A 57,456-nucleotide genomic window follows, 5' to 3' on the forward strand; every position below is an offset into this window, starting at 1 on the left:
GAAGCGCACGATGGTCGGCTCACTGATGCCCACGCTGTGGGCCAGGTCGGCCATGGAACTGTGCATCACGGCCGCAGGGTCAAGCAGCACATGATCGGCAACCTTGAGTTCCGATTTGCGTAACAGGTGGCGCGACTGGGCGATATGTTGCAACAGGTTCAAAGGGCAGGACTCTTGTTATTGGCAGGCGCCAGGGATGTAGCAAGCTTGTAGTTATACTACAAGAATTGTCGTTTTGCCCGTGTGATGCATCACTAAATCGCCCTGCTCCCCCCTGATTCAGCGGGCAGGCGCTATGTAGCCATAAAGGCGGCCTACGCTGCGCTAAGAAAAATCTGCATTTTTACGTAACAAATCTGCCAGCCCCTCGGCCCGCATGGGCGGGCTGATCAGGTAACCCTGTACCTCGTCACACTGCTCGCCGCGCAGGAAATCCAGCTGCTGCTGATCCTCCACGCCTTCGGCCACTACCTTGAGCGCCAACCCGTGGGCCATGGCGATGATCGCACGGGTGATTGCCGCATCCTCGCGCCCCTGGCCAAGCCCGCGAATAAAGGCCTGGTCGATCTTTACGTAGTCCACCGGGATACGTTTGAGGTAGCTGAGGGATGAGTAACCGGTGCCAAAGTCGTCGATGGCCAGCTTCACCCCCAGGTCACGCAGTTGCTGGAAGGTGGCGATGATGTGTTCAACGCTGTCGAGCAACTGGCTTTCGGTCAGTTCCAGCTCCAGGTATTGCGGGTCCAGTGCGGTTTCTTCCAGCACTTGGCGTACCAGGCTGACCAGCTTGCCCTGGCGCAGCTGATGCACCGACAAGTTGACCGACACGCGAATCGGCGCCAGCCCCTGACGCTGCCATTCGCAGGCCTGCCAGCAGGCCTGGCGCAGCACAAATTCACCCAACGGCACGATCAAGCCGGTTTCTTCCGCCAAACCGATAAAGTCGCTCGGCGGCACCATGCCCCACTGCGGATGCTCCCAGCGGACCAACGCCTCGGCAGCCTTCAGCTTTCCCGTCGCCAGGCACAGCTTGGGTTGGTAAAACACCGTGAGCTGACGCTCGTCGATGGCTTTGCGCAGGTGGTTTTCCAGCTGCAAACGCTCCAGGGTGCTGGCTTGCAGGCTGTCGGTGAAGAACTGGAAATTATTCCCGCCCAAATGCTTGGCGTGCTGCATCGCCATATTCGCCTGGCTGACCAGTGCAGAAATTTCCCGTGCGTTATCCGGCAACAGGCTGACGCCCATCGAGGCGCTGACCACCAGTTCATGCCCCTCCACATTCACCGGCACGCGCAATTTCGCCAGCAGCCGGGTCGCCACCCGCGCCAGGCTCGATAGGTTGCCATAGGCGTCAAACAACACGGCGAATTCATCACCGGACAGGCGCGCAATGGTGTCGGCCTCCGGCAGCGCGTTGATCAAGCGCCGCGCCATTTTCTGCAGCAGTTGGTCGGCCACTTCATGGCCCAGGCTGTCATTGAGCAATTTGAAGCGGTCGAGGTTGATATGCAGCAGCGCAAGGCTGCGACCGCCTTGGCGCACGCGCTGGTGAGCCTCGCGCAGCCGTTCGCGAAACAGCGAACGGTTGGCCAGGCCCGTCAACTCGTCATAGTGGGTGAGGTAGCGCATGCGCTCCTCCGACTCGCGCCGGGCGGACAGATCGGCGAAGAAGCCTACGATATGACTGACGTTTCCCCGCACATCGCGCACCACGTTCAGTTGTAGCCACTGCGGGTACAGTTCGCCGTTCTTGCGCGTCTCCACCAATTCGCCCTGCCAGGTGCCGTGGCTGAGCAATGCCTGGCGGATCAGCGGGAAGTGGCGCCGCGCATCGCGACTGCAGGGCAGTTCCACGACGTTGCGGCCAAGCATGTCGTCGATGTCAAAGCCGGTGACGCGGCTGAACGCCTGGTTCACGGCGATCAGCGCGTAGTTCGGGTCGAGGATCACAATGCCTTCGCTGGCCGCCTCGAACACCGTCGAAGCCAGGCGTTGCTGCTCTTCTACGGCCTTGCTGGCACTGATATCGCGACGCGTGCCCAGCATACGGATGACGCGGCCACTGGGCGTGCGCTCCACGGCGCGCCCGCGGTCTTCGATCCACACCCAATGCCCATCGCCATGACGTATCCGGTATTCCACCTGATAGTCCTCGCTGCGACCCTTGAGGTGCTCTACCAGCGCGTGCTTGAGCAGTGGCAGATCGTCGGGGTGCAAGCGCGGTTTGAGGTGGCTGAGCATCGCCGTGACGTATTCGGGCTCCAGGCCAAACAACTCCTTGAGTTGCGTGTGGTGGACCTCGTCGGTTTGCAGGTTCCAGTCCCACAGGCCCAGTTCACTGGCTTGCAGGGCCATGGCCAGGCGCGCTTCGCTTTTACTCAAGGCGAGGCTGGCAGCATCCAATTGCTGGCTGCGTTGCGCCACACGGTCTTGCAAGCCGACTTGGGCTTCACGCAAGTTCTGCTCCACCTCGCGGCGCTGCTCGACTTCGCGCACCAGGTCTTGGTTCAACTGCTCACTGCGTTGCTGCGCCTGCTGTAAATGCTCGATCAGGGCCTGGTTCTGGAAACGGCGCAACAACCCGCGCTGGATCAGGCGGTTGACCTGCCACGCCACCAGGCTCAGGGACGCCAGCAGGATCAGCCCGAGCACGCCCCAGCCTTGTTGCTGCGGTGTGCCATTCCAGAACAGGTAGACGATGGCCGGCACCAGGCACGGCAAGGCAAACGACAGGTAGGCCCAAAAGCTCACGGCATAGGCAACGCTGGCCGACAAGGTGGCGGCGCCGATCAGGCCAAACACCCAGGCTTGATGCATGAAACTGTCCGTGGGCACCAGGGCAATGGCCGCAGCCGAGAGGGTCAGGCCACTGACCGCCGAGCCGAGCATGAACATACGGCGCCACACGGGCTGGGCCTGCCGGCTGGGCATGGCCGAGTCAAAGGCCGCTACTTGAATCACGCGCATCGCCACCAGGGCCAGCAGCCAGAGCAGCCAGACGCTGTCCAGCAGGTATTGATTGGGGTTCCACAGCAACCAGGCGCAGACCAGCCCGTTGACCAGCATCAGCAGCGTCGGCAGCAACGAGCCCTGATAGAGCAGGCGCGTGCGCTCAACCGCGATTTGGGTTGCATAGTGTTTACGGATGACCTGTGCTGGGGCCGGCGAGGGGCCAAACAGGTCGGTGCTAAGGGTCATAGGCGGTGTTCTTATAATGGTGAGCCCGAAACGTCGACGGAGCATACACAAGCAAGCGCCTGGGCCAAACTGCTACAAGTCATAAAAAACCTGCTGCGATTGGCCGCAAACCTTTGGCCCAGACCGCTTGAGCAAGACACGGCACGGGTTGCGGCCGATGACCAACCGGTCATCACCCCCGTCAGAATGTTCGCCGCGTCGCTAGCCCGCAGGCGTTTTGCACCGACCATCCGGCATTGGGATTTGCCCAGGCCCCCCAAGGCCCATAGAATGCGTCGATGCGCGATGATCTCTCTCTTTTGCTGAACTCCCTCAACGATGCCCAACGCCAGGCCGTAGCGGCCCCCGTTGGCCGTCAGTTGGTCCTGGCCGGTGCTGGCTCCGGTAAAACCCGAGTGCTGGTGCACCGTATCGCCTGGTTGATCCAGGTCGAAAACGCGTCCCCGCATTCCATCCTGTCGGTGACCTTCACCAACAAGGCCGCTGCCGAGATGCGTCATCGCATCGAGCAGTTGATGGGCATCAGCCCGGCCGGCATGTGGGTGGGCACTTTCCACGGCCTGGCGCACCGCCTGTTGCGGGCGCATTGGCAGGAAGCGGGGCTGAGCCAGACCTTCCAGATTCTCGACAGCGACGACCAGCAACGCCTGGTCAAGCGCGTGATCCGCGAACTGGGCCTGGACGAACAACGCTGGCCGGCGCGTCAGGCGCAGTGGTTTATCAACGGCCAGAAAGACGAGGGCCTGCGCCCGCAACATATCCAGGCCAGCGGCGACCTGTTCCTGGCCACCATGCGCAGCATTTATGAGGCCTATGAAGCGGCCTGCGTGCGCGCCGGCGTCATCGACTTCTCCGAACTGCTGCTGCGTGCCCTCGACCTGTGGCGCGACAACCCCGGTTTGCTGGCCCATTACCAGAAACGCTTCCGCCATATCCTGGTGGACGAGTTCCAGGACACCAACGCCGTGCAGTACGCCTGGTTGCGCCTGCTGGCCAAGGGCGGCGACAGCCTGATGGTGGTGGGCGATGACGACCAGTCGATCTACGGCTGGCGCGGCGCGAAAATCGAGAACATCTACCAGTATTCCGAAGACTTCCCGGACGCGGTGACCATCCGCCTGGAGCAGAATTACCGCTCCACCGCCGGGATCCTCAAGGCGGCCAACGCCTTGATCGCCAACAACACCGGGCGCCTGGGCAAAGAGTTGTGGACCGACGGCGGGGAAGGCGAAGCGATCAACCTGTACGCGGCGTTCAATGAGCACGATGAAGCGCGCTATGTGGTGGAAACCATCGAAAGCGCACTGAAAACCGGCCTGGCCCGTAGCGATATCGCGATTCTGTACCGTTCCAACGCCCAATCGCGGGTGCTGGAAGAAGCGTTGCTGCGCGAGCGCATCCCCTACCGCATCTATGGCGGCCAGCGCTTCTTCGAACGTGCCGAAATCAAGAACGCCATGGCCTACCTGCGTTTGCTTGAGGGCCGTGGTAACGATGCGGCGCTGGAGCGGGTGATCAATATCCCGGCGCGTGGCATTGGCGAGAAAACCGTTGAAGCGATCCGCGACCATGCGCGCCATGCCGATGTGTCGATGTGGGAAGCCATGCGCTTGCTGATCGCCAACAAAGGCCTGACTGGCCGTGCTGCCGGGGCGTTGGGGGTGTTTGTCGAGCTGATCGAGAACCTGGCCGCCAAGTGCGCAGAGATGCCACTGCACCTGATGACTCAGACCGTGATCGAGCAGTCCGGGCTGATCGCCTATCACGAAGCGGAAAAAGGCGAGAAAGGCCAGGCCCGGGTAGAAAACCTTGAGGAACTGGTCAGCGCCGCCCGCGCGTTCGAAAACACCGAGGACGACGAAGAGCTGACGCCGCTCGCCGCCTTCCTGGGCCACGCCTCGCTGGAAGCCGGCGATACCCAGGCCGACGAGCATGAAGACAGCATCCAGCTGATGACCTTGCACAGCGCCAAAGGCCTGGAATTCCCTTACGTGTTCCTGGTGGGCATGGAGGAAGGCCTGTTCCCTCACAAGATGAGCCTGGAAGAACCCGGCCGCCTTGAAGAAGAACGCCGCCTGGCCTACGTGGGCATTACCCGGGCGATGCAGAACCTGGTGATGACCTACGCCGAGACCCGACGCCTGTACGGTAGCGAAACCTACAATAAGGTGTCGCGCTTCGTACGTGAGGTGCCCAAGGGGCTGATCCAGGAAGTGCGCTTGTCCAACAGCGTCAGCCGCCCGTTCGGCGGTGGCCAGCAACAGAACTCCAGCAGCATGTTTGCCGGTTCCGAAATACCGGAAACCCCGTTCAGCCTGGGCCAGCAGGTCAAGCATGCGATCTTCGGCGAAGGCGTGATCCTCAACTTCGAAGGCGCCGGCGCCCAGGCCCGGGTGCAGGTGAACTTCGCCGAGGGCAGCAAGTGGCTGATGATGGGTTACGCCAAGCTCGAAGCGGTCTGAGCTGGCCACAATAAGCCCACCATCATGAAACACTGCGTAACATGAAGATTATTGGCCCTCCCTTGTTTTAGAGGCGTGCGGGCCAATATCTGTAATTAGTCCTACAGACCCTTCGGATTTGGTCTTACGCAAAAGCCCGAAACATTATGCCGCTAGCCACTGCCACGACACCTGTGCAACATGGCGCGCGTGCAATCCACAAATGGGAATTCCCTATATGAAACGTTTTCTTAGCATCGCCATGGCGTTGTGCATCGGCCTGACGATGAGCCTCGACGCCAACGCCAAACGCTTCGGTGGCGGCAAAAGCTCGGGCGCGGCACCGACTCACCAGACCAGCCAAATGGCTCCATCCGCCGGTGCGGGCGGTGCTGCGGCTACTGCAGGCGCAGCCGGTGCCGCTGGCGCTGCTGCCAAGGCCGGCGGTGCTTCGCGCTGGCTGGGCCCACTGGCCGGCATCGCCGCCGGTGGCCTGCTCGCGTCCATGTTCATGGGCGACGGCTTCCAGGGCATGCAGATCTTCGACATCCTGATCATGGGCGTCATCGCCTTTTTGGTCTTCCGCTTTATCGCCGCCCGTCGCCGCAAGCAGCAGGAGCACCTGGCTCCAGCCGGCGCGCCGATGCAGCGTGAAGCGTTCGAACAGAAGCCTGCCATGGGTTCGATCTTCGGTGGTTCGGCAGCCCCTGCCGCCCGTCCGGTGATCAACGCACCGGCCTGGTTCAACGAAGAGCGTTTCGTCGAAGCGGCCCGCAGCCACTTCCAGTCCCTGCAACAGCATTGGGACGCCAACGAAATGGACAAGATCTCCGAGTTCGTGACCCCGCAACTGCTGGAGTTCCTCAAGCGCGAACGTGCCGAGATCGGTGACGCCTTCCAGTCGACCTACATCGACGACCTGCGCGTACAGCTCGATGGCGTGGACGATCGTGCCGACAAGACCATCGCCACCCTGACCTTCAGCGGTGTGTCGAAGTCCTCGCGTTTCGACCAGGGCGAAGTGTTCAGCGAAAGCTGGAACATGGAACGCGCCCAGGGCGACGACCAGCCATGGCTGGTCGCCGGTATCCGCCAGAACGGCTAATACCTGCGCGTTTGAGCAAGCGGTAACAAAAACCCCGGACATGTCCGGGGTTTTCTATTTCACGGTTGCACTTATAGCGAGCTACTGTATAAAACGCCCCTATAAACCGCGCCATCTAGCAAGAGGATCCCGGCCGTGGAAGAAATCATCGAACAACTGCGTGAAGCCAACGAACCGGTCCCGGTTCCTTTGGAGCTACCTGACGAAGACCTGCTGGTGGAAATCGAGGAACAACTGTTCATCGACATCCCCTTTGTCTTCCGTGAATTCTTGCTGACCGTCAGCGACGTAGTCTATGGCAGCCTGGAGCCAGTGACCGTCACCGACCCGCAGTCCCACACTTACCTGCCGGACGTCGCGGCCAACGCCTGGGATGCCGGTGTTGATCGCAGCCTGATTCCTATCTGCCAGGACGGCGACGACTACTACTGCGTCGAAGAAGACGGCACCGTGGTGTTGTGGTCCGCCGAAGAAGAATTGGTCACCGAAGAAACCTGGGAATCGGTGTGGCACTGGGCACGGGACGTCTGGCTGGAAAGCTGATACTTGATAGCTTTTGTGGCGAGGGAGCTTGCTCCCGCTGGGCTGCAAAGCAGCCCCCGCCAACGCCAGTCAGTGTTCCGTATCCTTGTGGTTGTCCAGCGTCTCCAGCAACGCAACCTGCATCCGCGTATGCACACGGATAAACCAGCGCCAGAGCACTGCAGCCACCGCCGCCGTGACCACGGCAATCAACACCAGCAACTTGTTGGTCGGCAGAATACTGGCCGACAAGGCTGCCAATAGCAGGAAGATCACCAGCAGCGACAAGAGGGGGATCAGCTCCGCAATCACCCTTCGCACACGCTGGGTATGACGCCCGGCCATCTCTGGCTTCACGCTCATCTCCGCCAGCAGCATCGACAGCGCCTTGAGCTTGCGATACGCCGCAATCAGAAACGGCAACGACACTAGCAGCGCCCCGCCCCAGATCAACGCCTTCTGCCAGCTTTGATCGCTGACCCAGCCTTCCAGATACCCACCGATGCGCCCTGCGAAAAAGCTGCCGGCAAAGAAGATTGCGATCACCAATGCCAGGTTTACCCCGACTTGCAGGATGATCTTGCGGATCATCGCGGCCAACATCGCCCCCTCGCCCTGGGGCTGAATGCTGCGCAACCATTCTCCATACATGCCGAACACTCGGCTCATTCGCGTGGGCATCAGTGCGGCGATCTTCAATGATAGCGGGTCGGCCCCGCGAATCAGGTAGGGCGTCAGCAGTGTGGTGATCGCCGAAACGGCCACCGCCACGGGATACAGAAAGTCGCTGGTGACCTGCAGGGTCATCCCCAGCGCCGCGATGATGAAAGAAAACTCGCCAATTTGTGACAGCCCCATACCAACCCGCAGCGAGGTGCGACCATCGTTGCCGGCGATAAACGCGCCCAGCCCGCACGACAGCATCTTGCCCAGCACCACGGCCACGGTGATCACCGCAATGGGCCAGGCGTATTGCAGCAGAATCTGCGGGTCGATCATCAAGCCAATCGCCACGAAGAAAATTGCGCTGAACATGTCGCGAACGGGCTCGATCAGGCTCTCGATCTTAATCAACTGGCGGGATTCAGCCATGATTGCGCCGATCAAAAAGGCTCCGAGCACCATGCTGTATTCCAACTTCACCACCAACAGGCAGAAACCGAAGCACAGCCCCAATACAGTGATCAGCAGCATCTCGTTGCTTTCAAACTTGGCCACATAAGCCAGCAGGCGCGGCACCAGCAAAATACCAATCACCAGGGCGACAATCATGAACAGCGAGAGCTTGCCGACCGTGGAGAACACCTCGCCGGAGCTGACCGTGCCACTCACCGCAATGCTCGACAGCAACGCAATGATGCCGATACCCAGGATGTCCTCCACAATCAGCACGCCGAAAATCAGCTGGGCGAACCGCTGGTCTTTCATCTTCAGGTCGTTGAGGGCCTTGACGATAATGGTGGTCGAGGAGATTGCCAGGATCGCGCCGAGGAACAGCGAGTCCATAGTGCTCCAGTCGAACCAGCGGCCGATCTCGTAGCCGATCCAGATCATCAACACGATTTCCAGGAACGCCGCGATAAACGCCGTGGCCCCTACCTTGAATAGCTTGCGCAGGCTGAATTCCAGGCCCAGGCAGAACATCAGGAAGATGACCCCCAGCTCCGCCAGGGTCTTGATCGTGTCTTCATCGTGGATCAGGCCAAACGGCGGGGTGTGGGGGCCGATAATGAAGCCGGCAACGATGTAGCCCAGCACCACCGGCTGCTTGAAGCGGTGAAACAGGATAGTGACCACCCCTGCCACCAGCATGATCACGGCCAAGTCCTGGATAAAGCTGATGGCGTGCATGGCGAGGGGCTCCTTGAGGGTGCCGGCGCTTTTCCCACTTCTGGCCGCGCCTTTGAAGGGTCGGAAAAGTCTGCCTTGATCGTAAGAAAAGCCCTGAGAAGGGCTTTTGAAGGGTAACACCGCGACTTCTGCTGGAAAGCCGGTGCAATATATGGAAACAGATCGCTGCGCGCGTGACGGCAAGCCGCCTGACGGCGTCCCGTTAGGGATGGCGCTGCAAAGACTTTGAGTACCCGCAGAGGTGCCTCCCCCCAACCAATGCCTACAACCCGTGAGTGTGCTATGGAACCCGGAAACGCCCAGCTGTCGATGACGGTACTGATGACCCCTGACATGGCCAACTTCTCTGGCAATGTGCACGGCGGCACGCTGCTCAAGTACCTCGACGAAGTGGCCTACGCCTGCGCCAGCCGTTATGCCGGTCGTTATGTGGTCACGCTGTCGGTGGACCAGGTGATTTTTCGCGAGCCGATTCATGTCGGTGAGCTGGTGACCTTCCTGGCGTCAGTCAACTACACCGGCAATACGTCGATGGAAGTGGGCATCAAGGTGGTGACCGAGAACATCCGTGAACGCTCGGTGCGCCATACCAACAGCTGCTTCTTCACCATGGTGGCCGTGGACGACCAGCGCAAACCTGCCGCCGTACCGCCCTTGCAGCCGCAGAACAGCGAGGACAAGCGCCGCTTTGTGCAGGCTCAGCAACGTCGGCAGATTCGCCAGGAACTGGAAAAGCGCTACCGGGAAATCAAAGCCGACGCGCCGTAAACTCCAAGCGGCGAATCAACTCAAAAAAATGTGGGAGCGGGCTTGCCCGCGATAGCAGTGGTTCAGTCGACATCGCTTTGACTGAGATACCGCCATCGCGGGCAAGCCCGCTCCCACATTGGGTTCTGTGTCATTACAGGCTGATCGGTGTGGCTTCGAAGCGCACACGAGGGTGGGCAATACGGTCCTGGGCCCGCACCAGTTCCAGTTCATAACTGGCGCAGGCCTGGGTTTCCAGCAGCACTTCATGCACGGCCGCAGCGGTGAACTCAAAAGCGGCCACTAGGCTATCCCCCAACAGTACCCGCGCCAGGAACAGCCCGGACGTCAGGTCGCCCACGCCCACTGGCTGACGCGGAAACGCCAGCAGGGGCCGACGCAAGTGCCAACTGCCGTCGGCCGTCACCAACAGCATTTCAAACCCTTCTGGCAGTTTGCCTGGGTAATCCAGGTGCTTGACCAACACAGCCTTGGGCCCGCGCGCCAGCAAGGCCTTGGCCATCGCCAGGCAATCGAACAGCGATTGCGGCTTGCGCCCGGCAAAACTGTCCAGCTCCAGTTGGTTGGGGCACAGGAAGTCCGCCATGGCGGCAGCCTCATCCAAGAGGAAATCGCTGACCTCCTGCGGCACGATGCAACCCTTTTCCGGGTGGCCCATCACCGGGTCGCACAGGTACAGCGCCTTGGGGTTGATCGCCTTGATGCGCGCCACACCGCTGAGGATGGCACGGCCCTGGTCTGCACTGCCCAGGTACCCGGACAGCACCGCATCACAGTTGCCCAGCTCGCCAATCGCGGCAATACCCTCCACCAGCGCAGGAATTTGCAGCGGCGCCAACACTTCGCCCGCCCACTGTCCATACTGTGTGTGGTTGGAAAACTGCACCGTGTTGAGCGGCCAGACATTCACCCCGACCCGCTGCATGGGGAACACGGCGGCGCTGTTTCCGGCGTGGCCGAAGACCACATGAGACTGGATCGCAAGCAGGTGAGGTGTACGTTTCATGCGGGAGATTTCCGTAAAACCGTTGAATTTCTGGCCGAGCAGTATGCGACTAAACGCAGCCTGTACGACAGACCGGCGACACAGTTAAGCTGCGCTCACTTTGTTGGAGTTCATGGAATGCTGACCCTGGGAAACATCTTCGTCTTGATGCTGCTGGCCACCGGCGCCGCCTGGGTTTGGCACAACCACGGCTTGCGTGAACGGGCGTTGGCGCGGGTCAAGCAGCATTGCGCCAAGCTCGATATCGAGCTGCTCGACGGTGCCGTGGCGCTCAAACGCATCGGTTTCGTCAAGGATGCCAATGGCCGCCGACGCCTGGCGCGCATCTATAATTTCGAGTTTACGGTGACCGGCGAAACCCGGCACGCCGGGGTCATCACCCAATTCGGCGCCCACAGCGCGCAGATCGAACTGGCGCCCTACCCGTTCGAAACCAAGGAGCCGCTGCCCAGCGCCGAGATCATCGAATTGAGCCAGTGGCGCCAGGACCACGCCAGCAAGAAACATCAGTAACGGCAGGCTGCCAGGGCGCTTTGCAATGCGGCCACGTCCTGTGGTGCGCTGAAGATCAACTCAACACGTGAATCGCGCCGCCAAGCGCTGGGTTGCCAGTGCAGTGGGCTGTTATCCACAGCGTTGGCGGACACCCAGCCGTCAATGCTGTGGATAACCAATTTGGCCCGGCACCAGCCCAAACTCGATAGCCACTGATGCAGACGGCTAACATCGAATCGCTGGCTTGGGTGCCAGCGCCAGCCGATACTCCAGCCGCCATCCTGGCTCTGGCTCAAACAGATCGGCAGCCCAGGGTCGCTCCAGATCGCCGGCATTTGCCCCACTGCTTCAGGCACCGCAAAGTTATCCACAGCGCTTTGGGCCTGTGCTTTCAAACCGGGCAACCGGTCGAGTGGCAATTGCGCCTGGCATGTCCAATGGCGCGGGCAATCGGGTAATTGCGCTTCAATCGCCTGACGTTGCGTAGCAGTCAGCGTCTCGTCCTTGTTCAGCACCAGCAGGCCGGCACTGGTCAACGCCTCCTGCTGTGCCTGGGGCAACGGCCTGCCCGCCGCCAACGCCTGGGCATCGAGTACCAGCACACAAGGCTGCACGGCCAGCACGTTTTGCCATGGCGCCTGCCGCAGTTGCTTGAGCAATTGCGCCGGATGGCCCAGGCCTGAGGGTTCAATAAACAGCCGGTCCGGCTTAGCCTTACGCAACAAGCGGCCCAGCCCTACCTGGAACGGTGCGCCGTTCACACAACACAAACAGCCGCCTGCCACCTCGCCCAGGGCGATACCGTCATCGTCTTGGGTGAGTAAGGCTGCATCCAGGCCGATCTGGCCGAACTCGTTGATCAGCACCGCCCAGCGCTCGTTGGCCGGGCGCTGGGCAAGCAGGTGCTTGATCAGGCTGGTCTTGCCGGCGCCCAATGGCCCGGCAATCACATGGGTAGGAATGTTCTGCAGCATAAGAGGCATGGTTCAGGCCGTGTAGAGCGTTTGATCCTACGCGGTTATGCCAGCCAATCCAGCGTCAGGATCAACCGTCGCTCATCGGCCTTGAGCGCCGGCGAACGATGGATCAGGCCGTGCCCTTCATTGCCGTGCCATTTGGTGCCTTTGAGCAGCGCCACTTCACCGCAGTGGATCTGCTCGATGCGCTCAGTGGGCTCGGCATCCGCCTGGCCCAATGTGCGCCGGTCCATGACGCCTTCACGCAACCATTGGCTACCGATACCGGCGTAGGTGGTGATCAGCCGAACCGGCACGTGATCGACGTGAAAGCGCGGGCACATGGCCTTGTCCAACAGCCGTAAACGCACGCCGATGCGCTTGGCGCCCAGCAGACAGGCGAATGCACTGACCAGCCACGACACATCGGCGATAAACCCATCGTAGCCTTCAAGATCGCGACAACTGGACGCCAAACCTTGCAAGTTCGGCACGCAGTCTTCGTTAACCAACTCGACCACCAAGGACTCGGCCAACGGTTCATTGAGCGCCACCAGCAAAGCGCCAAACTCAGCGATATGCAGGGGCAGTTGGCGCTGCCAGATGGCCAGGTTGACGCCGTCATTGAGGATATCGGACAGCGCCAGCGGCGTTTCCCCATGTGTCTGGCGGATGACGGGGCGCAGGGGAATGACCGGGGCCAGCATCAGGCGACCTGCTCATACCAAGGGCCAAACGGGTCGGGCAACTGGCGCCAACCTTCGACGCCCAGGGCCATTTCTTCATCGTTGAGCAAGCAGGCGTCCAACTCGGTACGCATCTGGACAAAATCGATGTTTTGCCCGATAAACACCAGTTCCTGACGGCAGTCACCCGTGCTCAACTGCCAGTTAGTCATGATCGCCGCCACGCTTTCTTCGTCCTGAGGCCACTGGCTTTTCGGCACAAACCGCCACCAACGCCCGGCAAACCCATGACGCATCAGCCCGCCCGCCTGGGACCAACTGCCCGCATCCTGATGTTTGCTCGCCAACCAGAAGAAACCCTTGGAGCGCAACAGCTTGCCGTTGACCCAGGGGCGGTCGATAAAGTCGAAAAACCGCTGTGGATGGAAAGGCCGGCGCGCACGGTAAGCCGTGGACGCTATGCCGTATTCTTCGGTTTCCGGCACATGCTCACCGCGCAATTCCTGCAACCAGCCCGGGGCCTGGGCGGCGCGTTCGAAGTCGAAACGGCCAGTGTTGAGGATCTTGTTCAGCGGCACTTCGCCCATGACCATCGGGATGATTTCCGCCTGGGCGTTGAGGCGCTCGAGGATGGCCATCAGTTCTTCGCGCTCGCGGCTGCTGATCAGGTCGATCTTGCTGATCAGGATGACGTCGGCGAATTCGATCTGTTCGATCAACAGGTCGGTGATGGAACGTTCATCCTCCTCACCGAGGGTTTCGCCCCGTGAAGCCAGGCTTTCTGCAGCCTGGTAGTCGAGCAGGAAATTCATACCGTCGACCACAGTGACCATGGTGTCCAGGCGTGCAATGTCGGCCAGGCTTTGCTCGTTTTCATCGCGAAACGTGAAGGTTTCGGCCACGGGCAAAGGTTCGGAAATACCGGTGGATTCGATCAGCAGGTAATCGAAACGACCTTCTTTGGCGAGTTTTCCAACCTCTTCAAGCAAGTCTTCACGCAAGGTGCAGCAAATGCAGCCATTGCTCATCTCCACCAGTTTTTCTTCCGAACGATTGAGCGTGACATCACGCTGCACCTCGCTGCCGTCGATGTTGATCTCACTCATGTCGTTGACGATCACCGCCACCCGCAGGTTGTCGCGGTTGCGCAGGACATAATTGAGCAGCGTGCTTTTACCGGCGCCGAGAAAGCCGGACAACACGGTCACAGGGAGACGATTGGGCATCAGGTATTCCTCATCAAGGTTGGCCGGTCAAACTGCCCGTTTATGGCGTTCGCGCAGCTCTTCACGTTCTTTGGCTTCGATACACAAGGTGGCGGTGGGGCGCAGCAGCAGGCGTTGCAGGCCGATGGGTTCGCCGGTTTCACGGCACCAGCCGTATTCGCCACGGGCCAGCAATTCCAGGGCATCGTCGATCTTGTCCAACAGCTTCTTTTCGCGCTCGAGCAGGCGCAATTGCCATTGGCGTTGCTCTTCGGCACTGCCGATATCCGCCAGGTCGCTGTTGGTTTCCTGCTCGCGCAGTGCCTGGAACTCAGCATCGATACGGGCTTGCAGGTCATCACGCTGAGCCAGCAACAATTCGCGGAAGAAGCGCTGCTGGGCCTCATTCATGTAGTCGGCCGCTGGTTGGGCCAAAAGATCGTGTTCGGTCATGGGAAGGGGTTCGCGGGTCGGGCTGTACTTTTATGTTATAGTATAACAATACAAATAAGCCAATCCCTCTTGCTCGCCGCGACGAAGGGCGCAATGCTGGGTCACCTTCTTACGCTGAGAAACCCGATGAGATACCTGCTGTGCGCCCTGCTATTGGCAGCCGCCGGGCCTGCCTGCGCCCAGGCACCCAGCCTGTTGGCCAAGTGCACACGCAGCGCAAACCTGCTGGCGTGTGTAGACCCGTTGGGCAATGCCTATAGCGTGGCAACCGTCGGCAGCACCACCTACTTGCGCGGTTTCGAAGTGATCGGCAAACGCTATTGGGCGCAGACCAACAGCCGTTATGGGCAACTGACGTTTTTTACCGGGTTGGCATCGGATGGCGAGGCGTGGGTCGGCTACACGCGGCGCGTAGGCTGGACCACCATCAATCGGTTTTCCAGCTCTGGGGGCGCCAGCGCCAAGTTCACCTGCAGCCGAATGACCGGCTGTTAGGCCTGGCTGTTTTTCTGCGCCTGCACCCAGGCCATGTAGCTGTTCATGGGTGGGTTCTTCTGGAAGTAACGCTTGAGTCCTTCGAAAAGGCCATCCGCCACCGCCTGTTGATGGCGCGCCGTCACCAGCCGCTGGGCATCCCGAGGGTTGGAAATGAATCCCGTCTCCACCAGGATCGAAGGGACATCCGGTGACTTGAGCACGGCGAACCCAGCCTGCTCCACCCGTTTCTGATGCAGGCTGGTGATGTTTTGCAGGCTGCCCAATACCGAGCTGCCCAACTGCAGGCTGGAGGCGATGGTCGCGTTCATCGACATGTCGAGAATCACTCCGGCCAGCATCGGGTCCTTGTCCTTCAGATTGAGCAAGGTGGTGGCGCCCAGCAAGTCGGCGCCATTTTCGCGCTGGGCCATGAAACGCGCTGTGGCCGAGGTGGCGCCGCCTTCAGACAACGCATACACCGAGGCGCCCGACGCGGTCAGCCGTGGCGCGGCGTCGGCATGTACCGAAATAAACATATCGGCCTTGTGCTGACGGGCAATGTCCACGCGCTTGCGCAGCGGCACGAAGAAGTCGTCGTTGCGCACCAGTTTCACGTCAAAACCCTTTTCGCGTTTCAAGCGTTTAGCCAGTAACTGGGCGATCGACAGCACCACATCTTTTTCGCGCTGGCCCTTGGAGCCGATGGCGCCGGGGTCTTTGCCGCCATGGCCGGGGTCGACCACCACGATGATGTCGCGCTTGGGATGCGCCTTGTCTACCGGCGCCACCAAGGGTGCTGGCTCAGCGGCGAGTTGACGGGGCGCACGGGTCGCGTTGGTCAAGTCCAGCACCAGGCGATGGCCTTGTCCCTCCTGCGGCGGCAACACGAAACTGTTGAGCTGCATGGGCTCGACCAGGTCCAGCACGATGCGCGTGTCGCTCTGGCCGAAATGCCCGGAACGGATCGAGGTAATCCCACTGTTCTTCAACGCCAATTGGGAAAAGTCGCCGCTGAGCCCGGCGCCACTCAAGTCGATGATCAATCGGTCGGGTGAGGTTAGGGAAAAGGTCTTGTATTGCACCGGGCCGCTGAGGTCGAACACCAGGCGCAGCTTGTCGTCTGAGCGCCACAGGCGTGCATTGCGAATCTGCGTGGCGTGAGCCCCCAAAGGCAAGGCAAACAAGGGGCTGACCAGCAGCAGGTTGAGGAGCTGACGTCGGTGCATGGCATATACCGCAGATAAAGGAGCATCCCTACTCGACGTGACTGAACAAAGGCAGGTGCAGAAAATTCATCGTGCCTCGTATTGTTATACTATAACATGTCGAATTATTTCCAACGATGGACCTGCTTATGAATGCGCTGACTCTGCCGGATATCGCCGCGCAGGCTTCACGCCAAGCCTTGCCACTCGACTGGGTGGGGATGCGCGGCATCGCCTTGCCAATCCTGATTGACGGTCAACACCTGACCGCCACCGCTGATGCGGGCGTAAGCCTGGACGACGGCACGGCCCGTGGCATTCATATGTCACGCCTGTACTTGGCTCTGGAAATGCTCGATCAACAGCCGCTGACATCTGCACTGCTGCGTAATGTACTGCAGCGTTTTCTCGACACACATGAAGGTTTATCTAAGAACGCTTACCTGCGCATCCACACCCAACTGCTGCTTAAACGCCCTGCCCTGGTCAGCCCATTAGCCGGCTGGAAAACCTACCCCGTGAGCATCGAAGCGCGCCTGGAAAACCAGATGTTCCACGTGGAACTAAAAATTGACGTTACTTATTCCTCAACCTGCCCTTGCTCCGCCGCCCTCGCCAGGCAGTTGATTCAGCAGCAATTTGTGGATGATTTCGCCAATACGCCGTTACAGCATGAAGCGGTGCTGGCCTGGCTCGGCACTGCCGACGGCATCGTCGCCACACCCCATAGCCAGCGCAGCAGCGCGCAGTTGCACGTCCAGTTGCAAGGTACTGACCTGCCGATAGTCGGCTTGATCAACGCTGCCGAAGCCGCGCTCGGCACCGCCGTACAAACCGCGGTGAAACGCGCAGACGAACAAGCCTTCGCCCTGGCCAACGGGCAGAACCTGATGTTCTGCGAAGACGCCGCTCGCCGCCTGAACCTCGCCTTGAAACGCTCGGATGCCATCAAAGCCTTCCACCTCAAAGTGATCCACGCCGAAAGCCTGCACGCGCACGATGCCGTGGCTGAAAGCCGCTGGACGAGAGACTTTGCATGATCACCTGTAACTCTTTGCGCTGGGGTGCCCCCGGGCAACCGCTCACCCCGGCACTGGATTTGACCCTGGAAAAAGGCAGCCTCACCGGCATCATCGGCGCCAATGGCACAGGCAAAAGCAGCCTGCTCAAGGTCATTGCCGGCCTGCAAAAACCGCTGGCGGGAAAGGTCATTGTGGATGTTCCACGCCGTGGCGGCCTGGCCTTCTTGCCCCAGCAGCAACACTTGGACCGCCAGTTCCCCATCAGCCTGCAAGAGCTGGTCGCTGCCGGTTTCTGGGGCATCCAACACACCCCGCAACAACGCAGCCAACGCCTGCAAGCGGTACTCGAAGACTGGTGCCTGACTGGCTTGGAACACCGACCGTTGATGGCATTGTCCGGAGGCGAATTGCAGCGCGCCCTGCTGGCACGCATGAGCCTGGCCGACGCACCCGTCCTGCTGCTCGACGAACCTCACGCAGCCCTCGATGAGGACGGTCAGGCGCTGTGCTGGAAACACATCCACGCTTGGCACAACGAAGGCCGCACCCTGGTGATCGTCTGCCATGACCTGGCCTCCGTGCGTCACCACACCCAGCACGTACTGCAGATCAAAAACACCGGCTGCGTATTCGGCCCCAGCAAAGAGCTGATCCGCCCGCAACCGCAGATGCAGGTGGCCTGAATGCACTTCACTGCCCACTTATGGATGCCGTTTCATGAGTTCGTCTTTATGCGCCGCGCACTCCTCGGCGGTTTGGTACTGGCTTGCAGCACCGCGCCGCTAGGAGTGTTTCTGATCCTGCGGCGCATGAGCCTGATCGGTGATGCGGTGGCCCACGGCATCCTGCCCGGTGCCGCCCTGGGTTTCTGGTTCGCCGGCCTGAGCCTGCCCGCGCTGACCCTCGGTGGCCTGGGTGCGGGCCTGAGCATGGCCGGCCTGGCCGCGTGGATCACTCGCCGCACCGGCCTGCGCGAAGACGCCAGCCTCGCCGCCATCTACCCCATCTCTTTGGCCGCCGGCGTGCTGATCCTGGGCCTTGCCGGCAAGCGTCTGGACCTGCTGCACCTGCTGTTCGGCTCCGCCCTGGCCGTGGATCAAACCACCCTGACCGGCATGCTCTGGGTCTCGGGTTTCAGCCTGATCGCCATGGCGCTGATCTACAGACCGCTGTTGCTGGACACCCTCGACCCGCTGTTCCTGCAAACCGTCAGCCGCCTCGGCCCCCTCGCCCATGGCGTGTTCCTGACCCTGGTGGTGCTGAACCTGGTGATTGGTTTCCAGGCCATCGGTGCGCTGATGGTGGTCGGCTTGATGATGTTGCCGGCGATCGCCTCACGCTTCTGGAGCCGACGCCTGCCGGTGCTGATTGCGGTATCGGCGCTGCTGGGCTGCCTGTCGGTGTGGTTGGGTCTGCTGCTGTCGTTCTACTACTCACTGCCCAGCGGCCCGGCCATCGTGCTGGTGGCGGGCGCTGGGTATTTGTTGTCCGTGGTGTTCGGTCCGGTGCACGGTTTGTTGCGCCGCCCGCCTTTGCTCACATCCCAATGAGGTGTTCCGATGCGCGCTCTACTCGTGCTGTTCAGTCTGCTGCTGCCGCTTTCGATGGCCCACGCCGCCGACAAACTCCAAGTAGTCACCAGCTTCAGTATTCTCAATGACATCACCCACCAGATCGGTGGCGAGCATATCCAGATCAGCAACATGGTCGGCCCGGACGCCGACGCCCATACCTATGAACCCACGCCGGATGACGCCAAGGCATTGCTCAAGGCCAAGGTCATCATCAAGAACGGCCTGGGTTTCGAGCCGTGGCTGGACCGCCTGGTTACCAGCACCGAAACCAAGGCAACGGTGGTCACCGCCAGCAAAGGCGTGATTTCCCACACCATGGACGAGGATGGCGAAACCATTCCCGACCCGCACGCCTGGCACAACCTAGCCAATGCCGAGATCTATGTGAGCAACATCACCAAGGCCCTGGTGGCCGCCGACCCGGCCAACAAGACCGCCTACCTGCGCAACAGCCAGGCCTACCTCAAGCAAATCCATAGCCTGCTGGACGAGGCCAAGGCCAAGTTCGGCGCCCTGCCACCGGGTAACCGCCGCATCGTCACCTCCCATGACGCCTTCGGCTACCTGGGCCAGGCCTATGGCATCCAGTTCCTCGCGCCTCAGGGCTTGTCCACTGAACGTGACCCTTCGGCCGCTGAAGTTGCCGCACTGATCACCCAGATTCGCAAGGACAAGGTCAAAGCCGTGTTCATGGAAAACATCAAGGACTCACGCCTGCTCAAGCAGATCGCTGACGAAAGCGGCGCACAGATCGGCGGCACGCTTTACTCCGACGCTCTCGCTGCAGAAGGCCCGGCCAGCACCTTTATCGGGCTGTTCGAATACAACCTCAACACCCTGTGCGCCGCACTGAGCCAGCCATGATCCGCAAAAATCCTTCCGGCGACCTGCCGGTGATTGCCGAATCGGCCTACGTCGACAAGACCGCGATCATCTGCGGCAAAGTCATCATCGGTGAGAACGTGTTCGTCGGCCCTTACGCCGTGATCCGCGCCGACGAAGTGGATGCCAGCGGCGCCATGGACCCGATCACCATCGGCGCCAACTCCAACATCCAGGACGGCGTGGTCATCCACTCCAAATCCGGCGCAGCAGTGACCATCGGCGAATTCACCTCCATCGCTCACCGCTCCATCGTCCACGGCCCCTGCACGGTGGGCGACCGCGTGTTTATTGGCTTCAACAGTGTGCTGTTCAATTGCGCCGTCGGCGATGGGTGCGTGGTGCGCCACAACTCGGTGGTCGACGGCCGCGACCTGCCCGCCGCTTTCTACGTGCCCTCCACCACGCGTATCGGCCCCTACACCGACTTGTCGCAATTCCCACCGGTGAGTGTCAGCGCCTCGGAGTTTTCCGAAGACGTGGCACGCACTAACGTCGACCTGGTGCGCGGCTACAAAGCCCTGCAAAACGAGTTCTGAACCATGAGCCGCCTGCTGATCCGCAACGCCCGCCTGGTCAACGAGGGCCAGGTATTCGACGCCGACGTACTGGTCGCCAATGGTCGTATCGAGAAGATTGCCGCCAGCATTCAAGGCGATAACGAACCGGTGGAAATCGATGCCAACGGCCAGTGGCTGCTGCCAGGCATGATCGACGACCAGGTGCACTTTCGCGAACCCGGTGCGCCGGAAAAAGGCAGCTTCTACAGCGAATCCCGCGCGGCGGTGGCCGGTGGTATCACCAGCTTCATGGACATGCCCAACACTCACCCGGCCACCTTGAACCTGGAAGCCCTGGCCGATAAAAAGCGCCGTGCCGCACTGCATTCAGTGGCCAACTACGGCTTTCATTTTGGCGTGAGCAACGACAACCTCGACACCGTCGCGGCCCTCGCTCCTCGTGAAGTGGCTGGGGTCAAAGTGTTCATGGGCGCATCCACCGGCAATATGCTGGTGGACGACCCACGCGTTCTGGAGCGCCTGTTTGCCGAGGTGCCGACCATCCTGCTCGCTCACTGCGAACACACGCCCAGCATCCTGGCCAACGAGCAACGCCTGCGCGAACGCTTCGGCGAGCATATTCCCGCAGTCGCCCACCCGCTGATCCGCGATGCCGAGGCCTGTTATCGCTCGTCATCGTTTGCCGTGGAATTGGCCAAACGCCATGGCACGCGCCTGCATGTGTTGCACCTGACCACCGCGCGGGAACTGGCGTTGTTCGAAGACAAGCCCCTGGCCGACAAGCACATCACCGCCGAGGTCTGCCTGCACCACCTGCTGTTCGATGACCGCGATTACCACCACCTCGGCCACCAGATCAAATGCAACCCGGCGATCAAGACCCGCACCGACCGCGACGCGCTGCGCCTGGCATTATTGAGTGATCGTCTGGATGTGATTGGCACCGACCATGCGCCGCATACCTGGGCGCAAAAACAGTTGGGCTATCGGCAAGCACCCTCGGGCTTGCCTCTGGTGCAGCATGCCCTGCCGGCGTTACTGGAGTTGGTGGCCGACGGGCATTTGCCCTTGACCACTCTGGTAGCCAAGACCAGCCACCGCGTGGCCGACCTGTTTGCCATCGCTGATCGCGGCTACGTGCGCGAAGGCTACTGGGCCGACCTGGTACTGATCAAACCGGAGCCTGCCGGCAAGCCGGTCAACAGCCAGCCTATTCTCGCCCGCTGCGGCTGGACACCCTTTGCAGAACGCAGCTTTCGCCACAGCGTGAGTACCACACTGGTCAGCGGCCACCTGGCCTGGCACAACGGCCAGGTGGTCAACAGTTGCCAGGGCTTGCCCCTGCAGTTCGGGCGTTAAGCGCGGGGTTTGACCGAACCGCAATCGTTGCCCAGCCACTGAGCGTGGCTGTCCAGGCTACCCTTCTGCTGGATCCCGGTGGCATTGAAGGTACCGTTGACGCTGGTGGTGAATTCTTTCTGGCTCTGAAACGTTGCCACCCCAGTGCCCTGGGCTTTCGGGCAACTGAAGCGGAACTTCCACTGGTTGCCGCTCTTGTCGGTGACTTCCTGTTTGCAGCCCGATTGAGGGTCGGTCAGGGGGATCGAATCGGAGGCCACCTGGGCCGGGGTCAGGCACACCTGTACGCCTTTACCGGCCATGTTAATGCCTTGTTTTTCGAGCATGGCGCGCTGTTCAGGGGTCATCTGTTGCTTGAGTTGACCGAGGATCAGCGACAAGTCCGGCAGGTCCTGGTTATCGACTTTCATATTGCTGGTGGTCAATTCCCACAAGCCCGGCGCCAGCATCTGCGCCTGTGCCGCCACAGGCAGCGACAAACCAACAACCATGGCCAAACCAAGCAGACGAGCATTCATCGGGTAACTCCTGGGTAATTGTGGGCGTTAGACGTCGCAAAGCAGCCAGTGTTGCATGGCAAATAAAATAGCGACATTCACAGCCGTTCATGGTCTGTTACGCACTGGACTGCCTGGAGTTACGTCGTTCATGGATTTCTTTGGCCCGCACCTGCTCGCCTACGTCATTGCCACGCTGCACTTTCTTGGAACGCTCGCCGCGATCCACGCAGTACTGACCGTGCGCACCGCACAAGGCTCGATCGCCTGGGCGTTGTCACTGATGTTCATGCCCTACCTGACGCTGATCCCCTACCTGATTTTCGGCCGCAGCACCTTCGACGCGTACATCCAGGCCCGTCGCCAGGCCAACCAGGAAATGCACACGGCCATCACCGAGTTGAACTGGCGCCCCTGGGTGGAGGAAGCGCTCGCGGCGCGCAATTCCAGCGCCTATGCCTCCTTGCGCGCCATGCCCAAGCTGGGCCGCATGCCGTGCCTGGCCAACAACGAAGTGCGCCTGTTGATCAATGGCGATGCCACGTTCGGCGCGATCTTCGAGGCTATCCGTCACGCAAAGACCGCCGTGCTGTTCCAGTTTTTCATCATTCACGATGACGAACTGGGCCGTCAATTGCAGGCCCTGTTGAGGGAAAAAGCCGCTCAGGGCGTGGCCATTTATGTGCTGTACGACCGCATCGGCAGTCACGCCCTGCCCCATCGTTATGTGCAAGCGCTGCGTGACGCTGGCGTGCAGGTCAAGGCATTCGCCACCCGCAGTGGCTGGCTCAATCGCTTCCAGGTCAACTTCCGTAACCATCGCAAGATCGTCGTGGTGGACGGCATCACCGGTTTTGTCGGCGGGCATAACGTAGGCGATGAATACCTGGGTAAAAAACCGCCGCTGGCGCCATGGCGCGATACCCATGTGCAGGTCGCAGGCCCAGTGGTGGCATGCCTGCAGGAGTCGTTTGCCGAGGACTGGTTCTGGGCCGCACGGGAACTGCCGCCGCTGATCCTGCCGGACGCCTACCCGGAAGACGGCGTGCTCTGCCAGTTGCTTGCCAGTGGGCCAGCGGACCCTTATGAAACCTGCTCGCTGTTTTTCGTCGAGGCCATCCATGCCGCGACCAAGCGGGTGTGGATCACCAGCCCCTATTTCATCCCCGACGAGGCGGTGTTTGCCGCCCTGCGCCTGGCGGTATTGCGCGGAGTCGATGTGCGCCTGCTGCTGCCGTCACGGCCCGACCACCGCATCGTATATGCCGCATCCAGCCTGTACGCCAACGAAGCGGTGCGAGCAGGCGTGCGAGTGTTTCGCTACACACCGGGCTTTTTGCATCAGAAGGTGGTGTTGGTAGACAGCGAAATCAGCGCCATTGGCAGCGCCAACATGGACAACCGTTCGTTCCGGCTGAATTTTGAAGTGATGCTGCTGACGGTGGATGAAGCCTTCGCCAGCCAGGTTGAACAAATGTTGCTGGATGACTTTGCCCTGGCCCATGAAGTCAGCCAGGAAGAAAGCCGCGAGACCCGTCGCCTGCAACAACTGGGGATGCGCATTGCACGCCTGATCTCACCCATCCTCTAACCGCCAATACAAAACCAATGTGGGAGCTGGCTTGCCTGCGATAGCGGTGTTTCAGTCGACTCATCCGGTCCTGATACAACGCTATCGCAGGCAAGCCAGCTCCCACAGTTTTGAGCTTCAGTGCCTGGTGGTCAACGGTAGAGATCTTCCCGCGTCCACGGCAGTTCATGCCCGCCATCAGCATGGGGCTTCACTGCCAGTATCTGGTGCAGGTTGATCCAGCCACGGGCAAATGCATAAGCGCAACCGGCCAGGTACAGCCGCCAGATGCGTAGCGCCTGCTCTGGCACCATCTTCGCCGCTGCTTCCAGGTTGTCTTCCAGGCGTTCGCTCCAATGGTCCAATGTGCGGGCGTAATGCATACGCAGGCTTTCGACATCGACCACTTCCAGCCCTGCTTCGCTGATCTCGGCGGTCATCATGGCCAGGTGCGGCAGTTCACCATTAGGGAACACGTAGCGCTCGATAAACTCACCGGCTCCACGGCCTACGGGGCGGCCGTCGGTGTGCTTGGCGGTGATGCCATGGTTCATCACCAGGCCGCCTTCACGCACTGCGCCGAACAGGGTCCGGCAGTATTGCGCCAGGTTGGCGTGGCCGACGTGTTCGAACATGCCCACGCTCACGACTTTGTCGAAACGACCGTCCTGGGGCAGGTCGCGGTAGTCGAGTAATTGCAGGTCGACCTGGTCTTCCAGGCCTTCGGCTTTCACCCGCTCCTTGGCCAGCGCCAGTTGTTCCTTGCTCAAGGTGATGCCGAACACCTTGACCCCGAACTCACGTGCGGCATAACGCGCCAGCCCGCCCCAGCCGCAGCCCACATCGAGCAGATACTCACCCGGCTGCAGCCGCAACTTGCGGCACAGGTGGCGGAATTTGTCTTGTTGGGCCTGATCGATCGACTCGCTGCCGGTTTCGAAATAACCGCAGGAGTAGGCCATGTCCTGGTCCAGCCATAGCTGGTAGAACTCGTTGGACAGGTCGTAATGGTAGGAAATGGCCGCCGCGTCGGTGGCCTTATCGTGAATCGAGCGCACCGGACGACTCTCCTCGTCGTCATCGACCAAAGCGTGACTCAACTCGTCACATACCCTGATCACTTCGGTGATGGAGCCTTCCAGCTCCAGCTTGCCCTCGACGAAGGCTTCGCCCAGTGAGTCGAGTGTTGGATGGGTCAGCCTGGATACAACCGTGGGGTCCTTGACCACGATGGTGACACTGGGCTCAGGGCCCAAGTTGAATTCATGGCCGTCCCAGAGTCGAAGACGCAGCGGTAGCTGAAGATTCTGTAAGGCCGGTGGAAGTTGCGCGAGCATGAGTAGTCCCCCCTTGTTTCAGACGTCTGCTGTGAGGGTAGACCATGCCAAACAAAGTAGGAAGCTATCGAATGAATAGCTCCCCTTCTATGGCGCTCGGCGCTCGAGCAAACCTTCCTGGACCCACTGTTTCAGCCAAGTGGCCGCTTGCAGCGACGCCCCCTCTGAATAAGTGACCGTCAGCTCAGTACACAGTTCTGAAAAATTCCAGCCCATGGTCACCATGCCCGACAGCGCACAGGCTTCAGCGGCTTCCAGGCTGCGGTAGTGGCAGCGGTTCTGGTTGCGCCACACCAGGCAGATCTGCGCCGGCTCCAGCGCCTGGCTGCCGGGGAAATCCGACTCATCCTTGCTGGCTCGCCAGATCGCCACCGTGTTGAAACGGCAAAGCAACTGCTGCACCGAAGGCGCCAGCGCAACCTGTAAGGTGGGCCAGTCTTCAGGCGCCAGATGCGCCATGCCATTCAAGGTTAGCGGCTCCCCTTCGGCGGCGTCAAACGCCAAGGTGAACGCCCACTCCAGACGTGCCAACTCAGCCAAAGGCGCACTTTGCGCAGCCATGAAATGCTCAACGATAAACATCGCAAAGCGCTCGCCCAACCAGCGCACGCTGTAATGGGCCGAGGGATAACGGCGGATGTAGGCCTCGGTCAGCGAGCAAAACTGCTCATCTCCCAGCCAATACCAGATGGCACCGAAATCATGGCGCAGTACCTCTTGCAGACGCGACAGGTAGGCGTTGTGGTAAATCGCCAGGCCGGTGTCCACATCCAACGTCGGCCCTCCCAGCAAGGTAGCGGCAAAGCCACTGTTGGCCGGGGGCGCTTCGGATAATAGATGCTGTTCAAACGCCAACTGCCAGTCGATCAGGCGCATAACGCTCTCCGGGCCAAGGCGCTGGCACCCAACTCACGGGCTTTGTTCAACTCGGTGAGTAATTCTTCGAAGGGTGGAAAATGGTCATCGCGTTCCAGTAACGTCGACACGGGGCCCAGATGTTCGAGAGTCTGCTGATACAGCGCCCACACCGGGTCGCACACTGGATGGTCATGGGTATCGACCACATAGTCGCCATAGTCCATATGCCCTGCCAAATGCAGCTGGCGAATGCTTTCGGGTGGCAGGTTGCGAATGAAGGTCCAAGCATCAAAACCATGGTTACGTGCGCTGACATAGACGTTGTTGACGTCCAGCAGCAACTGGCATCCGCTCAGGTGGGCCAAGGCATTGAGGAATTCCCACTCGGTGAATTCATCCGCCTTGGAACGCACGTAGCTGGAGACATTTTCCAGTACCAGCGGGCGCTGCAACACGTCCTGCACCTGACGTACACGGCCGGCCACGTGGTAAAGGCTTTCTTCGGTGTAAGGCAGGGGTAACAAATCATGTAACTGGTGCGCGCTGCCGCGGCTCCAGCACAGGTGATCGGAAATCCATGCCGGCTGAATGCGCTCTGCGAGCTGTTTGATGTGATTCAGGTAATCCATATCGAGGGCATGTGGCCCGCCGATGGACAACGACACACCGTGCATCACCAAGGGGTAACGCTCGGCTATCGCATCCAGGTAGTACAAGGCCTTGCCGCCCTGCACCAGGTAATTCTCGGAGATCACTTCGAACCAATCCACGGCCGGCGACTGTTCAAGGATCTGGTGGTAGTACTCACTGCGTAAACCCAGGCCGTAACCCAGACTTGGAAGGGACGCGGACATGACTCACTCCAGGGCAAAGTGTCCGCAGCGGTGGCAGGCAGCCGCCGCGGTTGCACTCGTTGGCCGGTTACTCGCCGACTGTACCGCCAGCGGCGTCGCAGGCCGATTTGGTCATGGCCTTGAAGCCCATCCCTTTACACTCGCCCTGGCCCTTGCACGCGTGGTCCTTGGTTTTGCAGTCGTTCATACCTTTGCAGGAGGTCACGCCGTAGCAGTGAACGGTGGCGTCTGCCGCTTGTACCTGGGTGGCCACACCCGCGAACAGAGAAGCAGCGGCCATTGCGAGGGCGGCACCAGCAGCAGCGGATTTAATGCTCATTGTTGTATTCCTCATGATCAGTAGTGGAGCCGATCTGAACGGATTGTTCAGTCTCGACACAGCACTAGAGTGAGGCCCCCTGTCGGCGTTACAGCCGTGTGCAAATATTTCTGAAATTATTCGTCGAGCTTCAACAGCGGCTCCTGGAAGCGCAGTAAACGCCCGGCGTTCCCCAATACCAACAAGGTGCTGAGGTTATGCAGCACCGCCGCGATCATCGCGCCCGCCGCCCCCAGCCAGCCAAATGCGGCGAACACCACGATGGCCAGTGTCCAGCCCAAGCCAATGATCACATTGACCTGCAACGTCTGCCGGCACTGGCGACTCAAGCGCACACAGGTGCCCAAGCGGCGCAAGTCGCTGCCGATCAGCACCACGTCCGCCGAGGCCAGGGCGATGTCGGCACCGCCCGCGCCCATGGCCACGCCGACCACACCGGCCTTGAGCGCCAGGGAGTCGTTGATGCCATCGCCCACCACCATTGGCCGGAAGCCACTGCTGATTTCGCCCAGCACGCGGTTGAGCTTGTCTTCCGGCAGCGCTTGGGCTTCGACATCACTGATGCCCACGTCCAGCGCCAGGCTGTCGGCCACGCTTTGGCGGTCGCCGGTCAGCAGCAGTTGGCGGCCCAGGCCCAAGTCACGCAGCTCTTGCAGGGCCTGGCGCGCTTCGGGTTTGACGCTGTCGGCCAACAGCAGCCAGGCGAGGAACTCGCCGTTCAACGCCAGCCCGGCAATCGGGCCATCATGGGCGGGCACGGCGGTGGTGACGATGCCCAACTGTTCAAATAACTCCGGCCGCCCTAGCGCCGCTTCGCCCTGCTCGGTCTGGGCGACCACGCCCAGGCCCTGACGCTCGCGGATGTCGCTAAGCACCCGCATCTGCTCCTGGCTCGCCAACCCCGCCAACGCTCGGCTGACCGGGTGACTGCTTGCCGAACCAAGGCTGGCCGCCAGGTTCAGCAGCTTTTGGCGATCCGGCGCGGTAGTCTCGATGGACTGCAAGCGCAGGGTGCCAAAGGTCAGGGTGCCGGTCTTGTCGACCACCAGTGATGTCAGGTCGGCCAGTTCTTCGAGGAACGCCGAGCTGCGAATCAGGATGCCATGGCGCGCCGCCACGGCAATCCCGGCAATCGCCGTGGCCGGTGCCGACAGCACCAAGGCACAGGGGCACGCAGCCACGAGCACCGCGAGCATCGCCTGGGCGTCATTGGTGACAAACCAGGTGACGGCCGCCAGCAGCAACACAAGCACCATGTAGCTGCCGGCATAACGCTCCAGCAGCCGGGTGATCGGTGGCTTGGACCGCTCGGCGTTCTGCATCAGCGCAATAACTTTGCCCAACGTCGATTCGTTACCGGTGCGCGTGACCTCAAGGCGCAGCAGGCCATCGAGGTTGATCGCCCCACCAAACACCTGCACGCCCACGCTGGCTTCCAACGGCACCGACTCGCCGGTGATCGGCGCCGTGTCCAGGCTCGCCTGGCCGGACAACACCACGCCATCGGCCGGCACGCGGTCACCGGCACGCACTTCGACGATATCGCCGGTGTTCAAGGTGCCGTTATCCACTTCGGTGATGCTGCCGTCCGCCTGCATCAGGCGTGCATGGCTGCGGGTGAGTTTGCCCATGGCATGGATCGCTTCCTGGGAGCCAATCACGCTGCGCTCTTCCAGCACATGGCCGAAGATCATGATGATCGGCAGCAACGCGGCGGTGAGCAGATCACCGGTGGCCCAGGCGCCGAGCATGGCCAGGGCGATCAATTGATCGGTGATGCCGTGCAGGCTCGGAAAGCGCAGGCTGTACCAGGCCGAACGCATCACCGGCACCGCCACCAGCAGGGATGCCACGCCCAGCAGCAACTGGCTGACGCCGCTCTGGTCGGGCGCGAGCCAGCGCCACACCAGGCCCAGCACGAGCAAGCCCAGGGCGAGCATCGCCAAGGTCAATTGCCGGGCAGCGCTGCGCTGTTCGGCAGAGGTCAGCATGGGTGCGCTCATTGTTCGGCTCCCTGGATGATCAAGCGCGAGTCGTCTTTGGGATCGACGGTGGTCACTGAACCGGCCTGGCCGAGAATCTTCGGCAAGCGTTCACGGTACAGGCGCAACAGCAAACCGGGATCTTTGACCTGGGCCAGGCTGGCAACGGTAGCGGTCTGCGCCTGGGCATTGGCCAAGCGCTCACTGGCCTGGGCATGGGCGACTTGCACCTGGCGATCAGCTTCCTGGTTGGCGGTCTGGGTGAGTTTTTCCGCTTCAGTGCGGGCGTTGGCCACGGCTTTATCGGCTTGCTGGCTGGCGGTCAGTACCGCGTTGAACGCATTCACCGCAGGCCCAGGCAGGCTCGACTGCACATCGACGCGGGTGGCTTCGATACCCAGCCCCAAGCCGCTGGCCGCCAACTCCGCCAGGCGTTTGTTGATGCCTTGCACCAGGTCGCCGCGCAGCCGCTCACGCCGTTCGGCGGCGCCATTGTCGCTGCCGATCAGTTCCGGGCGGGCTACCAGGATGGTGTCCAGATCCCGCGCTGCGGTGAGGGCCACGGCGCTGCGTGTCACCAGCCGATCCAGGGCAGGCAGCACGTGGTCGCCCTGCAACACAAAGGCGTAGGGCTCGGTCACCTTGTAGAACACCCGCACGTCCAGTTGCACCACCCCGGCATCACCGGTCAGCAGGTAGCCGGAACCGGCCAGGGCATCGCTTAACGGCGTGGCGAAACTGGCCACGCGATCGGCCTGCAACGCCGCGTCGGAACGCAGCAGGTTTTCCACCCGGCGTTCGATCACCCGGTCGGCCGCTGGCAGCAGGATGACTTGCTCAAAAGGTTGCGGCCAGGCCAGCAACAACCCGGCGTTCTGAATGCGATCAAGGGCGCCGAAGTGCAAGACCACGGCGCGATTCTGCGGGTCGATCTGGCGCACATTGGAGAAGGCCCAGGCCAACGCCGCCAATACGGTGACCGCGTAGAGTGCCAGGAACGTCAGGCGCCCGGCCTGGATCCACGGGCTGTCCGGGCTTTCAGGCTCGCTCATGGCTGCAGGTCCTTCGGCCCATCCACCAGGGCGCGGAACGGCGCGGCGTCGGTGCGCAGGATGACTTGGTCCCCGGCGTGACCACCGTGCCCAAGGTATCCAGCGAGCGCAGCAGGTTGTACAGCTGCGGATTGCCAGCGTAGGCGCGGCCATAAATCTGCGCAGCTTCAACCCGCGACTGCGCTTCGATGTCGGCGGCTTTCACGGTGGCATCGGCCTGCATGATGCGCGCATCTCGCTCGGCAGCGGAGCGGATCTGCGCCGCTTCGCGCTTGCCCACGGCGGTGCGTTCGGTGGCGATGGTTTCACGCTCGGCGCGCATGCGGTCAACCGTGGCGGTGAGGGTCACCGATGGCAACGTCAAACGCTCAATGCCGACCTGCGCCACGCGCACGCCGTAGGTGGCGAGCAATTGTTGGTCAATTTGCTGGCGCAACTGCGCTTCGAAATCGGCGATGCGCACTTGGCTGGCGTCGGTGTTGATCAAGCTGGACAGGTCAAAACTGGCCGCCGTGGTTTCCAGCGCCGAGCCGACAAAGGTGCGAATCTGCCGCGCCGCCTCATCCGGCTGGTTCTGCACCGCACGCATAAAGCGCTGCACGTTGTCGGCATCGCCCTGCACCTGCCACGCCACATAGGCCTGCACAATAATCCGCAAGCCATCGCGGGTGCCCACATCCTGCAGGCCGCTGGAGGTGGTGCGCAGACGCAGGTCCACCGGGATCGCCGCTTCGAACGGTGCCGGCCATCGCCAGCCCAGGCCCGGCTCCAGCAGCACGCGCGCCGGGTTGCCGAAGCGGGTAATCACCGTGGCCTCACCGGAACGCACTTGCACCAGGCTTGCCGCTGCCACGGCAAACAGCACCAGCAACACCGCCCACGCCATGCGCCGCCAGGGAAAAGGCCCGGCCGCCTGCTCATCGCCGTGATGGTGATGGTGGTGGCCGTGATGGTGGTGATGGCCGTGATCATGATCGTGGGAATGAGCGCTCAACAGACAGACTCCTTATTGAACGGCTTTGCGCGGCGCCGACGGGTCGGCGGGCAAGGTAAAAGAACGCAGATCGATCGTCGGCGCGCTGTCGGCACCCAAACGATGATCCAGAATAAGCAGCTTGGCCTGGGCCAGGCCCTGGCTCAGTTGGCCCAGGTACTGTTCCAGCACGAAGGCTTGGCCCGCAGCGGCGTAGGCCTTTTGTTCGGCGGCAAAGCGCAGGTTCGCGGCTTGGGCGCCGGCATTCACTTCGCGGGCACTGGCCTGGGCCTGATCGCGAGCAGTGCTGGCTTGCAGCAGCGCCTGGTTGGTCTGTTCGCTGGCTGCACCGCGTTCACGGGCGATCAGCGCCTGGGCGCTGATCTGCGCGGCCTGCACACCGTGATAAGCATTGGCGGCACCGGCCGGCGGGTGGATCGCCTCGACCACCGTGGCGAGGATTTCCACTCCGCTGTCGAGGGTTTGCAGGTCGGCTTGCACGCTGCGACCAATCTCGTCCGCGAGGCTGGTGCGCTCTTCCCCGAGCAATTCATCCAGGGTGCGCGAGGCAAAATCGTGCACCAGGATGCGGCTGGCGGTGCTGCGGATCAGGGTCGGGATATCCGCGCTGTTGTAGGTGGCGGCAAGCGCGGCCTGATCGGTGAGGCCGATGCGGTAGACAAAGCGCACGTCCATGTTGACGATCTGGAAGCCCTGCTTGTCGCCGCTGCTGCTGGCAATAACCTGGGATTTGTCATTCACATGGCTGGCGTCCCACAGGCGGTTGGCGATCAACGGCGCCGGGCCTTCGGCGGCGGCCAGCTGCGGTGTGGCGGCGTCACTGACGCTGGTCGCCAGCTCATGCACCACGCCGTTTTCCACGTTCAGCACGCGGCCCAACGGCCACGGCAAACCGGCATGCAGGCCGGGGCCGAACACCTCGACCGGTTTACCAAAACGCTCGTAAATCCCACGGCCTTGCAGGGGCACTTCATGCAGACCGGTCAGCGCCCAACCTACCGCCAGCACCACCAGCAACACCGGGAAAAACGCCCGGCGCATGTAGGTAAAGGCCCAGATCTGGCGCAGGTCGATGCCAAAGCGGTTGTGCAACTCATGCTGCAACGCCAGCAAGGGCTGAGGCGGCCAACGCAGCAGGCCGGCAATGAAACTCTGCGCCATCAAGCGCGGCTCAAGGCGCGGCTGACGCGGGCTGAACAGCGACAGCACGCCCCTGAGCAGGAACTCCAACGCTACCAACGCTGGCAACAGCCCGATGAGAGTGGCCAGGCGCAGCGGCCAGACCGACTCCGCATTGGCAAACAGCAGGCAGATCGCGCTGAGCAACAGGCAGATAATTGCCATCCGGCTCAACTGCGCCAACTGTGAGGCTTCCGGCCATTGGGCAGCGGTTTCCTGGGCCAGGCGGCGCTCGAATACCAGCAGGCCAAACGCCAGGGCCAATGCGAGCGCTGCGCCAATACTTGCCGACTGCCCGATGGCGGCAGCGGGCAAGCCCAGGTTCCAGAACTGCAGGATGCTGACCAGCGCCAACAGCGACCAGCCGCCCAACCACAGCACCGGCGCGCCAATCTGCGCCAACAGGCCGTTGCCGAACCGGTTGATCAGGCCTTTATGCCAGGGAGTGGGCTCGATGGATTGTTCGACCGCTTCACCGCTCGGCGCTTCCAACGCCTGGGCACGCCAATCGGCCACCCACCATGCCGATTGCAAACCGGCCACCAGCAGCAGCAAGGCCGACGCGCAGTTGATCAATACCACCGGCCAGATCGACAGCGGGGCAAACAACGCTACGAACAGCGCCAATATCCAACCACTGAGGGCCAGGGTTGTCAGGCCGATACCGGCTTGGCGCAATCGACGGGCGTGGAACAGCCCCTGCTGAAAACGCGCGAGGCCTTCAACCGAAGCCCCGTCAGCCTCTAGATCCACTTGCATCTGCTCAACGCCCACTTGTACACAATTCGTTACGATATAACACGAAGCGTGAAATTTTTGTTCGCTTTTGAATTCACCCTGAATCCCTTGTGGGACGGGGCTTGCCCCCGATAGCAGCGTGTCAACCGACTGATTAGTTACTGGTACACCGCAATCGGGGGCAAGCCCCTCCCACATTTGTTCTCATGGTGTTCTTCTGATTGTGACTAACCCCCTATAAACACGAGCCATCACTGGTGTCGGCTGCGATTAGTCGGCACACTCCAAAACAGTTTTTCGCGGGTTCACGGACAAGGAAGCGCCACCCCCATGATTTCCATCTACCAACTCAAACCGCGTTTTCAAAACCTGCTGCGGCCTCTCGTGCAGCGCCTTTATGACAACGGCACCACCGCCAACCAGATCACCGTGCTGGCCGGGGTTGTTTCCCTGCTGGTGGGGCTGTTGATCGCGGGCTTTGCCCAACACCTCTGGCTGTTTGCGCTGATCCCGCTGTGGATGATTGTGCGCATGGCGCTCAATGCCATCGATGGCATGCTGGCCCGGGAGTTCGGCCAGCAGTCGCGCCTCGGTGCTTACCTCAATGAATTGTGCGACGTGATCGCCGATAGCGCGCTGATCCTGCCCTTTGCATTGATCCCCGATGTGAGCCTGGCACCGGTGCTGCTGGTGACGCTGCTGGCGGTATTCAGCGAATACGCCGGGGTGCTGGGGCCGATGGTGGGCGCGTCGCGCCGTTATGACGGGCCCATGGGCAAGAGTGATCGGGCGTTCGTACTCGGTGTGTTGGCCACTGGCGTGGCGCTGGGCTGGCTCGGCGCCGGTTGGGTCGAGGCGGTGATGTGGCTGGTGGCCGCCCTGCTCTCCTATACCTTGGTCAACCGGGTGCGTCAGGGCCTCAAAGAACAACAATCTCTCCCTTCTGCATAAGGATTTTGCGATGCGCGAACAGCAAGAGCACACCTTCAGTACCCATGATGGCGTCGAGCTTTTCTACCGGCACTGGCCGGCCACGGCAGGCGCCGGGCCGCGCAAGGCGATCCTGTTGTTCCATCGCGGCCATGAGCATTCGGGGCGTATTGCCCACCTGGTGGATGAACTGGGCCTGCCTGAATTCGACTTCTTCGCCTGGGACGCCCGTGGCCACGGCCAATCCCCAGGCGAGCGCGGTGACAGCCCCAGCTTTGCCACCAGCGCCCGCGACGTGCAGACGTTCTGTGATCACATCAATGCCACCTACAGCATCGAAGAGGAAGACATCGCCGTCATCGCCCAAAGCGTCGGCGCGGTGATTGCGGCCACCTGGGTTCATGATTACGCGCCAAAAATCCGCGCCCTGGTGCTCGCCTCGCCAGCCTTCAAGGTCAAGCTGTATGTGCCCCTCGCCCGCCCGGGCCTGGCACTGATGCGCAAGTTTCGCGGCAACTTTTTCGTCAACAGCTACGTCAAGGCCAAGTTCCTCAGCCATGATCCGGAACGGGTGGCGTCCTACGACAGCGACCCCTTGATCACCAAGGCCATCTCGGTGAATGTGCTGCTGGGCCTGTACGAAGCCGCCGACCGGGTTGTAGCCGATGCCCAGGCGATCCAAGTGCCGACCCAGCTGCTTATCTCCGGCTCCGATTTTGTGGTGCACCGCAAACCCCAGCAGCAATTTTTCGACCGCCTCGGCAGCCTGAAAAAAGAGCTGCATATCCTCCCCGGCTTTTTCCACGACACCCTTGGCGAACGTGATCGCGCCGTGGCTGTGACCAGCGCCAAGCGCTTTATCTTGCAGAACTTCGCGCACCCGCTGGACCGCGCTTCTCTACTGGACGCAGACAAACTTGGCGCCACGTGCGCCGAATCCGAATCCCTCGCCGCGCCGCTGCCACGCAACTCCCTGCGCGACCTGTACTGGCGCATGACCCGCGCCAGCATGGGCCTGGGCAAGAACCTTTCGGACGGCGTGAAGCTGGGCTTCGACACCGGCTTCGATTCCGGCAGCACCCTGGACTACGTGTATCGCAATAAGCCTGCCGGCAAGGGCGGGCTGGGGCGGATGATCGATACCAACTACCTCAATTCCATTGGCTGGCGCGGTATTCGCCAACGCAAGCTGAACGTCGAAGAGCTGCTGCGCCTGGCCATGGCCAAGCTGCGTGATGACCAACGCGAAGTGCGCATTGTCGACATCGCCGCCGGCCACGGCCGCTACATCCTGGAAGCCTTGCAAGGCGTATCGCCGCTGCCGGAATCGATCCTGCTGCGCGACTACAGCGACATCAACGTGCGCGACGGTGGCGCGCTGATTCGCGAGAAGGGCCTGGGGGACATCGCCCAGTTCGTCAAAGGCGATGCGTTCGACCGCGCTGACCTGGCTGCCCTGGCCCCTAAGCCGACGCTGGCCGTGGTATCCGGCCTGTACGAATTGTTCGCCGATAACGCCATGGTCGGCGGCTCGCTGGCGGGCTTGGCCGAAGCCGTGGAGCCAGGTGGTTACCTGGTCTACACCGGGCAGCCATGGCACCCGCAGTTGGAGCTGATTGCCCGTGCGCTCACCAGCCACCGGCAGGGCCAGGCCTGGGTGATGCGCCGGCGCAGCCAGGCGGAAATGGACCAACTCGTCGAAGCGGCGGGCTTTCGCAAGATCACCCAGCGCGTGGATGAGTGGGGCATTTTCACCGTGTCCCTGGCACAGAAGATCTGAACATGCGCGAACCCGGTTTATTGAAACCTGCGGTGCTCTGGCTGCTGCTGTTGGCGCCGCTGTTTTTCAGCACCTATGGCTTTGCCACCTGGGTCACCAGCCAGCGCAGCGACGTCGGCACGCTGGTGTTCGGCTGGGAAACACACATGCCGTTCTGGGCCTGGACCATCGTGCCCTACTGGTCCATCGACCTGCTCTACGGCTTCTCCCTGCTGCTGCCCAATACACGGCATGAGTTGAAACAACATGCACTGCGCCTGCTGAGTGCGCAGGTGATTGCCGTGAGTTGCTTCCTGATCTGGCCATTGCGCTTCACCTTCGAGCGACCGGAACTGGACGGTGTGTTCGGCTGGCTGTTCGCCGTGCTGGCCGGTTTCGACAAACCGTTCAACCAGGCGCCTTCACTGCATATCGCGCTGCTGGTGATCCTGTGGGTCATGTATCAGCGGCACACCCAGGGGATTTGGCGCTGGGTGGTGCATGGCTGGTTTGCGCTGATCGGCATCTCGGTGCTGACTACTTATCAACATCACTTTATCGACTTACCCACAGGCGCCCTCGCGGGGTGGTTGTGCGTGTGGTTATGGCCGGTGGAACACCCGAGCCCATTGTTGAGTGCCCGGTTAACGCGCGATACCCAACGCTGGCGCCTGGCTGTTCGCTATGGGCTGGGTGCGATAGTACTGCTGACGCTGGGTTTGTTACTTCGCGGCGGCTGGCTGTGGTTGCTGTGGCCAGCGGTTTCCCTCGGCTTGATCAGCGCCAACTACCTGGTGATCGGCGCGCCGGGCTTTCAAAAACGTACAAATGGCCGCCTGACGCCTGCCGCTCGCTGGCTGTATGCGCCTTACTTGGCAGGGGCGTGGACCAATTCGCGGCTGTGGACACGCAAACATCCACAGCCGGATCTGATTGTGGATAACGTCTGGCTGGGGCGTGTTCCTACAACCTCTGAGCAAGGCCCGTTCAAAGCCATTGTCGATCTGTGTTCCGAACTGCCGATTAATCCACAGGGCCGTGCTTACGCCTGCGTGCCGGTACTGGACCTGATCACTCCGACAGCCGACGAATGCCTGAAGGCCGCGCACGCCATTGAACGTCTGCGAACGAGTGGCCCCTTGCTGGTGTGCTGCGCCCTCGGTTATTCCCGTAGCGCCACTGCCGTCGCCGCCTGGCTGCTGACCACCGGGCGCGCCGCAACGGTTGACCAAGCACTGGCTATCATTCGTACAGCACGGGCCACTGTGGTCCTGCACCCCGCACACCGTAAAGCGTTGGAGGGTTTGCACCATGCCCGCTGATATGGAACTCCAGGTAGTCGCCAGCCTGCTACGTCGTGGCCGTTCCCTGGATCAGTTATCCACAGGCCTGACGTTGCTCGGCGTACTGTTCGGCCTTGCCCAACTGTTGTTGGCCAGTATTTCGACGACCTGCCTGCTGCTGGCCCTGTGGATGATCGTGCTGGGCCTGCTGCAAAAATACTGGGCGCTACGGGTGGCCTTTGACGCCGATCTGTTCGCCTTGCTGGCCCGCGACGTTACCCGCACGCCAGACCTTGACCAAGCCTTGCAAACCCTTGGCCTGCAATTGCCCAAGCGAGCCGGTCGGCCATGGAGCGAACGCCGGCGCGGCGCTCTCAAACTGTTGCGTAAACAAGCCTGGCTACTGGGCGCGCAAGCGCTGCTGACCCTGGGCGTCATCCTTGCCAGCCCTTGGCTGCCTTTTGCCGGATAAGGAATCCTCATGTTCGAACCCGTGGTCGCCACGCTGATTACCTCCATGGCCCGCACCGTCACCGGCGCTCGCAGCCTGTGGCTGGGGTGCGCGCCAGTGCCGGTGCAGCGCATCTATTTCGCCAACCACAGCAGCCACGGTGACTTCGTGCTGGTGTGGGCGTCACTGCCGCAGAACCTGCGCAAGTTCACACGCCCGGTGGCCGGAAGTGATTACTGGAACAAGAGCGCGTTGCGCCGCTACATCATCAACCGCGTATTCAATGGCGTGCTGATCGACCGCGAGCGCAAAGAGCCTGTGGATAACCCACTGATGCCCATGCTCGCGGCCCTGGAAGGCGGCGATTCGTTGATCATCTTTCCCGAAGGCACGCGCAATCTGGAGGATGGCTTGCTGCCGTTCAAAAGCGGCTTGTACCACTTGGCAAAGAGTTACCCACAGGCCGAATTGGTCCCTGTGTGGATAGCCAACTTGAACCGGGTCATGCCCAAGGGTCGCGTATTGCCATTGCCGTTGTTATGCACCACCAGCTTCGGTGCCCCCCTGCAATTGGAAGAAGGCGAAGACAAAGCCGCCTTCCTCGCCCGCACTCGCGACGCCCTGCTCGCCCTTGCCCCGGAGCATTCCTGAGATGGATAGCCAAACCCTGATGTTATTTGGCGGCATCGGCGCGATCCTGGTCATCGCCTCGCTGATCGGCCTGATCCTCAAGCTGCGCACCCGTGGCAGCCCCAACGCAGTTATCGACAACCTCAACGCCCGCATCAACGCCTGGTGGGTGATGGTGGTGGTCATCGGCATCGCCTTCTGGCTCGGCACCGGCGCGGTGATCCTGCTGTTCTACGCGGTGTCGTTCTACGCCCTGCGCGAATTTCTCACCCTCACGCCCACCCGGCGCAGCGACTACCCGGCCCTCGTGGCCGCGTTCTACCTCGCCCTGCCGCTGCAATACCTGCTGATCTACGCCGACTGGTATGGACTGTTCTCGATCTTCATCCCGGTGTACGTGTTCCTGCTGCTGCCGATCCTCGCCTCCCTGGGCGGCGACAGTACGCACTTTCTGGAACGGGCATCGAAGGTGCAATGGGGGTTGATGATCGCCGTGTTCTGCGTGTCTTTCGTCCCGGCGCTGCTGACATTGGACATACCGGGTTACGAAGGCCGTAACCTGCTGCTGATCGCCTATCTGGTGATCGTGGTGCAACTGTCGGACGTGTTGCAGTACGTGTGCGGCAAGCTGTTCGGCAAACACAAGATCGCGCCCAACCTGTCACCGTCGAAAACCGTGGAAGGTTTTGTCGGCTGGAGGCTAATAATATAGTTTGACACAAAGCCCCCCGTAATTCGGGGCCTCCAGCGACGCGGCCTACCGCTGTGAGCGAATTATAGTTTGACACAAGCAGATGGTTCGGCGGAAAAAAGCACTCTACTGCGCTTAATATAGTTTGACACAAACAGAGACGAGTTCGATTCAAGCAACCCAACAATGCTGTAGGTCCTCCGCGCGCACGTCCAGTTGCCTGGAGCTGATAAGCGGCGCGTCAGTGGAGATCGTTTTTCACACGAAATTTTCACCCCGTCGCCGCTCGGGCGCGTGGTGACAACCCTGAGACAAACCCAAGGTAACTGCTGACTGTGTCTCGCCGGCATCAGCCAAGGCTGTTTGTGCAGAGGCCTCAACCGTCTCGATCAGTTCCCCAATCCCCAACTGCAGTGCTGGTGGGAAATTGCACACCACCTGAGCAACTAATTTCATCGCCACCGACCAGTCATTTGCATTCGACATGACTAGGCGTTTGCGCGAGGCTCGACCAACCCACTGCATGCCCTCGACCGGCTGGAGCCGACCCATAGCTGCCTCTCGCGAAGGGTAGCAATCGGCCAGAAGCAGTCATTCAATTCTCTACTAAATCAGAGGCGATTCAGGGTGGCACGCCGTAAAGACAAATGGCCATTTGTCATCACCCTGACTATTATTGACCGTCACTATCTGCCTACTAGGTAAATCGCCGCGTCTCCCCCGTTGAGCGGGGTCGACATGCAGCGGGCTAATAAGCCAAGGAATTTACGTGTTCAAAACTTTCGCTTTAGCGCTTACCCTCGCGTGTCTGTTCGGCTGCGATCAACAACCCCTTGTCCATAGCGTGAAACCCATAAGCACCCTTCAAGAACAGGAACACGCCCTGATGATTGGTAAATGGTACGGCGAAGCGACAACCCTCGACGGTAAACGTACGCAGCAACTGAGCGAGCGCCGCGCCGATGGCGTCTTCACCGTGAACTTTCGCGTGACCGACAAATCCGGCCAATGGATTGAGCAAAAGGAATTCGGCTTATGGGGAGTGTCCGGCAAGATCTACTTCACCATCACCACAGGGAAGCAAGTGGGGGATGAGATCACTCACGCCATCCCAGGAAACCCTCACCTTAATGACGCGTACGAAATCATTGAGTTAACCGCCACTACGTACCGCAGCAAAGCGCAAGACGGTGGCAACGACTTCACCCAAAAAAGAGTGGACGACGGGTTTCAGTTTCCTGCGATTCAGGTGGTCAAGCCTTGATGATCGCTCCGACTTGTCCGCTTTGGGTCGAAAGCGGTCACTCCCCTGAACGGCGGCTTTTAACCCAGGCTGTGTGACAACGTTCGGCGCGATCCTGCTGGTTAGAAAATCACAAGAATTTCACGCTCCTGCAATGCCATAGCGCAGTTTTGCCACTATTCAAACTACCAACAGGCTTAGCGCCGTGGAGGTGATCAACTAAACGATGGCCGCTACAGCTATGAGGTTGCGGAGGCTCGCTAGGCACTACCAAAGCACAGCGCGATAGGCCGCATGCCTACATCCATCCCCAAGCGGTTGCTCTGAGTGGGAAGCGGCCACTCACGGCAGGCCTCCACCGACCCGGAGCTGTCGCTCATCAGGCTGGATTGGTCGCTACAAGCCATCATGCGGTCCGATGAGCAGTGGAGGTCAGATGGGCCGTAGGCGGACCGCGCCACTCGTGTGGGGCTTCCTGGCGACATCTTGGCGGGAGCCGGCAGTTGGCGTGTCATGCCTGCGACCAACTGGGCAATGCAGAGGGCACGTACGAATCGCAATCGAAAGACAAGAATTCCTGACATCTGACGGAAATCGTTGCCCCACTTTTATGTCTCAAAGGATCATCCCGCTTGCTAGGCCCTGTAATATCGATCAAGGGTGTTAGCGGCTCAATCCACGTGTGCCCTCTCAAGCCGATTTTCCAAGGATAGGACCAGAAGATGGATCATGATGATGTCGCGGGAGCGAGGGCGTCGAATGCGGGAGACGACTTTCACGTTTTGTGGGCGCTAAGCCATGCTTTGAGAGTTCTCGACTCGTCCTCAGAACTGAGGGCCGTTACGGTGGAGGGAATTCCGGTGCCCGCACGATCGGGAGCTTGGGAGGGAGTGGACGTCGCGCTCTTCTATGGTGGCGATGCACTGCACAACGCCACGCGTGTCGAGATTCAGCAGCTCAAGTACTCGACAACATCACCTCGGACCGCCTGGAGCGTTGCGCGGCTCGCTCACTCCACTAGGAAGAGCGGTGGCAACAACTCAGTTATGGCGCGCCTGGGCGCGGCCTACACTGAGGTTCTGAAAGTCGCGCCACAGCTCTCGCCTGCGGATGTCAAGGTCAAGCTCGTCAGCAATCAACCGATTCACGACAGAGTGCTGCAGGCACTCAGCGCGACTCGTAGGCCGGATGCCAACTCAACTGCCGTTGAAGACCGAAAGACATTGTGCAAGGCCAGTGGGCTAAGCGAGAAGGATTTTTCGCGTCTCACCAAGGCTCTGGACTTCAGCGAGTGCCAAGGTCCGTCTCGGTTTGAAATGAATCACCGCGTCATCTCAGCAATTGGAAGGGTAGCAGCGTCCGAGGCACGCCAGGCCATGCTAGAGCTGCGCCACGTTGTCTATTCACGCATGCTTCCAGGTGACTCATCGCCTATCACTAGAGCTGTGATTCTCGGGGCGATGTTCGTCGGTGACCCACAGGCGCTACTTCCATGCCCTTCGCAACTAAAAACCGTGGACGATGTGGTGCCCCGAGCGAGCATTGCCTTGCTCGCGCGCGAACTGGCAGTTCAACAGCGTGTCTGTCTTCATGGTGAGGGAGGATGCGGGAAGACCACCGCTCTGCTGGACCTGAAAGACAAGCTTCCCAACGGTTCAGAGTTGGTAGTTTTCGATTGCTACGGTGCCGGTCGTTACTTGGACTCTGACGGACAGCGACATCTTGCTCGTCACGCGTTGCTGCACTTGTGCAATGAGATATCAGCAAGGCTAGGTGTACCTGTCTTGGTAGCCGCTTCGACCTCGGTGGACTACGTTCGCGAGTTCGGTTCCAGGTTGCGCATGGCTGCGGAGGTCGTCCGGGCGCGCGACGCCGATGCTCTGCTTGTGATAGCTATCGATGCTGCCGACAACTCCGTGACGGCAGCTCAGACTCGCATCCCGCCGGAGCGCAGCTTTGTGCACGATGTCGTAGGGCTTGGGGCGCTTCCACCAAACGTCAGGATCGTCGTTGCCGCGAGGACTGGTCGCTTGGAAACTCTGCGTCTACCGACAGGATTCGCGTTCACTCCTGTCTCCAACTTCTCGTTGACCGAGGCATCTGAATTCATAAAACGGCGGTGGAACGCGGCTCCCGATCGCTGGATAGAAGATTTGCACTTTCTATCGGGTGGAAATCCTAGGGTGATGAGCTACGCCTTCGACTACGCAGGAAAGCGGCCCAAGAATGCGCTGGCTTACCTTAAGCCAAGCGGTAAGGAGCTTGGGCTGATTTTCAGTGAGCGCGTGAAGGAAGCATTGCGCAAGGGCGGCGACTCCGTGGAGTTTGGGAAGCTGTGCGCGGGTCTAGTAGCGCTTGCCCGGCCCATTCCGGTAAAGCATCTTGCAGCGGTCTTGGAGGTCACGGAAGCTCATGTCCACGATCTGTGCAACGACCTTACCCCTGGCCTTCGTCGGGAGGGAGACCATCTGTTTTTCGCTGACGAGGACTTTGAAGCGTTCATTTCTGAGCGCGCCGAAAGCTCTCTTGCGCGGATTCGAGCATCAGCCGCGGCATGCCTCCTCGCTAGACACGACGAAGATGAGTATTGCGCAGAGCACATCGCCGCCGCGCTGCTAGCCGCCGGCGACAGAACTGAACTCTTGAGGCTCGCTCAGTCGCATCCTGAGCCGAGACCCATAAAGGACCCTGTTAGACGGAGAGAAGTCCAACTACAGAGGCTGAAACTCGCAATGCGTGCTGCAAGGGAGGCAGGGCGCCGCTCGGAAGCCATCCTTGTACTCCTGCGCGGCGCACGAGCCCTCCGTACGGATGAGGCTGTTCGCAAGATGCTTACAGATAATCTCGATCTGTCTGCTCGCTTTGCACAAAGAAGTCTTCGCAAGGCGGTCCTACAAAACCGAAAGTACGTCGGACTTCACGGGCGCACGCTGAGCCACCTGATGCTGGACGCAGCGATACGTGGCGATGGAGTTCGCACGCGAGACTGGCGGCGGCAATTTCTTGCTTGGCTTGAGGCCTACTTTCAGCAACGTGAAGAGAATCGAGACGCTCGGGTGAACTGGACGTTGAGCCATGATGAACTTGCGGCCGAGGGCGAGGCGGTCTTGCGTACAGAAGGCGTTCGTGAGGGAATTTCCGTACTGCGTCGTTGGCAGCCTAAGACTCTTATGCCTACGGTCATAAAGATCATCACGCAAAGACTCCTCTCGTCAGGGGAGAGCGGTCTCGTTGAAGAAGTGCTTACGGAGCTACAAGGTGCGCCGGTTTGGGACGTGATGATCCGCATACCGCTTGCGCTCGCAGGCAAGGAACCCGGAATAGATCAGTTGCAGAGGAACATCGGACGCTGGGTTCGGCGCGGCTGGCTCGGTACTGGGCCATCGACGTCCTCCGTAGAGCATCATAGGGGACAGGGGGCCCTGATAGAGCTTCTGCTGACTGGCGCAGAGGTGGTCGCAGCAAGGCGAGGAGTTGTCAGCGAAGTTCGTCAGGTTCTTGAGGTCATTGCAAGTGCTTCCAACAGAACCCGCGACCGGGTACATCTGAGCTCTTATGACTTCATTGACGCCACACTACGAGCTCACTCGTTGCTGAGACTTCTCGAAGGCGAGGATGCAACCGTTGATTCATACTTTGGGCCCGCCAATTCCAGGGTGCCAAAAGACAGCAAAACCACCGCCAAAGTCAGTACAAGCAGCGAAAATGAGCGCGCAGAGAAGATCGAGAAGTATGTGCGGGATTTGCTGCCCGTGTACAACGCCCGAGCGAAATGCCTCGTCCCGTGGACCGACCGCCAAGCGGAATGGGCAAAACTTGGAGAAGCGGTCACCCGCTACGGTCGTAACGATTATTCGACGCGCAACGAACACAACGTTGCAACCATGGCGAAGCGGATCGGTCAATCAATAGCGGCGATGTTGCACCTGTCAGACATTGGGGCTGAAAAGTGCGCTGAGCTTGCTCGTGCTTCAAGCCGGCCAAAGGACGGTCAGTTTTCACACGAAGAGTTGGTCACCTTTCATACGCTTTCGCTGCATAGCGGCACACATGATTTGGTCCTCCAAAGTGCCGTATCACATGCAGTCGCGGTCAAAAGCGACAAGGCACCTGCCACTGATAGAGCTGAACGACTGGTGAGATTGGCAAGAGTGCTCAGCTCCATTAGTCCTGATGACAGCGAGGCGATCTTCGCCGAGGCGTCAGCGGTGCTCGAAGACGTCGACGTTGACAGCATCTTTCACCTGGAGATGCTTGAACCCTTGGCGGTGACGGCCACAAGCGGGCTGGGCACCGACGGGCGACGAGTTGTGTCATGCCAGCTTGCGGAGTTCACAGCAAATATCTGGCATGTGTTGGGTGACCACGAAGGCTTCCCGTGGCAAGCCATAGCTAGATCACTCGCCACGTTAGATCCATGTGTGGGCTTAGCGGCTCTCGGTCGATGGGACGACACCGGCCAGGTGCGCGCACACCGAATGCTTCCGGATACCCTTAAGGTGTGTCTCTCAGCGGGAACAATATCAGTGCCGTCCGCCCTTCCGCTTCTGCATCTAGGAATCGACGTAGACGGTGACTTGCTTGTGCTGCTTGCCAAGCAGCTTCTCGGATCGCGGCACTCCACCGACAATCCCGCAGTAGCAGAGGAACTGGCCAGGCTGACTGTACTGTCAGTTGACGGCCACAGCGGGATGTCTGGGGTTAGGGCAATGACGGATATAGCGCCCGCTTCGCAGTCCACTTGGTGGGTCAATAGCGGAAGGAAGATGCTTCAGTTTTTTGACGGACAGGCTGTTGCTCCTGACGAGACTAAGGATACAGGCGATTCGTCCCATGACTATCCATCATCCGATGTTGTTTGCGCTGCGGTTCTAGCTGGCGGTCGACACATCACAGCGGCGGAGATCGAAGCAACGCTTCTTCGGGCCCAAGAGGAGGCGAAGCAGCGTCAGCGCTATATAGATGCTTCGGATGTACTGCAGGAGATTCGTCGAGGCATCCGTCCTGCCGACCGTCGAGCGCATCTCGAATCGCTCGCATCGTGCAACATTCGTCGTCGGCAGAAAGACTTGGCAATCGCGATCGCCGAGGCCATCTCCGAATGGGTCAGCACTTCTCCGGCAGTCGCTGGCTGGTGCCGCGAGAGGCTGCCCACGGTTATGGTACAACGCCTACCGGATTTCTTCGTCGGAAACCACTGGGGGGGTGAGAACATTCTTCCTGCAATGCTTTCCGAAAGCGGGCTATCCAACGAACAAATTTGCGATTTGCTCATAGAAGGCCTTGAACTGCATGCCAGCCAGTGGGATGCAGCATCCGTGTACGGAATGCTTGCAGTGCTAGGTGGGTTTATCACTCCTACGGAGGCCGCTGACGCATTGACGAGGCATCTGAACAAGGAAGTAGAGGACTTGAAGAATAGGGATGACGCGCTTGATCGTTTCGGAATCCCTGTAGGTATTGACGAGTCAATAGCTCGCCTTCTCTACGCGATGCTTGGCGACGTAGATCTTCGAGTGCGTTGGAATGCAGCTCACGCATTAAGAGCCGCTGGGCGACTGAGTCAGAACGCCATCGTTGATGCCGTAGTTGCACAGTGGGAACGATCGGTCGAGCCTGACTTCCGAGACCCCAAAGCGCAGTTTTTCTGGCTTGCCGCTAGACTGTGGCTGCTCATTGCTCTCGAGCGTGTGGCCGAAGAATCCCCTGCCGCTGCCGCGAACCACGGACACCGTCTTTTTGAAATCGCCACCAATCAAACCTTTCCCCATCTACTCTGTCAGCATTTTGCAAAAGGTGGTGTGGTTGCACTACTTAGGGCCGGGCATCTCCGGCTGAGCTCAGCAGAGACATCCTTGCTGGAGGGAGTCGCCAAATCCGCGCTGCCATCCATCCCATCAACAGGCCGCAAGGGATTTGGCCGATTTGCGAGCCAAGACGGGCGACGCTTTCGATTCGACTCAACGGACACGCTTCCCTACTGGTACGACGATCCTCTCAAGCTCTTTGCCGATGTAAGTGGTAATGAGTTCTTGGACATAGCGGAAAGCTGGATTTTGGACCGGTGGAAGGTGGGAACGGATTCATGGATGTGGGCCAACGAAACAAGGCAGCATCGGTTCCGAAACGAGCATTCCGCAAGCTCCCACAGGCACGGGTCTTTGCCGACTATTGAGCGCACGCACACGCATTTCGAATGGCACGCCATGTGGTGTGTTGTCGGAGAGTTGCTCCAGACTAGGCCACTTGCCGAGTCCACAGAGGATCGCTGGCGCGACTGGGATTATTGGTGGTCCCGTCGTGGTTTGACGGAACCACCCTATTGGCTGTCGGATCTCCGCGGCCCTAAGCCGCTTGAACCTCGTCTGTGGTTTTCGGTGAATGATAATGATAAAAGTTGGCTGAAACGCGTGTGTCAGCAACATTTACTCGAGGAACTGGGGTTAAGTGACTCTGACTCTGATGTCGTGGTGGCAGGCCACGCCTATGGGGCGCAGGGTGAGAGAAGGTCAACGTTGAACATCTACAGCGCCTTGGTGCCGTCCGAAACTGCCTCCGCGCTAGTTCGGGCTCTTCAGACAATTGACAACGCCTGGGACTACAAGATTCCAGAGCAGGACGACCATCTTGAGATCGATGAGGCACCCTATCAGCTGATTGGCTGGCTGCATTACCCAGAGCGGGACAACAGGCTAGATGGAGACGATGCCGTTCGACGGGAGGTGTCCTCGTGTGCGGTGAAGCCCGGAGCCAAGGTGTCGAAAATACTTGGACTCGTAGGCGCCAAGGATGGCCAGTCTGATCGCTGGGTCGGGGCCGACGGTGAAGTGAAGTTCAGGTATGTCGCTTGGAGCGATGACATTTCTGATTCGACGCTCAGGTATTCATCCGAATATCCGCGGTCATACGGTTATCGGCTGATTGGTTCAAGGTCTGCGATTCAAGATTTCTTGCTAGAACGGCAAATGGACCTTGTGGTTGAAATTGATCTGACTAGGAGGATGGGTGACGGATATGGCATTGATGATTCAGAAGAAAAAAAGAGTGCATCGTACGACCTCGTCGTCGTCCTTCGTAGGGACGGACGTATCGAAGTTGCCGATGGGTGTGTTGGAACTTGGACAGCATCTCGTGAAGGAGCTCAACCTGCAGGACGGCGTGGACACATTAGGGCGATGGATGGCACACCATCTCGCCGAACTCCTAGTTGCAGCAAAAAACGCTGACGATGCTGAGCGCCCTGCTGCAGAAGACCGTGTCGCCAATCTGATCCTGAGGATTTGGGATCATAGAGGGGCCGAACCAATGGGCATCAACCCACTCGCTCCCTACACAAAGGCTGCACAAGTTTTAGCGGCGATCCATCCAAAAGACAGATTATTCACGCCCTTGATTCTGCGGGAAGCGCCGTCGCGCAGCGCCCGCTCGTTGGAGATATTCGATTTGGCATCAAGATTGACGGTCTTGAGCCTTGCGGACATCTTACCGACCCATCCACCGGGTGTGGAGAAAATCGTCGAGCAGTTCTTGTCAAGTCCAGAGAAGGACTTCTTAGCGGCGGCTAGAGCGACCTATGACCTACTCGCAAGTAACATCTCCAATAACCCTGGTAAAAGGAAACGTTCCGCCAAGACAGACTCTGAAGAGATTGAACGCTCGCGTTCAGAGCTACTGCAGAGGTTGCAAATCGCCGTGGGAGAGCTCGTTGAAAGCTCCCCCAAAAATGTAACTACCGAGACGGTCGGTGACATACCGCGTCAAGCCAAGTCAAAGCGACGGACTTAAGTATGTCTTGCTAACCAGAAAGCCACTTTATTTTAGCCACTCAGTTGTAATGACATCGAAGCTAAGATTTTTCCACTCTTCCTTCCACAGCGCTCAATATGGGATATTGGCAGACGATGGCGCGCTGGGTCGCAGACGTCGACTTTGTTTATGACATCGATACTTCGAGCACGTTGCTGGCTGAACAGGAGGCTACGAAAGTTTCTCGGAAGAAGTACCGTTTTGTAGAACTTTTCTCAATTAAGTCGGTTTGAGTCACTGATTCTCGAAGCACTACACTGCAGTAGTTGGAATCAGCACAGTAAGAAATGAATCGGGTGAGGTCGTTAGTAGATGATTACGTATGCCTCATCGCAATACATCTCCTTACGGCCTCAAGTTAAAGTGGTGATATATTATTCCTCATCAAATATAAGTAGACTCAGTGTGCTGTATAGCAACTCATCGTCAAGTCGTTTTTGTGACCAAATTCCGCTCATGCCGTCTCTATAGTGAATAAGCCAGTGCGTGTCATCTTTCTCATATTTCAACATGAGCGATAGTGTTCTTTGGGGGTTTTTCCTAAAGTACAGAGAATTAGAGCTTATCTCTACTACGCCCTGACCAAGTGCGCTAAGGTAACTTGGTCCTGTTGGGGTAAAATTAATATTTATATCGCCATGGCGGACTTCTGTGCCGAGCACCTCTGCATGGCAATATTTAGTGTGTACTACTTTCTCATACTGCCGGACAGAAAGTTTGCTTTCCAGCTTGGCCTTGATTTCGTTTGATAGCTTATTTGCTTCAGTTTGGAAAAATATTAATCGATCTTCGTCATTTTTTCTTTGCTTTTGCAAATTGGCCTGTTGTTGTGAGATCTCTGCGTTAGCATTTGCCTGCGTTGCTTCTAACTTTTTGAAGAAAGAATTTTCATTTTCCATTGCATTTGTTTCCTTGGTGATATCAATTGTTCCTTCGCCATCAGACGTGTAAATTCTGACAGATAGGGTCATCCCCAACGCTGTGACATATTTTTGTAGCGAAGATAGTCTAATGTCGTTGCAGTCATCCTCCATTTGCTTCAGTGACGGCTGAGCAATATTCATCCGGAGAGCTAATTCCCTTTGAGATAAGCCCTCTCGAATTCTTAGTGAACGTAAATAAACGCCAAGAGTTTTATTTCTCACTTACCCTTCTCGATCAATTGATAGCCTTTAACCTATCACTGATTCTATCCTTCAGCAATACTGATTTCTGGCCCTTCTAGCATTTTTCTGACCTGGGCTGCATATGATGAAGCTTCCCTCAGCGACCTCCTTCGCTGCCGCACCACCCGTCACAGCGTTGACTCGCTCTGCATGGGCATCTCCTTATCCATGCACGGCTTTACTTCCGCGTGCGCCAGCGGATGTGCGAGGACCTTCTCGATGTTCTCGAATTTGGCACCAGGCAACCGGAGTGTGGAACCAGCTGGAAATCAGTTGCGTAAACCTCTAAAAAAATGGCTACAGGAGAAACGTTATCGCCAAGTGCACCAGCTATCTAGATATAGGCACCCACCAAAATATACGTAACCATCTGTTAAATATAAAAATATTGGCAACTTGATTAGTTAATCTGAGATGGCCTTAAAATGCGAGTTTTTGCCTGTTTTTTGATCAATTTGAGCTCAAGTGTAAATTCCAATGCGCTCAAGCTCCTCCTATCGAACGAACACATGTGCAGCGAAGCCAGCTGACTTATGAGCACTCGTTGGTGTAACGGCTCAACACAAGCTAAGTGCTATTTCGAGATCTGTATGCAGCCTTCGACCGGCCCCCATCAATACATAAATCGTATTCTTCGTCTCAAATAGACACCCATGAGTGAAAGAGACAGCCACCGTAGTTCTCACCCAGTCACCGTGTGAAAAACGACCTTTGCTATCTTGAATAACGGTCAAAGCGTAAACCAGAGCAGGGATCAGCCCCCTGTCGATGATGGCTTTTCGCTGACGCGTTGTTACTTTGATGTCCAATATTGCCCAATCAGCAACAAGACAATAGGTACGGGAAGGAAAATGTAGATTGGCGAGTGCCACGGCATCTGGGTCAGCGAGTGGGCACCCGTTTATGTTCTCGCCTGCAGAAAGCAGTGAGGTAAACCCTGCAAAATTCATTCGTTCCTCCTTCCGATCGAAAAATCGATTCGAACGAGAATCATCAGTCAGCATAGCTCCCAGTGAATCGCTCGGTTCCGATGCCGACGAATAGCAGTAGGGTCATCTCACAGCTTGTCCCTCTACACTCCCTTTATCTCACTGAACGGAGTGATTCTTTTGGCGGTGCCAGAGCGCAAAGTGGTTTGGGCCAGTAGCCCACGCTATGCCATTGGCCGTGCTTGAACCCAACCTCAGAGTAGGTGCCGATGTGGGTGAAGCCGAGCGCTTCATGAATACCTATGCTTCCCGCGTTGGGTAGGGCGATGCCGGCATAGGCCGCATGAAATCCCTGTTTCCCCAGGACGGGTAGAAGCTGCTGATAAAGAGCACGACCAACCCCTTTTCGATGCACTGCCGAGTCGACATACACGGTGACATCCACCGACCAACGATAGGCTTCCTTGCAAGGTGTCTAGAGAATCCGGGGCGATTCATGCTGCTGAATTAGTAGGCTGTGCTCCTCTCTCTGACGTTTTCACTGACTCTCCATCGAAAACGTTTCAGAGCCTAATTACCGATCTTCTGTGTACGGGAAGAAACGGGCGTGCGACGGCAAGAATCGCGAACACTCGTGAGGAAGTCTATGTGATTATAGAGTCAGTCAAGACTTGTTTCAGGAGGCTTGAAATGATTGTGGAGCAAGATGTGGTCTGCGCATCTCTTGTAGAGATCAACAATTGTTGAAGCCTGAAAGCCGGTCACCTGCTGTTAGCAGAAATAGGCCGGAGGTTAGTGCAAGCATGCGTAGATGCACGAATCTAATCCACTGGCCTATTTCAGCGAAGCTGTTGCGACATTAGTCAGAGACAACTACGATTTTTCCGCACTTCGGTAACGCATCTAGGTATTTTAGGAAGGTGGTTCTACTTAGGTCTTCTTCTGTGATTCTCGTTTCGTTGTAATCGACTTTTTCATCCCCCTCATTGAGCAGGTAATTTGTTTTTATAAACTTAACAAGTTGCTCGAGGGTAAGAAGGTTTGGGATGCGGATCTCCTCACTCGACTCTGCTGGTACTGGTTCTGAGCACCACATCGGTTTATTGCCATTAACGTCTTTGAAAAATAGATGATGAGGAGTTGATAGAGCAAAATCAGGCGTATTAATCGTAACTGGGGTTCTGGTTAAATCCTTTAGGGAGCGCTTATTTTCCTTGGGTATGCCCATTTGCTCATCAAACTTTGGGGTGCAGTAAAAAACTTCCGCGTCTTTAACTCGCGACAAGCGACATAGAGCTTCATGCTGGCTAAAAGGATGTTGGCGAGTGCCCTTCGCGTACATCTTCCTTACCGTGTCAAGCTTTGCCCTATAAGGCCTGCCATTTGGATCGTAGCCTGCATTGGTAAGACCAGTTCTGACAGTGGCATCCCTCAGTTTTTTTAAGTTGACCGGCGCTATTAGTTTGTACTGATAGAAATATGCAAAAATAAATGCGCTCTTGTTAGTCCTAGTATCTATTAAGCGCTTCTTTATCCATTCAAAAAACTCCCCCTTTCTAAATTTGTATGCAGGGTCAGGCGCCGCAAATCCAAGGTCAAAACCTACGTGAACCTCTTCCTTGCCTGGAGAGAAAATTTCATATTGCCGTTTCTTATAAAGTTTGGCGAAGTGTTTCTCATAGAGTACGTGATAACTAAGTTCTACGAGCTTTTCGTTGAAGTTTACGCTCATGATTCTTCCCTAAATGTGAGGCGCCTTGCAGTAATTTTTTCTGGGTTCCCCAGGATCTGGAGAACGACATTGTTCGTCGAGTTGATTATGGCAGCACCGAAGATCTTCTCGAATTTTGTGTGTGTGAACTCCATGGAGGGCAATTTTATGTCAGCGCAGAGCCCTGCAAGGTAGTCAGGAAGGCGTACATGCTCTGCATAGTCAGTTTTCCCATCCATGAATGGGTAGGCGAATATAAATTGAGGTTTATTGGGATCTTTTACATTTCCAGACTGATGACGAACGATAAGAAACAGCATGAAAGCGATGTCAAAAGCCACCTCATTGTACTTTTCAAAAGTAGCATCTCTATCAGTCACCCATCTGAGAAACGCCGGCTCCTTTAGCTTGTTAAGCGTCAAGAAGAGAAACGCTGCGAACGTAGAGGTCAGCAATACCTGCCTCGCCAGCTTCGCATTGAATTTTTTGCGCTTCACTTCGTCTGCAAATTCCCCAAGCGCTTTGTCAATGCGTTGCCAATATGGTCTATCGACGCCTGGGTCGTCTGACCATTCGGCAATCAGCTCACGAAGTCCTACACAGAATCCATGGATGTTGTCATCAGTGATGAAATCACGAAGGAGCTTCGAATCTCGCTCAACGATGAACGAGACGCTGAAGGCCACAGCGCAGTTGAGGTAGGAAATCAGACCTTCCGACGCCTGGCGTGTCTTCTTCAGGTCTTTTGGCGCAACGTTCGCGATGTACTCTGAAAAATTCTTGTCAGTGTCGTGCTTCAGCGTGATGACAAATGAAAAGCTGTCGTTGGCCTTCTCTGTGTTGCCTACACAGTAATCGGAATAGATGTTCCATGGGGCGTCTGGCGGGTACTGCTTGAACCACGCCTGCATGTCACTATTGAGCGAAGGGCTGTTGTCTGTGAGCAGCTTGAGTAGATCGAACATGCGCTTCCCTGCTGACGATGTGAAAGTGCCATCGTATCAGCGTCAACGGGGAGGCGCACAGTTCGGAATGTGAGTTCGCCAGACAAATCACTAATCAGCAGTTCTCGCCTACCCAAGAAGCAGCTCGGTTGCTGGAGCACTTCGGTGCAGAAACACGAATCTTCAACCCGTCAGGATTACCACTGCCTGATGATGCTCCGGATACCCACCCCAGAGTCGCGGAACTACGCGAGCTAATGCAGTGGTCTGAAGGGCAGGTGTGGTGTTCTCCGGAGCGTCATGGATCGATGAGCGCCGTCTTTAAAGCTCAGATCGACTGGGTGCCATTGGCGATGGGCGCAGTGCGTCCGACCCAAGGTAAAACTCTGGCCGTTATGCAGGTGTGCGGCGGCTCTCAGTCTTTCAACGTGGTGAATCAGTTGCGGGTACTAGGTCGCTGGATGCGCATGGTGACGATCCCCAATCAGTCTTCAGTGCCCAAAGCGTTTACCGAGTTTGACGAGAATGGACGTATGAAGCCTTCGTCCTACTACGATCGCCTGGTCGACGTGATGGAGGATCTGATGAAGTTCACCCTGCTATTGCGTGACCGTCAGGACTACTTGGTAGACCGTTACTCGGAACGCAAAGAGTCGGCTGAAGAGCTGTCGAAACGAGTGAATCAGCGCTCCATCTGAAGATAGGTTAGAAAAATATTCAGCAATTCCGTGGGCACCCGAGTTAACGGAGCGCGCCGCCTTAACAATGCCAGCTGCGATCGCGTACTCGCTTGGGTTGATTCTACTCGGCTGCGGCTGGATTAAAATGACATGCCTTCAGACACCTGAATCAGCATTTCTTCGACTAGATGTGTGCCGTGAGATGTAGTGACCATCGCCGATGGGCTTTCTCCCAAAAAACGGGCTTTGGGTTTCGAAAGCCATTGTTTGGCCTTCCCTTTGTCACCGAAGATCACCTCGGCCATGGCGGTAATGTGTCCAAACCGGAACAGGTGGTCACTCTCATGCAACGTTAAAAGCTGATTGGCTGCCAATTTTGTTTTGAGCGCTTTGGGTTGAATTATTCTGTCGCGTTCTTCGTCGCTTAGGGTTCCATCATCACAAAGCACCTTGATCAAGCTGGCCGAGAAGCCAGCTACAATCATGTCGTGAATGTCCAGATCCGAAGCATTGACGGAGATATGAAGAAGCGCCTCCAGACGCGTGCGGTAAGCATGATAGGCATCATGACGCAGGACGCCAGCAAACATGGGCCGCACTGATGCTGCGTTGTCCATGGGCGTCAGCACTAATGTGCCATCCGCTACCGTTAGCTCCAGGTCGTCCCCAACACCTAACCCCATTTGGTCAAGCAACTCTGGAGGTAGGTCAATGATGATGTCGCCAGTACCGTCCTCAGTATTATGGCACTTGACTATCCAACGCTCGCTCATGATTGTCCGGCCCTCATCCGCGATTAGAGAATGACACACATCATTATGCTCGGGCGCAGAGCTGACCAAAGGAACGTGCACTCCTCCGGTAGACATGCACTGCCGCTGCTCGAACGCCGGATAGCGAGTGCAACAGCAAAAAATGGGGCAATGGCTTTGCCGCCTTTCCACCGTCACATGGTTACGAGCTTGAGCGTGATCTGGCAACTACACAAAAGGATATGACATGAACCCTGATGAGCTTTATGTTTCCGTCGACGTCGAGACTTCTGGACCTATACCAGGCGAATACAGTCTGCTTTCCATTGGAGCTTGCCTTGTAGATCAACCTGCCACGTCCATCTATCTTGAACTACGACCTGACAGTCCAAAACACGACCCAGAAGCACTGGCAGTATCGGGGCTGAGTCTGGAGAAGCTGGAGCGCGAAGGACTCACTCCGCAACAGGCGATGCTGACATTTGGTGAATGGCTGAAATCATCCTGCCAAACGGGGCAGAAGGTCATTTTCGTAGGACTCAATGCACCGTTTGACTGGTCATTCGTCAACTACTACTTCCACAAATACTTGGAAACCAACCCCTTTGGTTTTACCGCTATCGACATGAAGGCCTACTTCATGGGAGCTGTAGGTTGCAGCTGGCAGGAAACAAAATCATCCAAGATGACCGCTGCCCTGAAGCCACTCAGCGAACCGAACCATAACGCATTGGATGATGCTCGCTTTCAGGCAGAGCTCTTCGCGCTAATGCTGGCGGGTAAGGGTAACAGCTGACATGCCTCCCATGGCACCGACTTGAAGCTTATCTAAGCCAGGTTGCCTCAACATATCTGCCGCCCCTGAACGACCAAGCCTTGATGCCTTCTGGTTTTTCGGACTTGCCAACGATAACGGCTATTGGGTGCGGCAGATCCTGCGTGTAACGCGCAGCAAATCTGGAGAAACTTCCTATATCTGCCGGAGAAATCACCGGAACAGATTGGGGATGCGTATGCCAATAGCCCACCAGGCGTAACCCTTGTTCGTTGGCAGCTTGGATCTCCTGTCGGCACCGCTCCGCATCCAACTCTAGCCAAGACCAGCCTGACCGATCGGCGCGATGAGGCAACGTGGCCAAGGCCAGCAGCAACCCTTTCGGACTAACCGGGTTGACGAATAACTGTCCCCCTCGCTCCACGCCAAAAAGGCCCTGCCGATGACTATCCAAGATGTCCGCGACAGCTTGCGACACCAATAGCTCGGAATCCACCTCCGCCCATCTCCAGCGCCAAGCGATATCCGTCATACCATTTCATCCTTAGGTTCCGGCCATCCGCGCTCGAGTAGGAGTTGCTGCGCCCCCTCTGGCAGTTTGGGCCCATGGTATTGGCCTCCTAGGCTCGGCACATCTTCAGGCCTGTAGATACTGCTGACCCAAGATGCAGTGGCAATGTTGCCGGTCAATGCGCGTAAAGCCGTGTGCGACACCATAGAGGCAATATTGGTCATCCCCAGTGATCCGCCTGGAATAAAGCTCTCCCCACACGCCGGCAGTGGAACCACACCTCCTCCCGGCCACTCTGTAAACTTATGAAGAAAATCGCCGATGTCCGTGAATAAATGACGGCCATCAAAGGTACCGGCTGGTGCGAATAGCGCGTGGCCTACCTGGGTATACGGTTCGCTCCAGGCTTGTAAAAGTCCCCAAGAAACGCCGCTGGATTTGGCTCGCCATACAGTGACCTCCGACTGCCAGTCTGCTGTCGTAATCACCACAAGATCTGCGTTATCGAATACTTCTGGTTTGCTGCTCATAACTACTTCGGCGAAAGTCGCATAAGCGGTGCATTCTGTAGTCGGAAGATCTAACAGAATCTTGTCCCTCAACGCTGAGGCTTTCAGCCTCCCTAGGCTATCCGCTCCCAGAACGTGCCTACCCAGATTGGCTGACACCAGAGTGTCAGGATCGATGAGGGTAAGGTGGCCGACACCGGAGCGTGCCAATTGTATTGCCACCGCACTGCCTAACGAGCCAACGCCAACACAAACGACCCGAGCATTTTCAAGGTGCTTTGCAGTGCCGCTTATATCGCGGGACAGAATGGACGCACGATCAAGCACGTCTAGGGCAGTTGCGCGGACAAGTGCCGGGGGATGTGCATTTGCGATGGCTGGCCGGCGGCGCGCTGTGCGCAAGCCAAACTTTGCCCCCCGCTCTTGCTGTACGCCAAGCGAGCGCACATTGAGGCAATAAGTTGGAGCATCCGTCCCCCCAGGAAGCTCCAGGACAATCCATCGACTCGCCAACGTTCCATGCAGCTCAAACCATGCCAGCAATTGCTCGGCATCGTCTGGTTGAAGGTGTGGCGCGAGCCACAGCAATAAATCTTCTGGGTTCGGAGTGCGGATATCCGGATAAGTCTGGAGCTTGACGTAAAAACCAGGTGTTTCGGCCGCGCGAATGACAGCGGAGCGCCCGACAACCCGTCGGTAATGCCCTTTGAGTGCAGCTATGTTCGATGCTAGCCAAACCGTTTCCTGACCGGATGGCAGAGCCCGGCGCGGATCGCTGAGAGCAAACAACTGCGAGGCAGCCTGAGGTCGATCCAAAAGTAAAAGGTTCTGGTACGACTGTCCGTGCTGAAAAGACCAGTAGGTAGTGATCTCATTCTGAAATTCGATATCGCGCGTTGCCTGACTTGATCCCATCTTGGACAACGAAACGATCTGGGCCAAGCGAGCAAGGCTGTCCTCTACCACGACCTCCGGAGAGCCCATAATGGGGCGTTCCTGAAAGCCATGAAGGCAAAGCCCCGACTTAGTGGCATGCGGCCAAACCAGCCATGGAGAAGGTTCGACGTTCAGCCGCAAGAGCCCACGGGGAAAGTTGGAGGGGAAACCAATACGCAGTCGTCGCTCCTGCCCCGTGTAATCGATGGGCAAGGGGAAGTGAAAGCACGCCGCTTCGTCAGCCCGCATGGGTGCGGGCTGGAGCAATGCATCGGCTGCATCCTGACCTAGGGTATTTCGCAGTGCTGCGATTCCGCGCTGCAATGGCGTCTTAAGAGGATCAGCCAAGGCGTCCAACTGGCTTTACGCTCGACTGAGAGGTTCCGCCACCGCTGGCCCCTCCGAAGAGCGAACCCATCGAAGCAGAGTTTCGAGTAGTGCCATCCGGTCGACCGGGCATCGTCCAATTCGCAGGGATCTCATTGTTCACTGCCGTAATGAATGCCGGTGCAATACCAAAATTCTTTTTCACTGCCTCGGCAAAGGAATCGTTGGATTCAAAACTTTCTAAACCCAATGACACAGATGCACTGGCGTCCGCATGCCACTTGGTAAATGCTTGGCGATAGCCTTGCCCCTCGCCG

At 58.7% G+C, this 57,456-nt stretch carries 48 protein-coding genes and 4 pseudogenes (2 of these 52 only partly in view); 24 read left to right on the top strand and 28 right to left on the bottom strand.

Annotated elements, in window-relative coordinates; translation table 11 throughout:
• A protein-coding gene (gene hexR, locus AC4PS6_RS10435; protein ID WP_003177007.1) for a transcriptional regulator HexR crosses the window boundary here: on the bottom strand, positions 1 to 162 show its beginning. Its footprint begins 705 nt before the window's first position; the window shows 162 of its 867 coding nt (coding positions 1-162); its start codon is at positions 160 to 162; its stop codon lies beyond the left edge, outside the window.
• 162 nt (positions 163 to 324) lie between these two features.
• The gene (locus tag AC4PS6_RS10440; RefSeq protein WP_014720553.1) at positions 325 to 3,198 is read right to left on the bottom strand and encodes a putative bifunctional diguanylate cyclase/phosphodiesterase; all 2,874 of its coding nucleotides are present in this window, start codon (positions 3,196 to 3,198) and stop codon (positions 325 to 327) included.
• A gap of 278 nt (positions 3,199 to 3,476) precedes the next feature.
• Between AC4PS6_RS10440 and uvrD the strand changes: the two genes are divergently transcribed.
• The 3 genes from uvrD (at position 3,477) to AC4PS6_RS10455 (ending at position 7,287) form a co-directional block, all read left to right on the top strand.
• Entirely contained in the window at positions 3,477 to 5,660 is a 2,184-nt protein-coding gene (gene uvrD, locus AC4PS6_RS10445) for a DNA helicase II (protein ID WP_014720554.1), read from the top strand.
• A 217-nt stretch (positions 5,661 to 5,877) separates the two neighbouring features.
• Positions 5,878 to 6,744 (top strand): Tim44 domain-containing protein, encoded by an 867-nt coding sequence (locus AC4PS6_RS10450; protein WP_003195740.1) that lies wholly within the window; start codon positions 5,878 to 5,880, stop codon positions 6,742 to 6,744.
• 135 nt (positions 6,745 to 6,879) lie between these two features.
• Positions 6,880 to 7,287, top strand: coding sequence for an SMI1/KNR4 family protein (locus AC4PS6_RS10455; protein ID WP_014720555.1), 408 nt, complete (start codon positions 6,880 to 6,882; stop codon positions 7,285 to 7,287).
• Between the two features lie 69 nt (positions 7,288 to 7,356).
• Here the strand turns inward: AC4PS6_RS10455 and AC4PS6_RS10460 are convergent, their stop codons facing one another.
• Positions 7,357 to 9,117: a cation:proton antiporter gene (locus tag AC4PS6_RS10460; protein WP_103452133.1), complete on the bottom strand. Its 1,761-nt coding sequence runs from the start codon at positions 9,115 to 9,117 to the stop codon at positions 7,357 to 7,359.
• Positions 9,118 to 9,399: 282 nt separating this feature from the next.
• Here AC4PS6_RS10460 and AC4PS6_RS10465 point away from each other — a divergent pair, with 282 nt between their 5' ends.
• Positions 9,400 to 9,885 (top strand): acyl-CoA thioesterase, encoded by a 486-nt coding sequence (locus tag AC4PS6_RS10465; protein ID WP_003195747.1) that lies wholly within the window; start codon positions 9,400 to 9,402, stop codon positions 9,883 to 9,885.
• 133 nt (positions 9,886 to 10,018) lie between these two features.
• On the opposite strand, the gene pdxY is transcribed toward AC4PS6_RS10465, so the two are convergent.
• On the bottom strand, positions 10,019 to 10,891 hold the full coding sequence (pdxY, locus tag AC4PS6_RS10470) for a pyridoxal kinase PdxY (RefSeq protein WP_014720557.1): 873 nt from the start codon (positions 10,889 to 10,891) through the stop codon (positions 10,019 to 10,021).
• A 117-nt stretch (positions 10,892 to 11,008) separates the two neighbouring features.
• Between pdxY and AC4PS6_RS10475 the strand changes: the two genes are divergently transcribed.
• Positions 11,009 to 11,404 (top strand): DUF3301 domain-containing protein, encoded by a 396-nt coding sequence (locus tag AC4PS6_RS10475; protein ID WP_003195752.1) that lies wholly within the window; start codon positions 11,009 to 11,011, stop codon positions 11,402 to 11,404.
• Here AC4PS6_RS10475 and AC4PS6_RS10480 read toward each other — a convergent pair.
• Genes AC4PS6_RS10480 through dksA form a run of 4 tightly spaced genes read right to left on the bottom strand, consistent with a single transcriptional unit; the run spans position 11,398 to position 14,686 of the window.
• Complete coding sequence (locus tag AC4PS6_RS10480) at positions 11,398 to 12,360, bottom strand: CobW family GTP-binding protein (RefSeq protein ID WP_336827116.1); 963 nt, start codon at positions 12,358 to 12,360, stop codon at positions 11,398 to 11,400. The genes AC4PS6_RS10475 and AC4PS6_RS10480 overlap by 7 nt on opposite strands.
• Before the next feature lie 44 nt (positions 12,361 to 12,404).
• Entirely contained in the window at positions 12,405 to 13,049 is a 645-nt protein-coding gene (locus tag AC4PS6_RS10485; RefSeq protein WP_032901865.1) for a DUF1826 domain-containing protein, read from the bottom strand.
• Positions 13,049 to 14,254 (bottom strand): zinc metallochaperone GTPase ZigA, encoded by a 1,206-nt coding sequence (zigA, locus tag AC4PS6_RS10490; RefSeq protein ID WP_019818158.1) that lies wholly within the window; start codon positions 14,252 to 14,254, stop codon positions 13,049 to 13,051. The genes AC4PS6_RS10485 and zigA overlap by 1 nt, the downstream gene beginning before the upstream one ends.
• Before the next feature lie 27 nt (positions 14,255 to 14,281).
• A complete protein-coding gene (dksA, locus tag AC4PS6_RS10495) occupies positions 14,282 to 14,686 on the bottom strand; it encodes an RNA polymerase-binding protein DksA (protein WP_003195761.1) in 405 nt (134 codons plus the stop codon).
• Positions 14,687 to 14,812: 126 nt separating this feature from the next.
• Between dksA and AC4PS6_RS10500 the strand changes: the two genes are divergently transcribed.
• Positions 14,813 to 15,181, top strand: coding sequence for a hypothetical protein (locus tag AC4PS6_RS10500; protein WP_019818159.1), 369 nt, complete (start codon positions 14,813 to 14,815; stop codon positions 15,179 to 15,181).
• Here the strand turns inward: AC4PS6_RS10500 and AC4PS6_RS10505 are convergent.
• Positions 15,178 to 16,389, bottom strand: coding sequence for an N-acetylmuramoyl-L-alanine amidase (locus AC4PS6_RS10505; protein WP_060766916.1), 1,212 nt, complete (start codon positions 16,387 to 16,389; stop codon positions 15,178 to 15,180). The two genes, AC4PS6_RS10500 and AC4PS6_RS10505, sit on opposite strands and share 4 nt — an antisense overlap.
• A 128-nt stretch (positions 16,390 to 16,517) precedes the next feature.
• Here AC4PS6_RS10505 and folE2 point away from each other — a divergent pair, with 128 nt between their 5' ends.
• Genes folE2 through AC4PS6_RS10535 form a run of 6 tightly spaced genes read left to right on the top strand, consistent with a single transcriptional unit; the run spans position 16,518 to position 21,726 of the window.
• Positions 16,518 to 17,408 carry a GTP cyclohydrolase FolE2 gene (folE2, locus tag AC4PS6_RS10510; RefSeq protein ID WP_020302044.1) on the top strand — a complete coding sequence of 297 codons (891 nt, stop codon included), beginning with the start codon at positions 16,518 to 16,520 and terminating at the stop codon, positions 17,406 to 17,408.
• Positions 17,405 to 18,073: a metal ABC transporter ATP-binding protein gene (locus AC4PS6_RS10515; RefSeq protein WP_014720564.1), complete on the top strand. Its 669-nt coding sequence runs from the start codon at positions 17,405 to 17,407 to the stop codon at positions 18,071 to 18,073. Before folE2 ends, AC4PS6_RS10515 begins: the two co-directional genes overlap by 4 nt.
• A complete protein-coding gene (locus AC4PS6_RS10520) occupies positions 18,074 to 18,940 on the top strand; it encodes a metal ABC transporter permease (RefSeq protein WP_014720565.1) in 867 nt (288 codons plus the stop codon).
• Between the two features lie 9 nt (positions 18,941 to 18,949).
• Positions 18,950 to 19,828 carry a metal ABC transporter substrate-binding protein gene (locus AC4PS6_RS10525; RefSeq protein WP_014720566.1) on the top strand — a complete coding sequence of 293 codons (879 nt, stop codon included), beginning with the start codon at positions 18,950 to 18,952 and terminating at the stop codon, positions 19,826 to 19,828.
• The gene (locus AC4PS6_RS10530) at positions 19,825 to 20,385 is read left to right on the top strand and encodes a gamma carbonic anhydrase family protein (RefSeq protein WP_014720567.1); all 561 of its coding nucleotides are present in this window, start codon (positions 19,825 to 19,827) and stop codon (positions 20,383 to 20,385) included. Before AC4PS6_RS10525 ends, AC4PS6_RS10530 begins: the two co-directional genes overlap by 4 nt.
• A 3-nt stretch (positions 20,386 to 20,388) precedes the next feature.
• A complete protein-coding gene (locus AC4PS6_RS10535; RefSeq protein WP_336827110.1) occupies positions 20,389 to 21,726 on the top strand; it encodes a dihydroorotase in 1,338 nt (445 codons plus the stop codon).
• Here the strand turns inward: AC4PS6_RS10535 and AC4PS6_RS10540 are convergent.
• Entirely contained in the window at positions 21,723 to 22,244 is a 522-nt protein-coding gene (locus AC4PS6_RS10540; protein ID WP_014720569.1) for a DUF3617 domain-containing protein, read from the bottom strand. The genes AC4PS6_RS10535 and AC4PS6_RS10540 overlap by 4 nt on opposite strands.
• 130 nt (positions 22,245 to 22,374) lie before the next feature.
• On the opposite strand from AC4PS6_RS10540, the gene cls reads away from it, so the two are divergent.
• Positions 22,375 to 23,814, top strand: coding sequence for a cardiolipin synthase (gene cls / locus AC4PS6_RS10545; protein ID WP_020302042.1), 1,440 nt, complete (start codon positions 22,375 to 22,377; stop codon positions 23,812 to 23,814).
• Between the two features lie 131 nt (positions 23,815 to 23,945).
• On the opposite strand, the gene cfaB is transcribed toward cls, so the two are convergent.
• The 8 genes and pseudogenes from cfaB to hflK (AC4PS6_RS10585) all read right to left on the bottom strand — a co-directional run bounded on the left by cfaB (position 23,946) and on the right by hflK (AC4PS6_RS10585) (position 33,127).
• Positions 23,946 to 25,130, bottom strand: a complete 1,185-nt coding sequence (gene cfaB, locus AC4PS6_RS10550) for a C17 cyclopropane fatty acid synthase CfaB (RefSeq protein WP_014720571.1) — start codon at positions 25,128 to 25,130, stop codon at positions 23,946 to 23,948.
• Between the two features lie 87 nt (positions 25,131 to 25,217).
• On the bottom strand, positions 25,218 to 26,006 hold the full coding sequence (locus tag AC4PS6_RS10555) for an HvfC/BufC N-terminal domain-containing protein (protein WP_032901861.1): 789 nt from the start codon (positions 26,004 to 26,006) through the stop codon (positions 25,218 to 25,220).
• The gene (gene bufB / locus AC4PS6_RS10560) at positions 25,997 to 26,842 is read right to left on the bottom strand and encodes an MNIO family bufferin maturase (protein ID WP_014720573.1); all 846 of its coding nucleotides are present in this window, start codon (positions 26,840 to 26,842) and stop codon (positions 25,997 to 25,999) included. The genes AC4PS6_RS10555 and bufB overlap by 10 nt, the downstream gene beginning before the upstream one ends.
• A 67-nt stretch (positions 26,843 to 26,909) precedes the next feature.
• Complete coding sequence (gene bufA2 / locus AC4PS6_RS10565; RefSeq protein WP_020302041.1) at positions 26,910 to 27,161, bottom strand: BufA2 family periplasmic bufferin-type metallophore; 252 nt, start codon at positions 27,159 to 27,161, stop codon at positions 26,910 to 26,912.
• 116 nt (positions 27,162 to 27,277) lie between these two features.
• Positions 27,278 to 29,164, bottom strand: coding sequence for a heavy metal translocating P-type ATPase (locus tag AC4PS6_RS10570; protein WP_336827112.1), 1,887 nt, complete (start codon positions 29,162 to 29,164; stop codon positions 27,278 to 27,280).
• Complete coding sequence (hflK, locus tag AC4PS6_RS10575) at positions 29,161 to 30,195, bottom strand: protease modulator HflK (protein ID WP_014720575.1); 1,035 nt, start codon at positions 30,193 to 30,195, stop codon at positions 29,161 to 29,163. The genes AC4PS6_RS10570 and hflK (AC4PS6_RS10575) overlap by 4 nt, the downstream gene beginning before the upstream one ends.
• Positions 30,192 to 31,192 (bottom strand): annotated as a pseudogene (hflC, locus tag AC4PS6_RS10580) (protease modulator HflC). The gene hflK (AC4PS6_RS10575) and the pseudogene hflC overlap by 4 nt, the downstream one beginning before the upstream one ends.
• 9 nt (positions 31,193 to 31,201) lie before the next feature.
• Complete coding sequence (hflK, locus tag AC4PS6_RS10585) at positions 31,202 to 33,127, bottom strand: protease modulator HflK (RefSeq protein ID WP_103452223.1); 1,926 nt, start codon at positions 33,125 to 33,127, stop codon at positions 31,202 to 31,204.
• 309 nt (positions 33,128 to 33,436) lie between these two features.
• Between hflK (AC4PS6_RS10585) and AC4PS6_RS10590 the strand changes: the two genes are divergently transcribed.
• The 6 genes and pseudogenes from AC4PS6_RS10590 to AC4PS6_RS10615 all read left to right on the top strand — a co-directional run.
• Positions 33,437 to 34,057 (top strand): CDP-alcohol phosphatidyltransferase family protein, encoded by a 621-nt coding sequence (locus tag AC4PS6_RS10590; RefSeq protein WP_336827113.1) that lies wholly within the window; start codon positions 33,437 to 33,439, stop codon positions 34,055 to 34,057.
• Positions 34,058 to 34,067: 10 nt separating this feature from the next.
• Complete coding sequence (locus AC4PS6_RS10595; RefSeq protein WP_060766921.1) at positions 34,068 to 35,816, top strand: bifunctional alpha/beta hydrolase/class I SAM-dependent methyltransferase; 1,749 nt, start codon at positions 34,068 to 34,070, stop codon at positions 35,814 to 35,816.
• Between the two features lie 2 nt (positions 35,817 to 35,818).
• Positions 35,819 to 37,117, top strand: a complete 1,299-nt coding sequence (locus AC4PS6_RS10600) for a phosphatase PAP2/dual specificity phosphatase family protein (RefSeq protein WP_198832911.1) — start codon at positions 35,819 to 35,821, stop codon at positions 37,115 to 37,117.
• Positions 37,107 to 37,550 carry a hypothetical protein gene (locus tag AC4PS6_RS10605; RefSeq protein ID WP_014720581.1) on the top strand — a complete coding sequence of 148 codons (444 nt, stop codon included), beginning with the start codon at positions 37,107 to 37,109 and terminating at the stop codon, positions 37,548 to 37,550. Before AC4PS6_RS10600 ends, AC4PS6_RS10605 begins: the two co-directional genes overlap by 11 nt.
• Positions 37,551 to 37,559: 9 nt before the next feature.
• A complete protein-coding gene (locus AC4PS6_RS10610) occupies positions 37,560 to 38,180 on the top strand; it encodes a lysophospholipid acyltransferase family protein (RefSeq protein WP_032901856.1) in 621 nt (206 codons plus the stop codon).
• Position 38,181: 1 nt separating this feature from the next.
• Positions 38,182 to 38,853 (top strand): annotated as a pseudogene (locus AC4PS6_RS10615) (phosphatidate cytidylyltransferase); the annotation flags it as partial.
• Between the two features lie 255 nt (positions 38,854 to 39,108).
• Here the strand turns inward: AC4PS6_RS10615 and AC4PS6_RS10620 are convergent.
• Positions 39,109 to 39,336 (bottom strand): hypothetical protein, encoded by a 228-nt coding sequence (locus AC4PS6_RS10620; RefSeq protein WP_492180784.1) that lies wholly within the window; start codon positions 39,334 to 39,336, stop codon positions 39,109 to 39,111.
• 283 nt (positions 39,337 to 39,619) lie between these two features.
• Between AC4PS6_RS10620 and AC4PS6_RS10625 the strand changes: the two genes are divergently transcribed.
• The 3 genes from AC4PS6_RS10625 (at position 39,620) to AC4PS6_RS10635 (ending at position 47,878) form a co-directional block, all read left to right on the top strand.
• Positions 39,620 to 40,114, top strand: a complete 495-nt coding sequence (locus tag AC4PS6_RS10625; RefSeq protein WP_492180785.1) for a hypothetical protein — start codon at positions 39,620 to 39,622, stop codon at positions 40,112 to 40,114.
• A 1,025-nt stretch (positions 40,115 to 41,139) separates the two neighbouring features.
• On the top strand, positions 41,140 to 47,319 hold the full coding sequence (locus tag AC4PS6_RS10630) for a hypothetical protein (protein ID WP_492180786.1): 6,180 nt from the start codon (positions 41,140 to 41,142) through the stop codon (positions 47,317 to 47,319).
• Complete coding sequence (locus AC4PS6_RS10635) at positions 47,273 to 47,878, top strand: hypothetical protein (RefSeq protein WP_492180787.1); 606 nt, start codon at positions 47,273 to 47,275, stop codon at positions 47,876 to 47,878. The genes AC4PS6_RS10630 and AC4PS6_RS10635 overlap by 47 nt, the downstream gene beginning before the upstream one ends.
• A 395-nt stretch (positions 47,879 to 48,273) precedes the next feature.
• Here the strand turns inward: AC4PS6_RS10635 and AC4PS6_RS10640 are convergent, their stop codons facing one another.
• The 5 genes and pseudogenes from AC4PS6_RS10640 to AC4PS6_RS10660 all read right to left on the bottom strand — a co-directional run bounded on the left by AC4PS6_RS10640 (position 48,274) and on the right by AC4PS6_RS10660 (position 52,670).
• On the bottom strand, positions 48,274 to 49,044 hold the full coding sequence (locus AC4PS6_RS10640) for a helix-turn-helix domain-containing protein (protein ID WP_492180788.1): 771 nt from the start codon (positions 49,042 to 49,044) through the stop codon (positions 48,274 to 48,276).
• A 578-nt stretch (positions 49,045 to 49,622) separates the two neighbouring features.
• Entirely contained in the window at positions 49,623 to 50,015 is a 393-nt protein-coding gene (locus AC4PS6_RS10645; RefSeq protein ID WP_492180789.1) for a DUF6957 family protein, read from the bottom strand.
• Positions 50,016 to 50,137: 122 nt separating this feature from the next.
• Positions 50,138 to 50,460, bottom strand: a pseudogene (locus AC4PS6_RS10650) (GNAT family N-acetyltransferase); the annotation flags it as partial.
• 393 nt (positions 50,461 to 50,853) lie between these two features.
• Entirely contained in the window at positions 50,854 to 51,726 is an 873-nt protein-coding gene (locus AC4PS6_RS10655; protein ID WP_492180790.1) for a hypothetical protein, read from the bottom strand.
• Positions 51,723 to 52,670 (bottom strand): GCN5 family acetyltransferase, encoded by a 948-nt coding sequence (locus AC4PS6_RS10660; RefSeq protein WP_492180791.1) that lies wholly within the window; start codon positions 52,668 to 52,670, stop codon positions 51,723 to 51,725. Before AC4PS6_RS10660 ends, AC4PS6_RS10655 begins: the two co-directional genes overlap by 4 nt.
• A gap of 116 nt (positions 52,671 to 52,786) precedes the next feature.
• Here AC4PS6_RS10660 and arsH point away from each other — a divergent pair.
• Positions 52,787 to 53,347, top strand: a pseudogene (arsH, locus tag AC4PS6_RS10665) (arsenical resistance protein ArsH); the annotation flags it as partial.
• Positions 53,348 to 53,469: 122 nt separating this feature from the next.
• Here the strand turns inward: arsH and AC4PS6_RS10670 are convergent.
• Positions 53,470 to 54,102 carry an antitoxin Xre/MbcA/ParS toxin-binding domain-containing protein gene (locus AC4PS6_RS10670; protein ID WP_416364693.1) on the bottom strand — a complete coding sequence of 211 codons (633 nt, stop codon included), beginning with the start codon at positions 54,100 to 54,102 and terminating at the stop codon, positions 53,470 to 53,472.
• A 226-nt stretch (positions 54,103 to 54,328) separates the two neighbouring features.
• Here AC4PS6_RS10670 and AC4PS6_RS10675 point away from each other — a divergent pair, with 226 nt between their 5' ends.
• Positions 54,329 to 54,877 carry a 3'-5' exonuclease gene (locus tag AC4PS6_RS10675; RefSeq protein ID WP_492180793.1) on the top strand — a complete coding sequence of 183 codons (549 nt, stop codon included), beginning with the start codon at positions 54,329 to 54,331 and terminating at the stop codon, positions 54,875 to 54,877.
• A 28-nt stretch (positions 54,878 to 54,905) separates the two neighbouring features.
• On the opposite strand, the gene AC4PS6_RS10680 is transcribed toward AC4PS6_RS10675, so the two are convergent.
• The 3 genes in view from AC4PS6_RS10680 to AC4PS6_RS10690 are tightly spaced (each overlapping or abutting the next) and all read right to left on the bottom strand, a layout consistent with a single transcriptional unit that may run on beyond the window.
• Positions 54,906 to 55,388, bottom strand: coding sequence for a Mov34/MPN/PAD-1 family protein (locus tag AC4PS6_RS10680; RefSeq protein WP_492180795.1), 483 nt, complete (start codon positions 55,386 to 55,388; stop codon positions 54,906 to 54,908).
• Complete coding sequence (locus tag AC4PS6_RS10685; protein WP_492180796.1) at positions 55,385 to 57,169, bottom strand: ThiF family adenylyltransferase; 1,785 nt, start codon at positions 57,167 to 57,169, stop codon at positions 55,385 to 55,387. The genes AC4PS6_RS10680 and AC4PS6_RS10685 overlap by 4 nt, the downstream gene beginning before the upstream one ends.
• Positions 57,153 to 57,456, bottom strand: the 3' end of a protein-coding gene (locus AC4PS6_RS10690; protein ID WP_056854279.1) for a nucleotidyltransferase domain-containing protein. 947 nt of this gene lie beyond the right edge of the window; 304 of the gene's 1,251 nt are visible here — the last part of the coding sequence; its start codon lies off the right edge, out of view; the stop codon is at positions 57,153 to 57,155. The genes AC4PS6_RS10685 and AC4PS6_RS10690 overlap by 17 nt, the downstream gene beginning before the upstream one ends.

The sequence above is a fragment of the Pseudomonas sp. DW-iso17 genome (assembly GCF_058725345.1).

Coding starts and splice junctions, on each gene's coding strand:
- AC4PS6_RS10440 (WP_014720553.1), bottom strand. CDS start 3,198: ATGACCCTTAGCACCGACCTGTTTGGCCCCTCGCCGGCCCCAGCACAG.
- uvrD (WP_014720554.1), top strand. CDS start 3,477: ATGCGCGATGATCTCTCTCTTTTGCTGAACTCCCTCAACGATGCCCAA.
- AC4PS6_RS10450 (WP_003195740.1), top strand. CDS start 5,878: ATGAAACGTTTTCTTAGCATCGCCATGGCGTTGTGCATCGGCCTGACG.
- AC4PS6_RS10460 (WP_103452133.1), bottom strand. CDS start 9,117: ATGCACGCCATCAGCTTTATCCAGGACTTGGCCGTGATCATGCTGGTG.
- AC4PS6_RS10465 (WP_003195747.1), top strand. CDS start 9,400: ATGGAACCCGGAAACGCCCAGCTGTCGATGACGGTACTGATGACCCCT.
- pdxY (WP_014720557.1), bottom strand. CDS start 10,891: ATGAAACGTACACCTCACCTGCTTGCGATCCAGTCTCATGTGGTCTTC.
- AC4PS6_RS10475 (WP_003195752.1), top strand. CDS start 11,009: ATGCTGACCCTGGGAAACATCTTCGTCTTGATGCTGCTGGCCACCGGC.
- AC4PS6_RS10480 (WP_336827116.1), bottom strand. CDS start 12,360: ATGCTGCAGAACATTCCTACCCATGTGATTGCCGGGCCATTGGGCGCC.
- AC4PS6_RS10485 (WP_032901865.1), bottom strand. CDS start 13,049: ATGCTGGCCCCGGTCATTCCCCTGCGCCCCGTCATCCGCCAGACACAT.
- zigA (WP_019818158.1), bottom strand. CDS start 14,254: ATGCCCAATCGTCTCCCTGTGACCGTGTTGTCCGGCTTTCTCGGCGCC.
- dksA (WP_003195761.1), bottom strand. CDS start 14,686: ATGACCGAACACGATCTTTTGGCCCAACCAGCGGCCGACTACATGAAT.
- AC4PS6_RS10500 (WP_019818159.1), top strand. CDS start 14,813: ATGAGATACCTGCTGTGCGCCCTGCTATTGGCAGCCGCCGGGCCTGCC.
- AC4PS6_RS10505 (WP_060766916.1), bottom strand. CDS start 16,389: ATGCACCGACGTCAGCTCCTCAACCTGCTGCTGGTCAGCCCCTTGTTT.
- folE2 (WP_020302044.1), top strand. CDS start 16,518: ATGAATGCGCTGACTCTGCCGGATATCGCCGCGCAGGCTTCACGCCAA.
- AC4PS6_RS10515 (WP_014720564.1), top strand. CDS start 17,405: ATGATCACCTGTAACTCTTTGCGCTGGGGTGCCCCCGGGCAACCGCTC.
- AC4PS6_RS10520 (WP_014720565.1), top strand. CDS start 18,074: ATGCACTTCACTGCCCACTTATGGATGCCGTTTCATGAGTTCGTCTTT.
- AC4PS6_RS10525 (WP_014720566.1), top strand. CDS start 18,950: ATGCGCGCTCTACTCGTGCTGTTCAGTCTGCTGCTGCCGCTTTCGATG.
- AC4PS6_RS10530 (WP_014720567.1), top strand. CDS start 19,825: ATGATCCGCAAAAATCCTTCCGGCGACCTGCCGGTGATTGCCGAATCG.
- AC4PS6_RS10535 (WP_336827110.1), top strand. CDS start 20,389: ATGAGCCGCCTGCTGATCCGCAACGCCCGCCTGGTCAACGAGGGCCAG.
- AC4PS6_RS10540 (WP_014720569.1), bottom strand. CDS start 22,244: ATGAATGCTCGTCTGCTTGGTTTGGCCATGGTTGTTGGTTTGTCGCTG.
- cls (WP_020302042.1), top strand. CDS start 22,375: ATGGATTTCTTTGGCCCGCACCTGCTCGCCTACGTCATTGCCACGCTG.
- cfaB (WP_014720571.1), bottom strand. CDS start 25,130: ATGCTCGCGCAACTTCCACCGGCCTTACAGAATCTTCAGCTACCGCTG.
- AC4PS6_RS10555 (WP_032901861.1), bottom strand. CDS start 26,006: ATGCGCCTGATCGACTGGCAGTTGGCGTTTGAACAGCATCTATTATCC.
- bufB (WP_014720573.1), bottom strand. CDS start 26,842: ATGTCCGCGTCCCTTCCAAGTCTGGGTTACGGCCTGGGTTTACGCAGT.
- bufA2 (WP_020302041.1), bottom strand. CDS start 27,161: ATGAGCATTAAATCCGCTGCTGCTGGTGCCGCCCTCGCAATGGCCGCT.
- AC4PS6_RS10570 (WP_336827112.1), bottom strand. CDS start 29,164: ATGAGCGCACCCATGCTGACCTCTGCCGAACAGCGCAGCGCTGCCCGG.
- hflK (WP_014720575.1), bottom strand. CDS start 30,195: ATGAGCGAGCCTGAAAGCCCGGACAGCCCGTGGATCCAGGCCGGGCGC.
- hflK (WP_103452223.1), bottom strand. CDS start 33,127: ATGCAAGTGGATCTAGAGGCTGACGGGGCTTCGGTTGAAGGCCTCGCG.
- AC4PS6_RS10590 (WP_336827113.1), top strand. CDS start 33,437: ATGATTTCCATCTACCAACTCAAACCGCGTTTTCAAAACCTGCTGCGG.
- AC4PS6_RS10595 (WP_060766921.1), top strand. CDS start 34,068: ATGCGCGAACAGCAAGAGCACACCTTCAGTACCCATGATGGCGTCGAG.
- AC4PS6_RS10600 (WP_198832911.1), top strand. CDS start 35,819: ATGCGCGAACCCGGTTTATTGAAACCTGCGGTGCTCTGGCTGCTGCTG.
- AC4PS6_RS10605 (WP_014720581.1), top strand. CDS start 37,107: ATGCCCGCTGATATGGAACTCCAGGTAGTCGCCAGCCTGCTACGTCGT.
- AC4PS6_RS10610 (WP_032901856.1), top strand. CDS start 37,560: ATGTTCGAACCCGTGGTCGCCACGCTGATTACCTCCATGGCCCGCACC.
- AC4PS6_RS10620 (WP_492180784.1), bottom strand. CDS start 39,336: ATGTCGAATGCAAATGACTGGTCGGTGGCGATGAAATTAGTTGCTCAG.
- AC4PS6_RS10630 (WP_492180786.1), top strand. CDS start 41,140: ATGGCGCGCCTGGGCGCGGCCTACACTGAGGTTCTGAAAGTCGCGCCA.
- AC4PS6_RS10635 (WP_492180787.1), top strand. CDS start 47,273: ATGGCACACCATCTCGCCGAACTCCTAGTTGCAGCAAAAAACGCTGAC.
- AC4PS6_RS10645 (WP_492180789.1), bottom strand. CDS start 50,015: ATGAATTTTGCAGGGTTTACCTCACTGCTTTCTGCAGGCGAGAACATA.
- AC4PS6_RS10655 (WP_492180790.1), bottom strand. CDS start 51,726: ATGAGCGTAAACTTCAACGAAAAGCTCGTAGAACTTAGTTATCACGTA.
- AC4PS6_RS10660 (WP_492180791.1), bottom strand. CDS start 52,670: ATGTTCGATCTACTCAAGCTGCTCACAGACAACAGCCCTTCGCTCAAT.
- AC4PS6_RS10670 (WP_416364693.1), bottom strand. CDS start 54,102: ATGAGCGAGCGTTGGATAGTCAAGTGCCATAATACTGAGGACGGTACT.
- AC4PS6_RS10675 (WP_492180793.1), top strand. CDS start 54,329: ATGAACCCTGATGAGCTTTATGTTTCCGTCGACGTCGAGACTTCTGGA.
- AC4PS6_RS10680 (WP_492180795.1), bottom strand. CDS start 55,388: ATGACGGATATCGCTTGGCGCTGGAGATGGGCGGAGGTGGATTCCGAG.